The organism is Luteibacter rhizovicinus (genome assembly GCF_004342265.1).
In the GTDB taxonomy this organism is placed as follows: Bacteria; Pseudomonadota; Gammaproteobacteria; order Xanthomonadales; family Rhodanobacteraceae; genus Luteibacter; species Luteibacter rhizovicinus_B.
The window spans coordinates 115,344-173,014 of the sequence record NZ_SMCS01000003.1; the positions used below are offsets into that span (position 1 = coordinate 115,344).

The window sequence follows — 57,671 nt, forward strand, 5'->3', positions numbered from 1 at the left end:
GCCACCGCGTATTCGCGGCCGCCTACCGTCTCGCGCTCGCCGAGCACCAGCGGACGGATGCCGTTCGGATCGCGGAACGCCACCAGGCCGTAGCCGAGGATGAGCGCCAGGCAGGCATAGCCGCCACGCGCACGGGCGTGCACGGCGGATACCGCCTTGAAGACGTGTTCGGCCGTCAGGTTTCCGCGGTCTTCCAACTGCAGTTCGTGCGCGAGCACGTTCAGCAGGACCTCGGAATCGGAGTCGGTGTCGATGTGGCGACGATCGTCCTCGAACATTTCCTTGCGCAGCACTTCGGTGTTCACGAGGTTACCGTTGTGCGCGAAGGCAATGCCGTAAGGCGAGTTCACGTAGAAAGGCTGCGCTTCTTCCATGTCGGTCGAACCGGCGGTCGGGTAGCGGCAATGACCGATGCCGATGCGACCGTGCAGCTTGGAAACGCCACTCTGGTTGAATACGTCGCGGACAAGTCCGTTGCCCTTGTGCAGGCGCAGACGCGCGCCGTCCACCGTGGCAATGCCGGCGGCATCCTGCCCGCGATGTTGCAGGACGGTCAGGCCGTCATACAGGGCCGATGCCACCTCGGTGGTACCGACGATGCCGATGATTCCGCACATGGGACTTGCCTTCCTACTGATGAGCCGCCGTGGACGCGGCGGCAGGGTGAAGATGATCGATCGTGTCCTGCTGCGGCAACGACGGCACCGACAGCTTGGGAATATGGTCCAGCACGTCGGGCAGGTGGAAATTCCCGCGTACCGACGCTGGTAATTCTGAGCCGAGCCAGTCGGCTACGCCGCGAAATTGCGGCAACATCTGCGAATCGCGTACCCAGGAATCGCCGGCGATCGGCGTGAATCCCATCAGGAATACGCCCAGCGACACGATCAGCACGCCGCGGGCAAAGCCAAACACCATGCCCAGCAGGCGGTCGGTGCCGCCAAGTCCCGTACCCGCCACCAGTCGCCCGATCACGAAACGCACCAGCGCACCCAGGATCAGTACCGCCACGAAGCACATGCCGTACCCGAGAAGCATCCGCGCCGAAGGCTGCGGGATGCTGTGTTCGAAATACCCGGCCACCGAAGGCCCGAACGTCCAGCAGATCCAGAAAGCCATCGCCCAGATCACCAGCGACAACACCTCGGAAATGAGGCCGCGCCATAGCCCCATCAAGACCGACAAGCCAAGGATCGTGAGAATGGTGTAGTCGAGCCAGTTCACTCAGGCGTTCCATGGCGGGGGCGGAGAGGCATGGGAATCGAAGCGCAGTGGCCGCCCGCCTTACGGGGCGGTGACCACGACGCCGTCGATGCCGAGCTTGGCTTTCACCTGCTCCTTGAGGCGTACCGCGTCGTCCCGCTGCGTCTGCGGCCCGGCGCGTACGCGCCAGAGCTTCGCGCCGCTGCTGCTGGACACGGTGTCCACATAACCCGCGATACCCGCGGCGCGTACTTTGTCGCGCAGGCGCGTGGCTTCCACTTCGCTGCTGACGGCGGCAAGCTGAACGGCGAACCCGCCCGCATGCGGCGCGCTGGCAGCGGCCGGTGCGGGAGACGCCCCTGCCGGGGCGGCGGCGACCGGAGCCGGCGCACGCGGCGCGACATCCGCCTGCTGGCTGCTGGAACCTGCCGACAGCGAGGCCGGCACGCCCGGAACCGACGAAGTGATCTTGAGACGGGCCGCTTCGGCGGCCGTACGGCTTTCGAACGGCCCAGCCGTGACGCGGGTCAGCGCCTTGCCGGCCTGCGTCGTGGCGCTGGCGGTGACGGGATAACCGAGCCCACGGACTTTCGACACCAGGGCATCCGCCTTGGCGTGATCCGCATAGGCGCTGAGGTTGATCGTATAGCTACCGCGTGCGGCCGTGCCGGCGGGTTCGGCCGGTGCGACAGGCGTCGCTGCCACCGGCGCGGCCGGCTTCACCGGAGCGGTCGCGACGGGCGTAACCGGCTTCGGCGCCGGCGTGCTGCGGGCCGATGCGGGCTTCGGCTGCGGCTGGTTGGCGAAATCTTCCGGCAGGGCATCGGCCGGCTTGCGCGAAGCGATGTTGACCGAGGCGAGCTTGTCGCCCGCCGGAGCGGCGGCAATGGGAGCCTGGGGAACCGGGCCATTGGCCACCTGGGCACCCGCCACGGAGGCAGGGGCGCCATTCGGCGCGACATCGAGCGTCCGCGTCTGCAGTTCGCGATCCGGCGCCGGAGGAATTTCCAGGCTGACGGTCTGGTCGGCATCCGTTTTGGGCGGCGCGCTGGAGAAGATCATCGGCAAGAACAGGACCGCCAGAGCGATCAGGACGGCGGCACCCAGCAGACGTGTTTTCAATGAAGGCTCCATACGGCTGACGCTTAGCGTATCGCCGCGATTATACCCGGCATCGGGCACCCACCGCCTGCGTGGCGACGGGGACGTTCACATAGCCAGGGATAAACCGACCGAGGCTACGAAGAAAGAACCGAAGATCAGGATCGTATCGTCCGCCGCCGCGTCTTCCCGCGCCGCGCGTATCGCCGAGGCGACATCGTCGAACGACGCGTGATGGGCACCCGGCAGGGTTTCCTGAAGGAAGGTCGTCACGGCACCCGCGGTCAGGCCGCGCTTCGTGCTTCCGTCCAGCCCGGCGAGATACCAGCCATCCACCCGCTGACCGAGGGCACCGACGACACCCGCCACATCCTTGTCGGCAAGCGCGCCAAAGACCGCGAGCACGCGACCGCCCTGCCCGCGCGGCTGGGCGTCGAGCCAGTCCGCCAGCGCACGGGCCGCTTGCGGGTTGTGCGCGACATCCACCACTTCGCGCGGTGCGGAACGCGTCTGCTGCAGGCGGGCCGGAACGTGCACCGCGCGCAGGCCCACCGCCAGCGCGTCGACGCCGACTGGCAGGCGATCGCGCAGCGCATGCAGAACGGCTAGGGCCGTCGCTGCGTTGTCGTGCTGACACGGCGCGTCGAGCGCCGGGTCCGGCAGCTCGAACGACGTACCGTCGCGATGGGTCCAGCGCCAGCCATCGACGCCGCGCTCCACCGTGAAATCGATGCCTGCCCGCTCGGTCGCCGCACCAATCGCATTCAGTGCGTTGATCAGACCCGCGGGCGGATTCGCCTCGCCCACGATGGCGGGACGATCCACCCGGGCGATACCTGCCTTTTCATAGCCGATGCTGTCGCGGTCGGAACCCAGCAAGTCCTGGTGATCGAGATCGACGGTCGTGATCGCCACCGCATCCGCGGCCACGATGTTGACCGCGTCCAGACGCCCGCCGAGACCGACTTCCAGAATCGCGACATCCAGATCGGCGCGTACGAGCAGATCCAGCGCCGCCAGCGTGCCGAACTCGAAATAGGTCTGCGGAATCTCACCGCGCGCTTCTTCGATACGCTCGAACGAAGCCACGAGATCGTCATCGGCGGCGTCGATGCCGTCGATGCGTATGCGTTCGTTATAGGCGAGCAGGTGCGGCGAGGTGTAACAGCCGGTGCGATAGCCCGCCGCACGAAGCATGGCCTCCAGCAAAGCGACCGTCGATCCCTTGCCGTTCGTGCCGCCCACCGTAATGGTGACGGGCGCGGGCTGGCCGCCGCCCATGCGTTGCCACACTTTACTTACCCGTTCGAGACCGAGTTCGATGGTGCGTGGATGCACGCCTTCCTGATAGGCAAGCCACTCAGTGAGGTTACGCGAGGTCAACGAACGAGCTTCCGCATCCAGACGCCGAGACGATGCTTCACCGGCTCCACGCTGCCGATTTCCGGCCACGTCAGTTCGCACGTCATGTCCGTGCGCGGCTCGTAGCCGCGCTTCGTCCAGAACACCCCATTTCCGCGATATCCCGACGGGCGGCGCGGATCGTTCTCGTCGCGCTGCACGGAACAGAATGCCGTCCAGCGAAAATCGCCAACGGCGCGCGCATGCGCTTCGCGGGTATCGAAGAAGCGATGACCAATGCCGCGACCGCGCCATTCGGACAACACGACCGATTCGCCGAAATAGTACACATCGTCGACGGGAATGCCCTTGCGCTCGAAAGGCTGGTGGTACGAAGCCGCATCGTCGCGCAGGGGGATACCCGTGGATGCGCCGACGATCTCGTCGCCAACGCGCGCCAGAACGCAGATGCTGCGCGGAGACGCTGCGTAGTGGGACAGGTATTCGCGCTCATAGTTGTCGTCACCCACGTACAGATACGGCCATTCGCGGAACACGGCGGTGCGCAGCGCGGCCACGCGATCGAGGTGGTTGAGCATCGCGGCACCCACGTAGGTTTCGATGCGAAAGTCGGTGGACTGGGACATGGGACGCTCGGAAAGCGGTGGGGAGATGCGAAGCTTAACGCGCGAAGCGCGCTTTAGCGCGCTGTACATCAGAGTGCCTGACGGAGCGAGCTCGGTGGGAGCGCGCTCCGTCAGGAAGTGGATCAGAGCTTTTCGCCCCGCAAACGCAACGCATTACCCACCACCGACACCGAACTCAGACTCATCGCCAGCGCGGCCACCATCGGCGACAGCGTGACGCCCCACAGCGGATACAGCACGCCCGCCGCCAGCGGCACGCCAATGGCGTTGTAGACGAAGGCAAAGAACAGGTTCTGCCGGATATTGGTCACGGTCGCCTGCGACAGACGACGCGCACGCACGATGCCCGCCAGATCGCCCTTCAACAACGTGACCGATGCACTTTCGATGGCGATATCGCTGCCATTGCCCATCCCGATGCCGACATCGGCCAGCGCCAGCGCGGGTGCGTCGTTCACGCCGTCGCCCGCCATGGCCACCTTGCGCCCTTCTGCCTTCAGGGCCCGGATGATCGACGCTTTTTCCTCGGGAGACGCACCAGCGTGCACTTCGTCGACCGACAGATTCGCCGCTACCGCCCGCGCGGTGGTTTCGCTGTCTCCGGTGAGCATCACCAGACGCAGGCCTGCTTCGCGCAGCGCATCGAGTGCGGGTGCCGCCGAAGGCTTCACCTTGTCGGCGAACGCAAGCAGACCGGCGAGACGTCCGTTCAACGCGAGGAACATCACCGTGGAGCCCCGCGCACGCAGCGACTCGGCCCGATCGCGCGCCGCGCCAGTATCGACACGCTCCTGCTCCATCAGTTTCAGATTGCCCAGGGCGACATCGGTGTCGTCGACCCGGCCAACAACACCACGACCCACCGCCACTTCGAACCCCGTGACGGTAGGAATGACTATGCCCTCGGCGTCGGCCGCCGCGATGACCGCCGCCGCAAGCGGATGCTCGCTGGGCCGCTCCACCGCCGCCGCGAAGGCCAGCACCGCCGCGCGTTCGCGACCATAGGTCTGCACTTCGGTCAGCGCTGGCTTTCCTTCCGTCAACGTACCGGTCTTGTCGAACACCAGCGTATCGACATCGCGCAATGTTTCGATCGCCGCCGCATCCCGGAACAGAACGCCCATCTGCGCACCACGGCCACTCGCGACCATGATCGACATCGGTGTCGCCAGTCCCAGCGCGCAGGGACAGGCAATGATCAGAACCGATACCGCCGCGACAAGCGCGTGGGCGAAACGCGGATCGGGACCGACCAGCCACCATGCCGCGAACGCGAGGACGGCCACCGCTACCACGGCGGGCACGAACCATGCCGCGACGCGATCGGCAATGCGTTGCAACGGTGCGCGCGAACGCTGCGCATCGGCAACAAGCGCCACGATGCGCGACAACATGGTGTCGCTACCGATGCGATCGACACGCATGGTCAGCGCGCCATGCTGGTTCAGCGTACCGCCGGTAACGCGGTCGCCATATCTCTTACTCACCGGCATGGGCTCGCCTGTGAGCATGGCTTCGTCGACATGGCTTTCACCCTCGACGACAACACCGTCCACCGGCACTTTCTCGCCGGGCCTTACGCGAAGCACATCGCCCACGGCGATATCTTCCAGCGCGACATCGTGCTCGCCGCCATCGTTGCCGATACGCCGTGCCGTCTTCGGCACCAGACCGAGCAGCGCGCGCAATGCGGCTCCAGTGCGCCGCCGTGCGCGCAACTCGAGGAAATCGCCCAGCGACACCAGCGTGACGATCACCGCCGCCGATTCGAAATAGACGGCCACACCACCGTGCTCGTCGTGCATGGCGGGCGGAAAGAGTCCGGGGAAAAGAAACGCGATCGCGCTATACGTCCACGCCACGCCCGTACCCAGGGCGATCAGCGTGTACATATTCGGCGACCACGGCCGCAACGAACGCCAGCCACGCGCGAAGAACGGCGCACCGCCCCAAAGCACAACGACGCTGGCGAGCACCGCCTCGATCCAGCCGGCGATCGCGTCGAACGGATGCGCGAGATGCCAGCCGAACAGATGCGGACCCATGGCAAGCAGGAACACAGGAAGCGTCAACGCCAGCAACCCGGCCATCCGCCGCCCCAGCGCCCGCACCTCGCTGTCATCGTCATCCGAGGACGGCATGGCCGGCTCCAGCGCCATGCCGCATTTCGGGCAGGCACCGGGGCCGATCTGGCGGACTTCCGGATGCATGGGACACGTATAGATCGTGCCCGAGGGAGCCGCCGGTGCGGCCGACGCCTTCGGATGCAGGAACGCATGAGGATCGGCGACGAAACGATCGTGGCAGCGCACGGCACAGAAATAGTATGTCTGCCCGTCGTGCTCGGCCCGATGCTTCGCCGTCTCCGGATCGACCGTCATCCCGCAAACCGGATCTTTCACTTCCACCGACGCGGAGGCGCTATGGGCGCAGTGCGTGGCGCTCATGCCCGTACGTCGGACAACGCGCGAAGAATGGGACATTCCTCCGGCGCCCCATGCCCCGGACAGGCGTCGATCAGATCTGCCAGCCCGCCACGTACGCGCTGCAATTCGACGATGCGCGCGTCGATGGCATCGAGCCGGCTCTGCGCCCGCTCGCGTACGCCACTGACGCCTTCCGCCCGATCGGACGAAAGAGCCAGCAGTTCACGTATTTCATCAAGAGTAAAACCCAGGTCCTTGGCTCGCCGGATAAAACGCAGGCGCGCCACCGCACCAATGTCGTATTCCCGATAGCCCGACGCACGCCGGCGCGGCTCGGGAAGCAGTCCCTCGCGCTCGTAATAGCGGATGGTGTCGATGGCAACGCCCACGGTGCTGGCGATGCGCCCAATAGTCAGAGAGTTCGATGCGGTAGTCATGGATCAAGTCTAGACCATTGATCCAGGTCCAGAGTCAAGCGCGGCGTGACGTTATCTGTTGTCGGGCTCCCTTTACCTTGTCACCCGTATCTGAAACCGTGTCATTGCCCCCTTTACCCTGTCACTGCTCAGGATTGCGGATCGCCCGATAGAAGCGAGAAACCACGCACGCTTCCTCGCCATAGAGCTCGAAGGTCAGCGCCTTGGCGCACCCGAAAAAGTCGCCTGCCCCGAGGAAACGAAGACCAACCCCGAAGACATGCTCTCGGCTTGCATCACCGCATTGCTGGGCAGAGGTCAGAACCAGACGGTCAGCCAGCCATGCGCTTCTAGCGTGTGCTTATGTGAACCGCGCAAGGTGCACACTTGCCGGGGGCTTTGACGATATGAGCACCATGATCTTTGGCCACGACGCAGAACCTACCTTAAAAGGATGCTGGTATTCGGCGCTGTACCTTGCCTCATTTCATTAGGCACTAAATCTAGGTGCCGACGCTTAGTAAGGGTCGGCCGAGAATTACAAAAAAAGGTGCACTTTCTGTCTTAATATCTTGAAAGTAATAATCCTTATGCCTTTCTCTTAAAATCGCCCGCGACACCGCGATGGCGTTCTGAGTGCGACGCTGATCAGTGAAGAGAGCACGTGTATCTCGTGCGCCTAGGGGATGACGGAGCCCGTGAATACCTTGAACGAAGCGCCACGGCTCATACGACTATGGCGTCGACGGTAGTGCCTGCAACGTCAGCCGTGTCCGCCGCGGGCCCATCCTCCATCAAACGCGCCTCCTCGCTATCGGCCGACGCGCCGGCGCGGTGATAGCCGAGCGTGCTGACACACTGCAGCGGCCACTCTGAGCCATGGTCTCGGCCAGCGGCACATCGGCTATCCGGCCTGGGTGACGAAGCCCGAACGTAAACTGTGCCCGCCGCCATCCGCTGTCAATCCGGTCGGGTGACGACGGCGCGGTCCTGGACCTCTATCCATGCTGGGTCTTTCGTATCGCCCAATGGGGCGGCGCCGTGGACCGTAAGGGCTTTGAGGAAGCCTGGATCGTAGGCCCGGATATCCTGAGCGACGTCACGAAGGTGCAGGAAGTCGCTTGACGCCTCCGCCTATTATTGGTTGCATCGCGGCGACACGCCCGCAATGGCGGACCGGGTAATGGACAGGGGATCAACGGATGGTTATCAGTCGAGCAGCAGTCGTCGCCGGTTGCGTGATATCGCTTTGGGTCAGTGAGTTCGCTCACGCTCAGCAAAACAGCACCGTCACCTATTACTATACCGATCCCCAAGGCACTGTCTTGGCGGAAACCGATGCGCAAGGCAACATCATTACAACGTCCGACTACACGCCATACGGAACGATCGCATCAGGTACGTTACCCCATGGACCGGGATACACGGGACATGTGGTTGATCCAGACACTAATCTTATCTACATGCAACAAAGATACTACGACGCTGCGACAGGGCGCTTCTCAAGTGTGGACCCTGTTTCGCCGACAGCGGCGAATATCTTTACCTTCAATCGGTATGGCTATGCCAATGACAATCCCGTTCGATATGTCGATCCCGATGGACGTACCTGTACGCAAGCCGATAAAACCTACACGTGTCAGATTGACCAAGTCGTCACGCCGGTGAATGGAAGGAATGTAACCCGAAACGCCACGGCGGAAGACCATAAAACCTATGCAGGAGTGGAAAAGGCACTGACGACGGCGGTCAACGCGGCAGCTAGTTCGGGAAAGACCCAGGTTATATCGTTTCAGAGTGGGGGCAAGGCTTATTCATTTTCTATTTCAGGCACTTCGATTGCCCAAAATTTAGGAAGGCGCGTCATCAGCGTCGATCCCTCCGAATCTGGAGCTATGTATACACAGCGAAACACGACCCATGTTGAACAGGCTGGCTTACAGCCCGGTCGCACCATCTATGGAGATGCAGAAAGGACGCAAGAGGTTGAGTTTTTACACGAGGGAATCCACCAGAGTCGCGACGAATGGAAAGCCCTTGGAATATCCGGATCATGGCAAATGAACAAAGATCAAGACTCTCATCAAGGTGCTTATAACGATGCAGCGGATTCCTTTTTGGAACCTAGTCAATGACTGTCGAGTCGATAATCCTGACGATGGACAGCGCATCTACGAATTGACTCTCTAAAGTCGCTCGCGTAGGAACTCGGCTCAACGACAGGAAACCATCCATGCGCGCAATACGCTTCAATATGCTGTTCGCTCTGGCTTTAGTCGGATGGATACAGCCGGCGGTTTCTAGCCAATCTTACTGTGCGACGGGCGAGGTGAGCCCCATCGCGTTGCGGGTGACAGTTCGGCCGGAGCGACGCCAGGACTTCATCACGTTCTTGCAATCCGACAAGGAGCCCATTGCCCTGGGTGCTAGCTATGTTGGTAGAGCGGAGGGGGCGGACTCCCTGAGCATAAGTTTTTTGGAAGTATTCGATGCGAAAAGGGCATCAAAAATTTCCATTCGGGCGAAGAACAAAAAGCCGTCGTCGGTATTTGATTTTTCGTTTTGGAGTTGCAATACGACGCATAGCCTGGAACCGTACCAGGAGGCCGTGCGCAACAGGGTCACTCAGTTTGGTGCGGTATCCGTAGAAGAAGTAGTTTCCCAGTGATCTGAGGAGGAGCTCGTTGGATTGGCGAGTATGCGCAGCGCCCCCTCGGTATCGACACACCATCCCATTAGGCCGTAGAGCGATCGGGCAATCCGTTCAGGATGTCATCGTCCAGCAAGCGCGCAGTCGGATTAGCCGTCACGCCGCCGGCCTGAAAGTACCCGATCACGCTGCTAACCGCGCGATGCTCGGTCATGGCCATCAGTGCCGGCAACGCGATGCCCTGGCGGGCCCCCTCCGTCACAAAACCTGAGCACAGGCTCTGTCCACCGAAGTCACCTTCCAGTCCGGCAATCGCCGCACGGCGTTGGACGACGGCCGCCGCCGATGCGGGTGAGAGACCGTCACCGACGCGGTGCCGCCACAGTCGACGAAAGATCGGGCCCTCGCTACGCTGCGTGGCCGCGAGCCAGGCGGCCAACGCATCGACCGCCGGAGCCAGGAGCGGATTGTCCGGCGCGGAGGTCGCACTCGGTCCGGCCTGCTGGCTGTTGCTATATCCCAAGTGGTACACGAACGCCCGCTCACCCACCTCCCGCAGATCGCTCAGGTCCGCCGCAGCCACTTCACTGCGCCGAAGCCCGCCGCTGGCGAACGCGAACAGCAACAGGGCGCAATCGCGCACCCCGCCAGAGATTCGTCACAGGTCGCCGCAGCGATGTCAGCTCAGGCTGGGCAATCGCCATCTTCTTAATGGGGCGATCACCGCGCTTGACCGCGGCACGTCGGACGCGTGCCATCAGGTGACGAACCGCGGGTTGCTCGCATGGATTGGCGACACGCTGCGCCTGATGGGCTTTGGACAACACGGCGATGCGATGGCAAATCGTGGTGAGTTTGAATTGTCCCCGTCGTTGTTTGAGGCCTGCCTCGACGAGAGCGGCGTCCCACAAATCAGGGAGCTCCCAGGTTATGGCCACTTTGCCGCTTCGAGCTAGGTGGTCGACGATGAACTGGATCACCACGGCCTCGGGCAGCGCCAGGGCAAAGGGCTGGCCGTAGCGGCCCTGATACCACGCCGCGCAGTAGCGCAACGCACTCGCGTAGCTACGGCCAGTGTAGGCTGAAGCGGCCTCGGCGAGGATCTCGCGCACTGCAGCCGCGGCATCTGTAGCCAATTGAGGGTCGGCCGAGAATTAAAACAAAACGCGCCACTTGCTGCACAAGCAGCTGTAGGCACTAGGTTTCTTCTCTAGACGCCAACTACTGGCATTCCTCAGGACGAAGCGGAGGGTTCGGCTGCACGACGGCGGTGCGAGCCATTGTCCTGTGTGCGGTAGTCCCTTGAGCGTATGTAGTGCCGAGCAAGTCACTCAAAGTCGAGATCGGCGGGATCGACGGATCGCCCTGGACATCACTTGCCACTATGCCCGTCGAGACGTCTTGTACGTGCGGCGCATCAGCCCGAACACTGCCTCTTGGGTGGTGCGCGCTGGGAGTAGGCGGCGACGATGTGCCGCTTGCATGCTCGGCGAGTAAGGCCTACGCGCTTGGTGCAGCGACCTCAAAGCTGCGCGCTCTTGCACGGCGTTGTGCTGCACGTCGAGCCGCGCGGGGGAGGAGCTCTTAAATTCACAATGCAGGCGCGAGTGCGCCTCGCCCATTATCATTAGAGCATTGAGAGACCGCAGGATGGCCTTGACGGTTTGCGGCACACCGATCTGGGTGCCGTCGAGCATCGATGCCACGCACACGACGTCAATCACAGCACAGCGCTTGGCGAGCGCAACGACGGCTCGCCGTTTCCAAGTATCCGGCGCTGAACCTTAACTTATTTCATTAGGCACTAAATCCAGGTGCCGACGCTTAGCGACGTGGGATCCACGTATCCAACAAGGTAGCTGGCTTAGGAATGCGCACATGGGAAGCAAGCCATAGAGAGTCCAGCTATGGCCAGTTGCGGCGTTCAATAGGAGCCGCCGATCCCGCACGCAATGGGACTACCCCTCTTCTACTGCTGCTGCCCGGCCGCTCGATACGATGTCACTGCGTTGTCTTATGGCACATAACTATGTCGCTAAGGCACCACGCCTAAGGCATGTGTGCAAATAGCTTGGAAAAATCAATCATCTATCTCAGTGCCAAAGTTAGCGCTACCCGACATCTGTTGTCGCGCTCCCCTTGCCTTGTCACTCGGGCCTAGCAACAGGAACGGCAAGCGCAATGCCTCCACGACCTGGAAGGCGTCAAGCAGACCCATAAGTGAGCGCATGCCAGATGATCGGAGCGCGGCTTACCGCCGGCGTCGCCCTCGCTTCAATCAAACTGTGGCTGCCCTTTGTCCACGAGGCAGGATCGCATCAAAATTTGCGATCACGATTCATCAGTCGAACTTGACCAAGTCCTTAAAGATCAGTTGACCCCAGCTATTTCCGCGCGCCTGCACAAGCAGCCCACCTTCCGAAAGCCCGCCAAGTTTGATCGGCGAGAAACCGAGATTTTCCGCAAGCGCACCAATCTCCGCTGCTGCGCCGTCATCGTCGCTCGCCAGGAACACGACTCGCCTGCCAGCATGTACGGCTGGGTCTTGGGCAAGGACGGCAGCGCCCAAATGGTTGAAGCCTTTAACCAGGCTTGCACCCGTGAAGGCCTGTGCGACGACCCTGGAAGAAGGCTCTCCTCCCAGTTCCTCAGGGGGCACGCCGTAGGCATTGGTCACATCGATGATGGTCTTTCCCTGCCAGCTGGGCAGCGCCTTCGCGACATCCGGGTGCGCCTCGAAACGGACGGCCAAAAAGACGATATCCGCCTTGACCGCTTCCGCCAGTTTTTTGGGAATGATCGTGGATCCAATCGCGGCCGCATCGGATGCAAAGCTTTCCGGGTCGCGCGTGGTTGCCACCGATACTTCGATGCCGTTGCGGGCAAACGCCTTGGCCAGGGCCTGGCCGATCTTGCCGAAGCCGATAATTGCGTAGCTCATATATTAGCCTTGGGTTTAGCACGCCCTACGGCGCTCCGAATCATCGGATGGAGCACCGTAGGGCGTAGCACGTCAGAGTTGCGCCAGGCCGCCGTCGACGGCGATCTCGCTGGCGGTCATGAAGCTGCTGTCCGACGACGCGAGAAAGGCAGCCACGGCCCCGATCTCCGATGGATCGGCCATGCGCTGGAGCGGAGTCATCGCGGCGTAGACCTTTTGGCCCTCCTCGCCTAGCGCCGCCTTCGCGAGTTCGGTCGCCGTCGCTCCGGGCGACAGCACGTTTACCCGGATGCCGGTGCCCTTCAGGTCCTCCGCCCAGGTCCGCGCGAGGTTGCGCACGGCCGCCTTGCTCGCGCTGTAGGCGCTCATTGTGGGGGCGCCCGTGGTGCCTGCGCTCGATCCGGTCAGGATGATCGAACCGCCTTCGCCCATCAGCGGCAGCGCCTTCTGGACCGTGAAGATCGTGCCCTTCACGTTCGTGTCGAAGTGTTCGTCAATGTGCTCTGCAGTGATCTCGCCGAGCCGAGCCTGGTTACCCGCCCCGGCATTGGCAAACACGATGTCAAGGGTTCCGCGCTCGGCCTTCACCGCCGCGTAGAGTCGGTCGAGGTCAGCCTCATCCGAGACCGAGCCCTTCACCGCGCGGGCATTGGGCCCGAGGTCGGCCACCGCGGCGTCGAGCGCTTCCTGCCGGCGGCCGAAGATGAAGACGAAGGCGCCCTCTTCGATGAAGCGCTTTGCTGCGGCGCGGCCGATGCCGGTAGCGCCGCCGGTGATCACGGCGGTCTTTCCATTCAGTCTGGTCATGACGTGCATCCTTCTTGGAGTTGTACGGAAGCAGGAAACTGCTTACTCAAGGAAGGATGGAGTTCTGATAACCTAAGGACAAGTATGCACTTTTTGGTAAGTATCAAAAAATGACGACGCCTTCTCAAACCTGCGATCCCGGCTGCGGACTCAACGCCACGCTCCGCATCATCTCGGGCAAGTGGAAACCGCTGGTCCTGTTTTTCCTGCGCGACGGCCCGAAGCGCTACGGCGAGCTCAAGCGCCTGATCCAGGGCGTCAGCGACAAGGTGCTGATCCAGCAATTGAAGGATCTGGAGGCCGATCACGTGCTGGCGCGGACCAACTACAAGGAGGTGCCGCCGCGCGTGGACTACGCGCTGACCCCGCTCGGTCGCAGCTTGGCTGACGCGATCATCCCGCTGTGCACCTGGGGAACCGAGAACATGGCGGAAATGGCAAGCATCTTCGCCAAGCGCGACACTGTGCCTTAGCAAGATGCTGAAGAACCGCTGAGTCGGGCGACCCTCCGCATTCGTGGGAGGGCGGCAAAGTTGCCTCTGTTGGCGAACCATCGAGCGAACGAGAACAGCAACAAAGCGGGCGACAGAATCAATTGCGCAAAGGTCTTGCCCGGCAGATTCAGCGCAAGCCGCAACAAACCGAACCGCCAGGTTTCACGCCGCTCGGAAATGGGTAGATACGCAAGCGTATAAGACACGATCGCCGCCGCGCCCTCTTCCTGTAGTTGTATTCGCCTTCATAGTGCCGGCCGTCCTTCTCGAATGAAAAGTCGAGCACCGTGCCGTTGCCGATGCCTTTCGCCGGCGTAAAAGTACGGCTGCTCAAGGCCGCTTTCAACAAGTCGATTTGTTGCGCGCTAGCCTTGTCGACGCTCGGTACGTATTTTCCGATTCCCGTATACGTTGTCTCGGGCAGGACACTCACGTTGCGTCCGCACGCGTAGTACGAAATCTCGCCATCCCTTGCCCGTCGCGGACCACGAAAGAGTCAGATGCACTCTTGCCGCTTGCCATCTCCGTCACGCCGAAAAGACATACTGAAAACCGGGACGGAGGCAATAAGTGGATTTAACCACCTCCGTCCCGGTTTACCGCTGACGATTAGCGAACGCTCAGGTCTTTTTCAGAAAGCACACCTTGAGCACAAGACCCTTGATCTTGTCCGAGTTCCCTTCGATGTGCTCGACATCGCCTTCCACCAGACGGATATTGCGAATGACCGAACCCTGCTTGAGCGGAATGGACGAGCCTTTCACTTTCAGGTCCTTGATCACCACGACGGAGTCGCCGTTATCGAGCACATTGCCATGGACGTCGCGCACCAGGGCGGCGCTTTCCTCGACGCTCATCGACCGCTGAGGCCATTCGTGCGCGCAATCGGGACAGATGTACATGTCGCCGTCGGGGTAGGTGTTTTCCATGCCGCAAAGCGGGCAAGCCGAAATATCAGACGTGTTCACGGGAAAGTTCTCTTATCTAGAAGGACAAATATGTCGTTTTGTCGTCACAGTCAGTGATGCGGCGAAGCGCCAACGGGGCAGGACAAAAGCGCCCTGGCAAAGCATCATTTCCACTCGTAGGAGGCCGCCCGAACGAAGTGCGAACGAGCGATATCGCTGAGCCACGTGAACGAGCTATGGAGTGCCCGATCCGCGGCGTCACTCCCAATGGATAAGTCGCAGCCTTCCCAATGAGTCGCACGGCATACGTCTGCCCAAACGCTTCGTATCAAAACCTGGTCCGCCTCGGATAGGCCGTCCGTCCCTGCATACTCACCTACGCTACCTTTGACGACCTACCACATGAAAACGAGACGGAGGCGCCAGGTGCGCGCGAACCGCCTCGAAGAGCGGACTCGGCTGGGCCGGCTGCTGGACGTGCCGACCTACGGCAGCGGCCGCTAACTGAGCCATCTCCAGCGGCACTGGCACCGTCGCCTCCGGCCAGAACGTCAGCTCGAGTGCGCCGAGTCGGGACGCGCTATCCAGATGCGGCAACACGTCGCGATAGATCTGCTGCCGCGCATCGTTCTGTAATGGTTCCCCGTTCGGCGCAATCACGACACGACATGCCGCCTGGTTCGTGCTCTTGAGATAGGCGCCATAGGCGGTCAGGCATCCGGAGAACAGGGAACGATGGCGCAGTGCGTCGGCCACCTGGGCCTGACGCGCTTCCTGTTCGACCACGGCGACCGCAAATCGAACCGGAAGGCGGCGAATCAAGGCAGCCAGTGTGCTTTCCGCTGCACCGGGATCGCGCTCAAGCGGCAAACCCAACTGTGGTGCCACGTCGTGAATCCAGGACGTGCCGCCCTTGGGGGGCATGCAGAGCGCCATCGTATCGCCGCGCAGTTGCCGCAAGCTCGCGGCTGTCTGAGTCAGCATGGCCCACGCCACCGGAACGGCGGGCCAGCACAGGATCTGCACGAACACATGCCTGTCCTTGGTACTGACCGCGTATTCGCCCAGAAACGCGACCTGCTCCGGGCGCAATCCGACCATCGCCTGCGAGGTGCTTTTCCCTGCCGTCGCGGCGGCGCCGCCAGGCTTACCGGCCACTGACACGGCGACTCCCTTGTTCCGCGGAAGCCTCATCGGACGACACCTCGTCCTCCGCATGCCATGGCCGTCCCGAGGCACTCTCGATGTATTCGCGGATGAGGCGACGTACCACCTGAGATGGCGTCGTGTCCTCGTCCGCGCACAGGCGCTCGAAGACCGCCTTCTTGCGTGGGTCGATCAGGATGGTCAGGCGAGCGGTACGGTTCTCGATGGGCATACTGGGCTATCCAGAGTCACATGGAATATGTAGAAGATGATAATACTATTATCATCCACGTTGCCTTGCCCCAGGGGGAACGATGGACACGGTCAATGCCCGCAAGTACCTGCGGCTGTATGTGCCAAAGCTGTACACCGTGCTGTCCGAGGGCTACGGCTGGCGCGACCTGCGCAGCGATGCGATCGCGGGTCTGACAGTCGCCATCGTGGCGTTGCCGCTGGCGATGGCGTTGGCGATTGCCAGCGGCACCACGCCGGAAAAAGGGCTTTATACGGCCATCGTCGCGGGCTTCCTGATATCGGCACTGGGCGGTTCGCGCGTGCAGATTGGCGGGCCGACAGCGGCGTTCGTTCCGGTGGTGTTCGTGGTCATCCAGAAATTCGGCTTCGGTGGCCTGATCCTGTGCACGCTTCTGGCCGGCCTGATGCTGATCGGCGCCGGGCTTTTGCGCCTGGGTACCCTGATGAAGTACATGCCCCAGCCGGTAATCACAGGATTCACCGCGGGCATCGCTGTCAGCATCTTTTCCAGCCAGGTAAAGGACGCACTCGGACTGACTATGGCTACCATGCCAGCCGATTTTCTCGGGCGCTGGGTCGCATATGTACATCAGCTGCCGACCATGCAACCGGCTGCCGTGACGCTCACGCTGGTCAGTCTTGCCGTGATCGTGGCGACACGCCACTGGCGGCCGGGATGGCCCGGCTTCCTGATCGCCTTGCTGGTCTGCACCGCACTGAGTGTGGGCTTCGTCTTGCCCGCGGAGACGATTGGCAGCCGGTTCGGTGGATTGCCTTCGAGTCTGCCGATCTTCGATGTTCCGCATATTCCGTTCGAGCGCACACGCGAGCTGCTTCCCAGTGCGTTCACCATCGCCTTTCTCGCGGGTGTGGAATCGCTGTTGTCTGCTGTGGTGGCGGATGGCATGACTGGCAAGCGACATCGGTCCAATGGCGAATTGGTGGCACAGGGCCTCGCCAATGTCGGCTCCGCTTTGTTTGGCGGCCTTCCCGCCACCGGGGCCATTGCGCGCACAGCGACGAACATACGTGCCGGTGGCCGGACTCCGCTAGCCGGCATGATCCACGCCGCTTTGCTGCTGGTCTTCATGCTGGCTTTGGCGCCACTGATGAAGTTCGTGCCGCTCGCCGCCCTTGCCGCCGTATTGCTGGTGGTGGCCTGGAACATGAGCGAGATCGAGCACTTCCGCCATACCTTATCGGCCCCGAAAGGCGACGGATTGGTGCTGCTGCTGACCTTCGGCCTGACCGTGTTTTTCGATCTCACCGTCGCGATCGAGGTCGGTCTCGTGGTGTCGGCCTTCGTCTTCATGTTCCGCATGGCGAACGCGGTCGAAGTCAGTGCGGGCATCAAACTGCTCGACGAAAACGGCGACGACCGCGTCGCGGGTGACGACGCCTCACAACGTGCCCGGCTACCGCCGGGTGTCGAGGTATTCCAGATCAGCGGCCCGTTGTTTTTCGGCGCGGCCAATCGGCTGGATGATTTGCTCGATCAATTTCAGAAGGCCACCAGGGTCTTCATTCTGCGCATGCGGCTGGTGCCCATCATCGATGCCAGCGGCGTCCATGCACTCAAAACCTTGCTGGAGCGCTGCCGCCGACGCGGTATCGTACTTATCGTCTCCGGTTTGCAACCGCAGCCACAGCGGGTGATCCGGGCGATGGCACTGCATCCGCACGAGGGCGAGTTGTATTTCGTCGACAACTACGAGGCCGCGTTGGCGCTATCGCAACAACTATGCGTTCGGGACTCATCTTCCGAGCGGCAAACCAATCCGGAACACGATGACCCCGAATGACCGAACCATCGAAGCACTGCGTCAGCGCATCCCGTCGTTTACCTGCATCGTGGGCTGCCACGACTGTTGCGGACCGGTGACGGCGTCCTCCGAAGAAGTGGCGAGACTGCCTGCCAAGACCGAGGCCGAACATACAACCGCATTGTCCGAACTGAATTGTCCATATCTTGGCAAGCATGGCTGCGAGGTCTATAGCGAACGTCCGTTGATCTGCCGCTTATTTGGCACGACGCCACGATTGCTTTGCCCGAACGGAAAGCGGCCGGTGTATATGATCGACACCAGAACCGAGGACGAGATCCACCAGTTCCTTGCGCGAACACGGCAAGTACTCTTGTAGGGCGAACAGTCATTGTGGTCGACACAAAAGTCTCGTCCTCAATACCCCTGCCCAGGCGGTTTATCCGTCCGGGATCGTATCCAGCATGCGCAGGTCTCAGGGTTGCCCGCCTGCGCGTATCGTCGCCTCATTGATCGCGCGCACCTTGGTCTCGTCCACTTTTTCGATCTTGCGATCGTAGGTGAACAACCCGTTGTGCTCGCCCTCGACATCGGTGATCTGCGTGTAGACGCTGCCGGACATGCCCTTGGCCACGCCCTTGTCGCGCAGCACGGCGGTATTGGCGACGTAGCCGTCGGTCAGCGCGGCGCTGTCTTTCACCGCGCCGTAGGGGTTAATTGGCGTGTTGGGCCAGACATGGCCGGGAACGCCCAGGGTCAGGCCGCCGTGTTCACCGTCCATGGAGGCTCGCTCTGCATCCGGACTGGGTAGGCCGGGCCCCTGGTAGTCATGCACGTCGTAGACGTCGCCGGCGTGTGGATCGCCCTTGGTGTCGCAGCAATTGAGGCCGCTGCGCGCGTCGACCAGGCGCGAGGGGTCGAGTTGCTTGATCTGCGTTGCCAGCTCGGCGGCGGCCGAAATGTTCCACTGGCCCCAGCCCTCGTTGAACGGGATCCAGCCGACGATCGAGGTTTCGCCCTGGAGTTGTTCGACGATGGCCGAGACGTCGGCGCGGAACCCGGCTTTGTCGGCGTCGCTGAGTTTGTCGTTGCGTCCGTTCGGCAGCGCCGGCATGTCCTGCCACACCATCAGGCCGAGACGATCGGCCCAGTAGTACCAGCGCGCCGGCTCCACCTTGATGTGCTTGCGGATGGTGTTGAAGCCCAGGTCCCTGGTCTTCTGTATGTCGAACTTGAGCGCCTCGTCGGTGGGCGCGGTGTAGATGCCGTCCGGCCAATAGCCCTGGTCCAGCGTGGCCAGCAGGAAGGTCGGCTTGCCATTCAGCACGATGCGGTTTCGTCCGCCCACCTTCTCGATGGCGATGGTCCGCAGGCCGGCATAGCTGGTCGCTTCGTCGCGATGGCCGCCCTGCGCAAGAGTGGCCTTGAAGGTATACAGGAAAGGATCCTGCGGGCTCCACAGACGCGGATGCTCGATGGCAAGATGCAGCGGTTTACCGGCCGGTCCGCTCGCCTCGCCCACCGACTTGCCATCCGCGTAGGCGGTGACATGCAGCGTCGCGTCGTCGCTATCGCCTTGCAGCTTTGAAGTAACCGTGAAGGCGTCCAGGCTGCGTGCCGGCGTGAAGTTCAGTTGCGCCAGGCTGGCGGCCGGCACCGGCTCCATCCACACCGACTGCCAGATTCCCGAGGCCGCGGTGTAAAAGATACCTTCGGGTTTCAGCCGCTGCTTGCCGACCATCGCGTTGGTGCCGTCCACTGGCGCATGCACGGCGACGACGATCTCCTGCGGGCCGTGCGGGCGAAGCGCTTGCGTGATGTCCGCGCCGAAGGACGTATAGCCGCCCGTATGGCGTGTCACCTGCGTACCGTTGACGTACACCGTGGTGTCCTGCGCCACTGCTCCGAAATTCAGCCGCACGTGCTGGCCATGCGCGGTGAAGGCAGCCGGCACGTCCACCAGCCGGCGGTAGAACATGAAGTCCGAATGCTTTTGCACGCCCGACAGCACCGATTCGATCGGATACGGCACCAGCACCCGGTCCTTCAGCGTCCGGCCGAACGGCGGCGGGCTTTGCCCGTCGCCCGCCGCGTACTGCCATAGCCCGTTCAGGCTCATCCATTGAGGATCGTCCAGCGACGGACGCGCCAGCTGTGGCCGCGGATACTCGGATAACGCGTTGCCGGGCGACACCTCGGCCGTCCATGGCGTGGCCAAGGGCGCTAACTTGCCGTTCCAGACAGCCGCCCGGTCCGGCGCCGCTATCGCCGTCGGGGCAAAGCCCATGGCCACGGCCATGCCAATCCAGGCGCTCGCGCCCCGTATCATGATGTTGCTCGTCATTCGTGATTCCCCATCAGTCTCGCGGGTCCGCCGACATGGAAAGCGGCACATCGTGCGGATCGGTGCCCCAGGTCTTGTTTGGCTCGGGCCCCATCGTGAGCACCAACGTGGCGCCGTTCGCGATGTCGGCATGGCTGAACCAGGGTTTGGTCCACGGCTTGCCGTTGAGCGTGGCGGACTGGATGTACATGTTCCGGGCCGAGTTGTTGCGTGCGACGATCTCGAAAACCTTGCCGTTGCCCAGACGCAGGCGGACACGATCGAAGATCGGACTGCCGATGACGTAGTCGGGGCTGGCGGGATCGACCGGGTAGAAGCCCATCGCGCTGAGTACATACCAGGACGAAGTCGAACCCTGGTCGTCCATGCCGGGATAGCCGTAGCCCGTGGCGTCGCTGCCGTACAACTCGGCGAGGATGCGGCGTGTCAGCGCCTGCGTCTTCCAGGGCTGGCCGCTCCATGCATAGAGATAGGCCGCCTGCTGGTCCGGCTGGTTACCTTGCACGTACTGGCCGATCAGGCCAGTACAGTCGCGACAGATGCCCTTGGCCTGATAAGGCGTGGAGAAGAAGGCATCGAGCTTGGCGTTGAACGCGTCGCGCCCGCCGAGCAGATTCATCAAACCCTGCACATCGTGCGGCACCAGCCACAGCGTGGACCAGCCCGAGCCTTCCTTCATCATGAAGTTGTAGTACGGCTCGCCCGGATCGAACGGCGAAATCCATTTGCCATCCTCGGTGCGTCCACGGAAGAAGCCCACCGACGGATCGAACGCGTTGCGGTAGTTCGCGGCGCGGCGCAGGAACCTCTCGGCGTCGTCCTTCTTGCCGAGCCGGCGGGCGACATCGGCCAGTGCGTGATCGTCCCAGGCGTATTCGAGCGTGGTGGCGACGCCTGCCTTGCCGCCCGCGTAGGGTGGGCTGGGATTGCCCGGCGGGACGATGTCGGCGATCCAGCCGTTCTTCATGTATTCCGCGAGGTAACCGCGCGGTCCTTTGGGATCGGTCGCGTTCTTGCGCAGATACTCGTACGCGGCGGCGTAATCGAACGGAATGCCGCGTTGCCATGCGCCATCGTAGAGGAACACCGCATGGTCGCCGTGGAACGAGGTGTTCATGTAGCCGCGTTCGCGTGCCATATCCAGCTCGGAGCGCATGATGTCCTGTACGACCCGTGGCTCGAGCAACATCAGCAATGCGATCTGGTTGCGGCCCGTATCCCAGAACGGCACCGGTCCATAGCGGTCGTAGCCGGCGATCTGGACGTGGCCGTCCGCGCCGGTGTAGTGCTCGCCCTTGCGCGCGATCAGGCGCGGGCTGGCAAAGGAGTGATAAAGCGTCGAGTAAAACAGCGCGCGCTGCTTCGGCGTGCCACCGGTGACGTCGACACGGTCGAACACTTGCGCCCAGGCCGCGCGCGCCCGGGCGTGCACGCGCTCGAAATCCCCGTCCGCGGCGTGCAGCCGCTGCTCGGCTTCCTCTGCACTGTGACCGTGGGCGATCCTCATCAACACCTGCTCGCCGGCCTGCGTGTCGAAGGTGGCGTAGGCGCCCGCGTAGCTGCCGGATACCGTGCGCCGATCGGCCTCCACGTCTTCGTTACCGAGTCCTTCGCCCTTGTCGTTGACGTTTGCGTGGAACGTGCCGAACCCAGCGAACGGACGCGAAAACTCCGCAACGAACCAGGGGCCGTCCGAATAGTGCTCCGCGCGCCCGCCCGCATCGACACCGCGAATGGTGCGGTCGCCCACCACCTCGACATCGCCGCCCGGCCGGCGCAGGTTGACGACAACATTCGAGCGATGGCTCGCCGGAAAGGTGAAACGCATCAGGCTGGTCCACTGCGTCACCGTCAGTTCGACGCGGGTGTGGAACGTGTCGAGATCGACTGCGTAGTAGCCGGGCGACGCTTTCTCGCTCGCCTTGTCGTAATACGACTGCGCGTAGTCCGGCGGCACGGTCCAGTCACCCACCACCGGCATGACCATCGGCGCGGCGCGTGCACCGTACGTCGCGCCACCGCCGGAAAAGCCGATCATGGCCGGACGGCCATAGGCATAGGACACGGGGACGCCCGTCGCAAAGCTGAGATCGGCATTGATGTTGACCGGTGCCGCTTCGGTCGCACTCTGCGGCAGGCTCGCGCCCGGCGATGTCATGCCCGAATACAGCGGTTCGCCCGGCGGCGGCGCATTGCCGATCAGTGCTTGCCGGTCCAGTGGCGCTGTGCCGACCAGAGGGTTGGCTTCATCGACCGTCGCCCCCGCGGAGGGAGGCGGGTTGCCGTTCCTGGCATGGCCCGCGCCCACGCTTCCGAGTGCGAAGATCGACAGCGCCACGATAAAAGGTGCACGACGGCGAACGCGTGCGAGAGAGGAGTTCATGATGTCTTCCTGCGACTGAAATGAAGGCACGTTTGCCGTTGCGCGGGGTCAGGCGAGAAGCCCGACCCCGCTCGTCTTCCTTCAACCGCCATCACCGAACTTGTACGTGATGCCCATGTAGTACTGACGTCCGGCGTATTCGAGCTGATAGAGCCGCGCTCTCGTATCGCTGCCCAGGTACTCGTGCGGCGTCGACTTCGTCAGGTTGATGATCGACGCGGTCAACATCAGGTGCTTGTTGAACTCGTAATCGCCGTTCAGGTCGATCTGGCGGTAAGGCTGCGAATAGATGGGAAGACCCGCCGACAACCCTTGCATGGTGCGGCCGGTCAAGTTGTCGCTGGCACGCAATAGCAGCCCATTCTTTTCATAGAACACCGAAACGTTGGCCGCGTACTTGGCGCTGCCGATCAGCTCCGATTTGCCGACCTGCGTGTCGCCAAGTGAAACGGGGGTCTCGTTGGTTTTGTTGAGCGTGTAGTTGGCGATGTAACCAAAGCCCGAGTCCCAGGTGTGCTGCGTGTAGAGCTCAATGCCCTTGGACGTGCCCGAGCGGCCGTTGGCATTGGTGCTGTACTGCATGAAGTTCTGCTGCGTGCCGCCGACGTTCACGGTGATGTTGTTGACGGTGACCGGTACGACGAAGTTCTTCACCTTCTTCTCGAACAGATCGATGCCCACGACCGAGTGCGGCGCGTAGTACCACTCGCCCGCCAGGTCGAACTGCGTCGCAGTGAACGGCTTCAATTCCGCGTTCGCGCCGCTGCCGTACCAACCCGGCAGGGGTGCGCCAAACTGCTTGCGGTCGTTGTAGTAGTCCTGGGTGTCGTTGGTGAGACTGCCCAGTTGGGCCAGGTCGATGTAGTTGGCGCGGGCCATCGCCTGCGAACCGGCGGCGCGCAGCACGAAGTCGTCCGCGAAAGTCCACGCGATGTTGAAGCTGGGCAGGAGCTTGTTGTAGCGCTTGGACGTGGAGGCGTTGGTGAACGTCTGGACAACTGCCTGTTCGCGCGGTTGATACTGGAAATCACCCGGTGCGCAGGCGCCGCCGGCGATGTTCTTGCCGGTGGTCGGACAGATCAGGATGTTGCCGCCCCCGTCGTGGTAATACACCGCGTTGTTGGTGGTGATCTCGTCGGCGACGGTGAGGTCCTGCTGGGTGCTGACAAAGCGCAGGCCCACGTTGCCACGCAGCGTGCCCGTGTCGAAGTTCGCCTGGACATAGGCCGCGCCGATCTTTTCCTGGATCGAGGACTTGTTTTCGGGGCGGTTGTAGAGCACCCGATCGTAGGTCGAGTTGAGGTAGTTGTAGTAAGCCGGAAAATTGATCGCCGGGAAGACGTTGTCGTTGTATGCCCCGGTGCTGCCGTCGAGCGAGTTCGCCTGGAGGAAGCCCGCGGGAAGCTGACCGGCGTTTGGATCGCAGGTCTGGAACTGCGAGGTGGTGCCTTTGCAGTACCACCGAACCTCGTTGCTCTGCTGCTCGGCGTGGTTGTCGCGGTATTTGACACCGAACTGCAGCGATTGCATCCAGCTGGAATCGAAGGCCCACGTGAAGTCCGCCTGGGCGAAATTCTGCGAGTTGGTGGTATTGACCATGTTGGAGCCGGTCGAGCCAAGGTCGACCTGTCCCTGACCGGCCAGCATGTTCTGCAGCACGGCAGGCGAGGCCGTGAGGGTCGGCTTGCCGTTCAGCGTCCACGCGGCCCCGTTGCTGCCATCCACCCACTGGCCGTCGACGAAGTTGCGCGGCTTGGCAGCCATGTTGAGCTCCACCGACGGGCCACCCTTCGCCCACGTGCGGCCGACGTTGAACGTTCCGCTGAGGTTGCCGCCGTTATCCCATTCACCTTCGAGGTTGAGCGTCTGCGAGGTGGCCTTTTCGATGGAGTAGTTACCGGTCAGCCACGGGATCTCCGTGGAGCAGACGTCCACCGCCTGGCGCTGCGCGCCGGAGACCGGGTTCGTCAACGAGTTACAGCCCTGGCCCGCGGGTGGAAGGACGTAGTTCGCACCGGTGACAATCGTGTGCGAGGGATCGAACGTCAGGCCATTGGGTGCGAGCAGCCGGCCCTGCTGGTCCGCATAGTTGCTGTTGCCGGGCAGGCCCCATTCCGGAACCTCCAGGGTATTGGTGATCTGAGTTTGCTGGCGCTCGAAGCGGAAGTAGTTGCCCGTCAGCAGCAAATGGTCGCTGGGCTTGAACTGCATGGTCGCCTGGGCGCCCTTGGTCTTCAGGTCCAGCTGGTTCCGGCCTGTGGCGAACTGCTGCGGCATCCAGTAGCCCGAATAGCTCTTGCCGGCCTGGTCGACCACGCCGCCGCCGGACCACAGGTCGATGTTGGGTGCCACGTCACTGCCGTACGGCTTGCCATGCACGTCCGTCGGCGGCGCGGTGCACGTGGCCCGGTCGGTGCAGTCGTTGCCCCACCAGTGCCAGCTCGAGGCACTGGACACGTAATCGACATCCCGGCGCTTCTGGTACGAGCCCGCGACCAGGACGCCGAAGGTCTCGTCCTTGTTCTTCCAGGACCACAGGGCCGACACCTGCGGAGTGATCTTGTTGCTGTTGTCGGAGCCCGCCCCATTGACGGACACGAAGCCGTCATTCGCCTTCATCTCCAACGGGCGGCGCGTGCGCAGATCCACATTGCCGCCGATGCCACCTTCGTCCAGGCGTGCTTCCAGGCTCTTGTAGAGCTTGATCTCGGAAAACATGTTGGCCGGCATCAACGTGTAGTTGAACGAGCGCGTCAGGCCGGCCGAGGTATCGGCCGAGGCCACGTAGTTGCCGTTCAATTCGGTCAGCGTCAGCTCGGGCGAAAGGCCACGGATGCTGACTGTCTTTCCCTCGCCAGATTCGCGGCTGATGACCACACCAGGAACGTGCGCAAGCGCGTCGGCGATGTTCTTGGCGGGGAACTGCGCGATGTTCTGTGCATTGATGACCTCGACGATGGAATTGGCATCGCGCTTATCCATCACGTTCTGATCGATCGACTGGCGATAGCTCGTGACGACGACCGTGTCCAGGTTCGTGGGATTGGTTGTGCCCCCGTTTTTCTCCTTACCTGCCTTCTTGTCCTTGACGTTCTTCTTCGCCGTCGGGCTATCGGTCGTTTGTGCCGGCGCGAGTGTTGTCGTTGCGGCAGGCGCCGATGTCTGTGCAAAGGCTACCGCGGGTACCCCCAGGTAACCGGCGAACGACAAGGTCGCCGAGGCGAGCGCGGCGTACAGCGGCTTGCGCTTAAGCATGTGTGGCAGATAAGTCATTTCTTTTTATTCCCCTCAGTGGTGTGCGCCCTTGTGGAGTCGGCGCGGTAATCCCCCCGTTACATCACTGCTTCAGATGCGCGATTTATGGCTGCATGCGGCCTCCTCTTTCATCGAATTGGATCGATCCAAATTTTCGACAGTCGACGGGCCTCTGGCTCGTCGGCTATGGATGCTTCAAATTCCCGGATGCGCTACCGCAAAGACCCATTGCAAGCTTGCGCAAGGCAGCGGTTACCGTTGTTGCGATCGTCGGTCGACGAGAGGCAACGCGGCGACGGAACGTGTTGTTTCCCGCCTACTGACTGGTACGGGACACACGGCGGCAACTATCCAGGCCGCTGGCAACAGTTCTCGCAAACGCGGGCACGTATGCTCCGCGCGGTTCCGTGATCATGGAAATACGGGTGGTTCTTGGCTTCATGTGACGGCTTCCCATTCCCCTCGGCAGGTATGGCGGGAAGCAGCAACACACCGGGCGGCGCTCGACGCGCACGTCCCTCAGCTCTCCCCTCCCCGGTCCAAGCCATTAGATTCTTCGTGGCCGCGACATGACCCGAATCACTTTCGACTTAGATCGATCTAAATCCCCTGGGGACAGATTAAGACGCTAAAGCCGAAAGGAGTCACGCTGCGCTGCAAAAACTCAGCCTTCGGTCGATGGGATATCGCGCCGGCTGGCCGCGTGTTTATGGCAGCACTAGCGTCACGATTGTCCGTACGTGGACCTTCAAAGGTGCCCTGGTACCTGTTACACGCGGCATGTGGTCCGTGACGTCGCGTGGCGGCAATGGCGATCTGTCGAATTCCGACGATGGAATTCTTCGCCGCAACCCAGGCTCAGGTCTTGCCGGAAAAAGACCGCTCACTTGACGAATCAGGACACCGAAACACATGCGCATCGTCGCGCGCTGCCTGTGGCCGATTGGACTCAGGTGCAGGCGAATTTGCCTCGCCTGCCTTGGCTGACGCTCGGGCGAATACGCCACACCCGCATCGATCGGGGCGATCCCGCCTCCACGATTTCAATGACTTGCCCCTGCCACCACGCTGGCATGCGCCTTGCTCCGTGACCTGCAATGGTTCGGTGGCAGATGCCATGACCGATGCAAGGCAAGCTCTGTTCGATATCGAGCGTCAGATCGTGGATTACCTGCAAGGGCATCCATGTGCGGCGGACAGCGTGCGCGGCATCCGGGAATGGTGGCTGGGAAACGACACCGAAGTGGACATCGCGCTGGTAGAGCAGGCACTGGGGCAACTGCTGGTCCAGGGCCGCGTCACGCGTGTGTCGCTACCCGATGGCAGCTCGCTGTACACGGGTCCGTCGTCAGACACGCCAGCCGATCCGACACGTCAATAGACAGGCCAGGTCCGTCGAACTCAATCGCATCGAGAGCAACCCGATCATGTCCGAGACACTGAACTGGAACGTTACCGCCACCGTCATCGGCGGACCGACGTTAAGCGACGCCAATACGGTCGTCGTCGACGGTTACGACAAGCTGGCCGTGCTCGTACCGAAGGCCGCCGCGCCACCTCCGCCACCCGGTGGCGGCGGAGGTGGTGGGGGCGCACCGGCCGTGCCGGCGCCAGGTACGGCCAACGTCACAGTGGGCCCGGGCAACTGGACCGGCGTGACATTGCTGTTCATCAAGCCATCGAAGGCGGATGCGGCGGTCACGTTTACCGCCGGAACCGTCACCGCGAAGCTCGACGGGCCGATCGCGCTGACCGGATCCGGAGCCGTCTCTCTGCTCGGTAGTGGCGCCGCGAAGTTGTCGTTCTCCAACACCTCGGAGAACGACATCACCGTCGACATCCTGGTCGGCCGCAGCGCGAGCTGACCGGACGCCGTGTTTCACCTTCCATCGAGGGACGTGCCATGCCTGTTGCCCTGACCTACCCAGGTGTCTATGTCGAAGAGCTGGAAAGCCCGGTCCATACGATCACCGGTGTAGCCACATCGATCACGGCCTTCGTCGGGCGAACGATCCGGGGCCCAACGGATCGCCCGGTGCTGCTGCAAAGCTTTTCCGATTTCGTACGCGTATACGGCGGGTTGTCGGTAGACAGCACACTCAGCTACGCCGTTCAGCAGTTCTATCTCAATGGCGGCAGCCAGGCGGTCATCGCACGGGTGCATAACGCAGCCAAGCTGGCGTCGCTGACTATCGGGGGCGGGACGACGTTGTCGGCTGCCAACGAGGGCAAATGGGGCGACGGACTGCTTGTCCACATCGACGACGACACGCGCGAGAAGCACGACTCGCCGCCCACCAGCGATCCCAAACGTTTCAACCTGTACGTAAAGGACCCAGGCAGCAACACGACGGAGTTCTTCCGCAACGTATCGGTCGACCCCGCCGATCCGCGATTCGTCATGACCGTGCTTCAGCAACAGTCGCAACTGGTGCGCGTGAGCACGATGGGCGCATCTCGGCCCTCCCTCAACGCGGCCGTGCCGCCCAGCGCCGACCCCTTCTCTGACCCCTCGTTCTATACGGCATTCAATGTGGCCGGCAGCGACGGCACGGCTGTCGACGCGACGCAGATATCCGACCCCTCGCTGACCGGAAAGGGCGGGCTCTGGTTGCTTGACCAGACCGACCTGATCAACATTCTCTGCATCCCGCCGTTCACGCGCGATGTCGACGTCACCACGCCGACGTGGGAAGCGGCTGCCGGGTACGCGAAATCGCGCAAGGCCATTCTCATTGTCGACGCGCCATCGGCATGGGCCAACACGCAAGCCGTCGTGTCCGGACTGGGCGCGGTCGTGACACCGACCGACAGTGCGGCCATCTATTTTCCGCGTGTCCTCATGGCCGATTCGCTGGCCGAGAACCGCTTGCAGTCTTTTGCGCCGTGCGGCGTCGTCGCCGGCATCTATGCACGCACCGATACCAACCGCGGCGTATGGAAGGCGCCCGCAGGCACCGATGCATCGCTGATCGGCGTCAGCGCCCTGACCGTCAACGGATTCGATCCGGCATTGCTGAGCGACGCGGAGAATGGCGTCGTCAATCCACTGGGCGTGAATTGCCTGCGCCACTTCCCCGTGATCGGACGCGTGGTATGGGGCGCGCGCACGATGCGCGGCGCGGATGTATTCGCCGACCAGTGGAAGTACGTGCCTGTTCGCCGGCTCGCCTATTTCATCGAGCAAAGCCTCTATCGCGGCACGCAATGGGTTGTGTTCGAACCGAACGACGAGCCGCTATGGGCGCAGATCCGTCTGAACGTCGGCGACTTCATGCAATCGCTGTTCCGGCAGGGCGCATTCCAGGGGACGTCGCCAAAGGACGCCTACCTGGTCAAATGCGACCGCGAAACGACGACGCAGACCGACATCGACAACGGCATCGTCAACATCCTGGTCGGATTCGCGCCGCTCAAACCGGCCGAGTTCGTCGTGTTGCAGATCCAGCAGATCAGGGCGCAATCCTAGGAGATATCGCATGCCACAGTTCGCGGTCAACGCCACCCGTTTCGATCCCTACAAGAACTTCAAGTTCCGGCTGAAATGGGACGGACGCTACGTCGCCGGCATTTCCAAATGCAGCGCGCTCAAACGCACCACGGAAGTGGTCGAGCATCGCGAAGGCGGCGATCCGTCCACGCCACGCAAGTCGCCCGGCCGCACGAAATACGAGCCCATCACGCTGGAACGCGGCGTGACGCACGACATCGCCTTCGAGCAATGGGCCAACAAGGTCTGGGCGGTGGGCGCCGGGCTGGGTTCGGAAATCTCGCTGAAGGACTTCCGCAAGAACCTGATCCTGGAGGTCTACAACGAAGCGGGGCAACTGGCGATCTCGTATCTGATCTATCGCGCATGGGTGTCCGAATACCAGGCGCTGCCGGATCTGGATGCCAACGCCAACGCCACGGCCATCCAGCATATCAAGCTGGAAAACGAGGGCTGGGAGCGCGATGTCGGCACGCTCGAGCCATCCGAACCCAGCTTCGCGTTGCCTGGATAAGGACCGGACCTCATGGACGTCGCCGCGCTCGTATCCGCCTGGGAAGCGACCCTGGCCCAACCGGTATGTCGCCGCGCCGCCACCTTGCTGGAGGGTGCGGGAACCCGCCATGCCGGTACCCTCGACGTCGGCACGCGCGATGCGACCATGCTTGCGCTTCATCGCGAGCTGACCGGCGAGATCCTCGACGGCGAAGCGACCTGCGCACATTGCGGCGAACGCATGGATGTCGCCATTCCCGTTGCGCAGCTCGTTAACGACACGATGAAGGATGGCACCGTCGATCGCGACGGCTGGCATATCGAACTGCGCGTGCCCACCATCGATGATGTCGTGTGGGCGCTCGGCCAGCCGATAAGCGACGACGCGCTGTTCGGTCGCTGCGTCGTGCTTGCGCATCTCGACGACGCTCCCGTACCGGCGACTGACATTCCGGCCGCCGTACGCACGCTATGCGAAGCACGACTGGACGCCATGGCGCCGCTGGCCAATCTGTCTGTCGGCCTCACCTGCCCTGTCTGCGCGCATGACGACGATCTGCCGCTGGATATCTGTGCGTTCGTACTCGGGCGCGCGGGCGACTGGGCACACCGCCAGTTGCTGGACGTCGCGGCGCTATGCCGCGCGTATGGATGGAACGAGGCCAGCGTGCTGGCGATGTCCTCGTGGCGCAGGGCGTTCTATCTCGCGCGCATGGGTGAGCCATGAATTTCCTGACCGCGGTCCTGATGCGTGCACGCGGCGAGCTGGACGGCATTCGTCCGCGACGCGATGTCAGTGCTCTGTGGTTGCCCGAGGCTGTACCCGAAGCAGACTTGCCCCACATCGCAGCGCCGGAGTCCGCCGCTATCGCGCCGCTCAACACAGACATCGAAGCTATCGATGGAGTCCCGACTCGTCCCCGTTCCGACGATGAGCCGGATCGCGGCGATGCAAGCGTGCGTGCTCGCGAACACAGCATCGCGCCACATGCGGTAACGACGGTAACAGTCTCACCCGCGCTGCCCGTGCGTAGCGTGTCCGAGGCAGTCCTACCCACGACGCTGGCCACGCGGCGCGAAGGCAGCAACGACGGTACGCCACTACCGGCACGTCGCAGTGCCCAGCCGCAACCCGCTGCCGCCGCGCGCGAACGCGAGCCGGCGCCACGCATCGATGCGCATGTAGAGATCCACATCGGCAAGCTCGAAATCGTCGCGCCGCCCGCCGTCCGGCCATCGGCCCCGGGTCGCACGACCGGCACACCCAAACCGCTGTCCCTGTCCGATTACCTGGACGCACGGAGCCGGCAGCGATGAGCACCGCGCTGGCCGTGGCCGCCGTGACCCAGGCGCTGAAAAACCTGCTGGCCGACGGCGTGCTCGACGAGCATGTCACCGGCAGCGTCGGCGACGTGCTGATATCCGCGCTACCGCCCGATCGCATCGCGACCGAGGGCGTCGGTGCAAAAAGCCAGCTCAACCTGTTCCTTTACCAGGTCACCGAGAACGCCGCGTGGCGCAACATGGACCTGCCGACGCGCGATGTCGATGGCAATTGCGTCGCCAACTCCCCGCTCGCCCTCAACCTGCATTACCTGCTGATGGCCTACGGCATTAAGGAACTGCATTCGGAAATCCTGCTCGGCTACGGCATGCAGGTGCTGCATGAAACACCGTTGCTTCCGCGCAATGGCCTGCGCAAGGCACTGGCCGGCGTGACGACCACGGACGTACCGCCGCAACTGAAGACCATCGCCGCATCGAACCTGGCCGACCAGTTCGAAGTGGTGAAGGTATCGCCCGAAGTGCTCAGCACGGAAGAGATATCGCGGTTATGGACGGCCTTCGGCGCCAAGTACCGGCCCAGTGCCGCCTATGTCGCCTCGTGCGTGATCATCCAGCGCACCGATCCGCTGCGCGCTACCAAGCCGGTCGCCACGCCCAACATCCTCGTTCAGCCGTTGCAGCGTCCGCAGATTCTCGAAGTGCAGCCGTCGACGATTGCTGTCGGCGGCACACTGGCACTCATTGGATCGCAACTGGTCGCGCCTGGCGTGCAAGTCGTGTTTCCCCGCGACACGGTCGCCCTCGATCCCGGCGGCACGATGCAGCGCCTGACCGTCACTGTGCCGGCCACGTTGTATGCAGGCGTGAATACCGTCGTGGTCAGTCAACCGGTCGACTTCCACACGCCCGATGGCACGACACGCGAGGGCGCACAGTCCAACTCGCTGGCCTTCATGGTGGTGCCCACGCTGGGTGCCGTACCCGCAACCGTCGCCCGTGGCGGGACGCTGGTGCTCAACGTCGCCCCGCCCGTCCGCTTCGATCAGGATGCGGACATCATCATCGGCGACAGCGTGCTCCGCGTGCCCACACGCCCCGCTCCCCCTGATCCACCGCCGCCGCCCGCACCGTTGCCGCCAGGATGGGGCACGTCGCCGACGCTGTCGATCGTCGTCCCGGCCACCGTACCGCTCGGCACGGCGCTGGTACGTGTTCGCGTCGACGGCGCGGAATCGGCGTTGCTTCCCGCCAGCGGCCCATTCACCACCCCGTCGATCCAGGTGACGCCATGAACGCGCTCGTCGACACCCGCATCGATCCGGCCGATTCGCTCGGCATCGAACTGGCATGGCTGAAATCCCGCCTGCGCGGCGAAGATGCCTATCCGTGGATGGCCGACGGTCGATCGCCGCTGGACGATCTTGCGCTGCGGCTGGGTCTGTCGATGTTCGCACGGCACGTACTGTTGCTGGCGGCGGCACCCGATCTGGACGACGAGGCAGCGGCGCTTATCGCGGAACGTTCGCCGGACCAGCCATGGCCGTCGCTGGTCCTGGCGTCGGCGCTGTTCGGGCGCAACGACTTCGCCGCACTCGCACCCGACGCACCGCTGCGCGCGCTCGATCTGGTTCGGCTTTCGGGCGATGGAGTACTCAGCCAGAAGGCGATCTATGCCGACGAACGCGTGGTATTCGCATTGCGCGGTATCGACACACTGGACGCGTGGCTGAGTGCATGGCTGACGCCACTGACCAGCCACGCCGGTACCGGTTCACTGGATGCGAAGCTCACCCATACGCTCGCCCGTCTGCTGGCGGACGATGCCGATCCGCTCGCAATCCTCACGGGTGGCAGCATGGCCGAGCGCCACGCCCACGTGCTGGCCGCCGCCGCGCTCACCGGTGCCGCAGCCTTGCGCATGACGGTTCCCGACGCGACGCAGGCCGATCCCGAGCCGAATGAATTCATCCGCCGGTGGCGTCGCGAAGCTGCCTTGTCGCCGCGCATACTGATGCTCGAAGCGACGGAATGGCCCGCGCGATGGCTGCGCGCGATCGAACAGATCACGACATGTGTCGTGGCCGCCGACGCATCGCCGGACATCCCGGGAACGCGCCAACAGACCATTCTGCACCTGCCGGCCAGCGACCTGAACTCGCGCCGCGCCCGTTGGCGCGCGCATCTTCCCACGCTGCCCGAGGCCGCGATCATGCGCCTGGCCGCCGAATATCGACACGCTCCGGAGCGGTTGCACCTGACCGTTGCGAGCGAACGCGATGCGGCCGACGCCTGTCGTGCGCTGACCCGGGGCAACCTCGCGGGACTGGCCGAGCACATCGATGCGAACGTGGACTGGAACGAACTGGTGCTGCCCGACGAGCAGGCCAACCAGCTGCGCGAACTGGCTGCCCATGCCGGTTCGCGCGTCCTGGTCGGCGAAAGCTGGGGATTCGCAAGACGCAACGGCCGCGGCAACGGTGTGGCCGCGCTGTTCTCCGGACCACCTGGCACGGGTAAGACCCTCGCAGCGCGAGTGATCGCACACGCTATCGGACACGATCTGTATCGCGTCGACCTGTCGCGTGTGGTCAGCAAGTACGTCGGCGAAACGGAGAAAAACCTCGCCCGCGTCTTCGACGCCGCCGACTGCGGCGGCGCGGTGCTGCTGTTCGACGAAGCCGATGCGCTGTTCGGCAGGCGCACGGAAGGGAAGGACAGCCGCGACCGCCACGCCAACCTCGAAACGGCTTACCTGCTCCAGCGCATGGAGAGTTTCAACGGGCTGGCGATACTTACGACCAACCTCGACCAATTGCTGGATGCGGCCTTCCTGCGTCGCCTCGCCTTCGTCGTCCGCTTCCCCTTCCCTGGCGAGACCGCGCGACGCGACATATGGCGTCACGCCTTCCCGGCGCAAACACCACTGGCCGACATCGATCCAGACCAACTGGCGCGTATGCCGCTGGCCGGTGGTCACATCGCGAACATCGCGTGGTCCGCTGCATGTCGCGCGGCGAACGCCGGATGCGAGGTTCAGACCGTGCACATCGTCGCAGCAGCGCGAGCGGAGTGCATGAAGCTGGAACGTCCGTGGCAGGAATCGTGGCTGCACGGAGGCGACCGGTGAGCACACGCATCCACATCGACCGCCTGCGGCTTTCGGGCATCGACGAGCGCACCGCTCGCGCGGCCATGGCGCAGTTGCCGGATATGCTGTCGCGCGCCTTGATTGACCGTCGGCTGATCGATTCGAGCTGCACCGGTATGCGCGTGGACCTGCGTAGCGGCAGCGCACGCGACGTCGCTCGCGCGGTCGTCGAAGCCCTGCTGAGGGACCAGCCATGACCCAGCACAGTTTCGTACCGACGCGCGCCATTCCTCCGCTCATCTCGCGCAAGAAGAAGAGCGACGACAAATCCGAATGTCCCCACTGCCAGAAAAAAGCGCGCGTGTCGGAACCGGGCGACCTGCTGGAGCACGAGGCCGACCGCGCCGCCGATGCGGTGATGAACCGTAAACCCGTGCCTTCGCTCGGGTCCGCCGGGCCGCAATACCAGCGCCGCGCACGCGACGATTCGAAGGCTCAGAAAGAAAAGCACGAAGCCCACGACGAGCACGATCCTCACCACAAGGATCACGCGCACCCGCAGCACGCCCACCAGGCCATGACGGCCAAGCCTGCGCATGAAACAGCCACGCCTTCGCCTGTACATCAGCCCGCGGCCGCACCTGCTCCCGCGAAGAAACTCGACGGTACGGCGCCGTTGCAGCGCAAGGCACGGCAGACGGACGCGCAGCCAAACGACTCGGTATTCGACGCGCTGGAAGACCATGGAACGTCGCTCGATCCCGCCACGCTGCACTTCATGCAGGAACGCTTCGGCCGCGACTTCTCCCATGTGCGCATCCACACCGGGATACACGGCGAACGCGCCGCGAATGCAATCCAGGCACGCGCCTTCACGCACGGCCAGCACGTAGTGTTCGGCAGTGGCGAATATCGTCCGGGTACGCAGTCCGGTAGGCAGCTGCTGGCCCATGAGCTGGCGCACGTGGCTCAGCAAGGCGCGGCGCCTGTCCGGGCTCAGACGCCAGGTCCCCCGGTAACGCAAACGCCCGCTGGCATCGCGCCACCCATAAGCGTCGCACCGGCAGCAACCCTCGCAAGGCTCCAGACACCCGCGAAAAGCACGTCCATTGTCATCAACGGGATTGACGAACTATCCGCATTGACTGTTCGCGTCGACCCGGACAAGGACAAGCGAGATGACGGCCCGTTCAGACTAGCCTTCGACGTGTCGATGCTGATGGTACCAAGGAGCAAGGGCATCGATGTCGAGAAAACGTACAACAACCTCGCCAAAAAAAGAGCTTTGGCGGCAACGATTGGCGATTTCGACAAAGACCCGAAAATTGTGCTGAAGCAGGCGCGGGATAGCTCCGAGCAATTGCGAGATCGATGGCTGGACAAAGTCGGCTGGCCACGTGATGAAGCGTCTGCACTTCCAAACTGGGCGGACGCCGGGGGAAATAAGACGAAGTTCTACGTTCCCCTTGGCCAGGAGGCGAAGTGTCAGACCGATCACATCGTCGAGCTCCAGGTCGGCGGCAACAATACGAAGGAAAATCTGCGGCCGTTGAATGGACCCATGAATGAATTGGCTGGACGCACGCTGTGGGCAGAGCTTTCGACACTTGCGAAGGCAATCCGGAGCGAAGACCAACTGGGGGCAAAAAGCGCCTCTGAGATTCAACTCACTTTCAAGAATGCGGTCATGGGTGGAAAGACAGTGGCCGGCGTCGGAACGGAGACGAATCCCACCTGTCTTGGAATCCACGAAAAGGCGTTCAAGCCGACGAAAGGCAAAACCGTTCTGACGGAAGGCATGGAGGCATATGTCATCAAGACGCAGGGCGGACGCACTGCAACGCTACGCGTCGACAAGGGTTTCTCCAAGGCGAAGCCCGACAAATCCATCCAACTGGGCAGCCCTGGGTATGACAATGCGGGAGCGATAACGTTTCTTCCCGGTTTTACGCTCAAGACGCTGACGCGCGGGGAGGGCAAGGACACGCTCCGCGCGGCGCTGGACGAAAGAAAGTCGACACGACTCCCGCTTACCTTTGGCGATGCACAGAGCAAGACGGGTGACGCACCGTTCGAGTTCGGGGTGAATCTAAAATCAGGGTTACTGACGCCGTTCACTCCGAAGACGGGCAAAGACCAAGGCATCCCGATCGACTACAAGTTCATGTCGCCAGGTGCTATCACCAGCCTCACGCTCACGGACGACGGCGTCGACTTCAAGGGTTATATCAAGCCGTCGCTTCCATTCCTGAAAAAGCTGGATATCAAGTACGAAAAGGAAGTTCTCTCGATATCGAAAGACCTCGTACCCGCCGACTACAAACTCCCCATCCCCGGCGCAAAGGTCACCAAAGCGAACATCGCGCTGATTCTTTCGCCCGAGCTGAAGGCCGAAGGCACACTGGGCATCGAATATTCCGCGGGCAAGCGGAAGATCATGGAGGGCGAACTGAAGGCCACCGTCGATACCGCCGGGCTCCGGCTCGGCGGCGACCTGAATGTCTTCATTCCCGGCGTGGACAGCGCCACGGCGCACTTCGAGTACACGAAAGAAGCAGGCTGGTCGGGCCATGGCAAAGTCGGACTGGCCGACTTGCAGAAGAAGCTGAAATACGTGAAGAGCGGCGAAGTCGGCATCGGCTTCACACAGGGAAAAGGCGGCGAGGTCGATATCGAGGCCAGCGGCAAGGTGATGCTGGACATTCCCTCGACACAGGGTGTCGAAGTCTCGCTTATCAAGAACAAGGATGGCTGGAAGTTCAAGGGCAAGGGTACATTCGACATCCCCAAGATGAAGCCCGTGGACATCGCCATCGAGTACGACGGCGAACATCTTAGCGGTGAAGCGAAGGGTATCGGCTTCAAGTACAAGAACTTCGACGCGACAATCGACCTGCGCTACAAGGACGAGAAATTCTCGGGCGACGGCACGGTCCATTTCGAGAAGGGTCGCGCGAAGGGCGTACTCAAGGTGCACCTGTTGCCGACCGGACGCTTCACTGGCGAAGGTAGCCTGACTCTTGCCATACGCGAGGGCATCGAGGCGACGGCTGGCGTCTCACTCGACAAGGACGAGAAACTGCACGTCGACGGCAAGCTCGCATTCGCCAAGCCGATCAAGCTATTCGAGGGTTTCAAGGGCGACGCCACGATTCTCGATGTGGGCGTCAGTATTCCCATCCCTGGCCTCAGTGTCGGCGTGGTGGGCGTGAACGCGCGTATCGAAGGGAAGCTCGAAGCTGGTTATCAGATCGGCCCCGGTGAGATTCGCAACGCCTCGGCGGAAGCCAAATTCGACCCGCTCGAAGATGATCCGAATCTGTCCATCGAGATCAAAGGCCAGATCTGGATCGGCGCATCCGCGTATATCAAAGGATCGATCAGCGGCCTGATCGAAGTAAGCGTCGGCATCGCGTCCGTTTCGGGTGGCCTGAAAGTCAGCGCGACGGCGACTCTTTCGGGCGAGGTTCTGTCCAACATCACGCTCTTCTATGCCAAAGGCCGCTACGAAGCGAAGGCCGACTTTGCCGCGTCGCTCGCGCTCGCCATCCGGCTCGCGCTCGAAGCCGTGGTCAAGGCCGAGGCCGGCGTCGGTCCTTTCAAGGTAGCGACGGAACGGGACTGGACGCTTGCCGCGAAGGAGTTCAACACGGGTCTGACACTCGGCATCAAGGTCACCAAGCCGTTGTCGTACAGCTCGGACAAAGGGCTGGACACGCCTGGCCCGTCGGATATCGAGGTAACAAAACCGAATCTCGATCCCGCCAAACTGATCGACAACGTCATGGGCGCGAGCAGTCCGAAGGACAAGCCGCTATGACCCAGCCGCTTCCGCGCATCCTCAAAGCCGGCATCGTGCTGATCGATCCGGTGAACGGCACGGTGCTGCGCGTGATCACGATGCAGTACAACCCGGACAGCGTCTCGCGCACGTTGCAGGTTCAGGGCATCGGCGAAGGCGGAGATCGTTCCGAAGCCATGCGCCTGAAAGGGCCGGCGATCGAGACCTTCAAGATCGAAGCCGAACTGGATGCCACGGACCAGCTCGCCGCACCCGACAGCAATCCGGACGTCGTGAAATTCGGGCTGTATCCGCAGATCGCCGCACTGGAATCGCTGGTGAATCCACAGTCGGCGGACCTGATCAACCAGAACGTACTCGCGCAGGCCGGCACACTGGAGATCGCGCCCACCGAAGCGCCGCTCGCACTGCTGGTGTGGAGCGCACAGCGCGTCGTACCCGTGCGCGTCACCGAATTCAGCGTGACCGAAGAAGCGTTCGATGCACTGCTCAATCCCATCCGCGCCAAGCTCAATCTGGGCCTGCGCACCTTGACCGTCGACGACCTGCCCTTCACGCATCGCGGCACGTCGATCTTCCTGAGTTACCTGCAGGCGAAGGAGCGGCTGAGTGCGAAGGCGCCCTCTCCCGGCCTGTCCGTCCTTGGCATCGGAGGCATTCCATGAGCAGCTCGACGATGGCGCTGGCCACGCTCGAATCCATCCTGCAAGGTTCCGCCGCGGGCATGCAGGCATTCGCGCCGAACAGCCGCTACTACGGCATCCCGACGACCGCGATGACGCTGCCCGATGGCAGCCAGGTCAGCTATCTCACCCGGCGTTTCGTGCCGGCACCGGAGCGCTTTCGTCCTTTGCAACGCCACGTCGTCGCCGAGGGCGACCGGCTGGATGGCATCGCGACGAAGTACTTCAACGATCCGCTGCTGTACTGGCGCATCTGCGATGCCAATCGCGCGCTGCGCCCGGGCGAACTCGTCGAGACGGTCGGCGAGCGGCTTCTGATCACATTGCCCGAAGACGTGCCCTCGCCGACGGGAGGCACCTGATGCTCGACGGCGGCATTCATCTGAGCCTGCTGATCGGTCCGGCGGTTCCCTCGCCGGCGCCGGCCGAGGTCGTGGATGCACTGGACGCCGTGCAGGTGACCAGTTCGACCGAACTCGGAGGTTTCCAGCTGACGTTCAAGGCCGGCCGCGAATCGGGCCTGGTGAATCGACTGCTGCCATCGGGATATTTCGATCCGATCATCACCCGCGTGATCCTGCTGGTGACGGTCAACGGGCAGACGACCGTCATCATGGACGGTGTCATTACGCGACAGGAGCTGACCCCGAGCAACGAGGTCGGCAAATCCACGCTTACCATTACGGGCGAAGATCTCAGCCGCATGATGGATCTGGTGGAGATGCCTTTCATGCGTTTCCCCGCGATGCCGATCATCGCGCGTGTGTATCTGATCCTGGCCAAGTACGCCGCGATCGGCATCGTCCCGCTGGCCATACCGCCGATCCTTCCGGACGTATCCAATCCGCTGGAAGCACTGCCGAGCCAGACGGGCACCGACCTGGCGTACATCAAGCAGCTCGCCAAGCAGGTCGGTTATGTCTTCTACATCGAACCGGGCCCCGTGGCAGGGATGAACATCGCCTATTTCGGTCCGGACATCCGCATTCCCGACCCGCAACCGGCACTGACCGTCGACTCGGACGCGGCGACCAATGTCGAGTCGCTCAGCTTCAGCCTGGACGGCACGATGAAAAAGATCACGGTGGTGACCGTGATGGATCCGTTCACAGGCAAGATCCCCATCCCCATCCCTATTCCGAACATCAGCATCCTGCGCCCGCCGATGGGGCTGCGCATGCCGATCCCCGCGAAGGTCGAGTTCGTCGAGGGCATGGCCGGACTGTCGCTGACCGATGCGGCCAATCGCGCACTGGGCATCCTGTGGAATTCGACCGATTCGGTCACCGGCACCGGCACGCTCGACGTGCTGCGCTACGGCCGCGTGCTGCGATCGCGAATGATGGTCGGCGTGCGCGGTGCCGGACGTACCTACGACGGGCTGTACTACGTCAACAGCGTCAGCCACTCGCTCAAGCGCGGCGAATACAAGCAGAACTTCAATCTTTCGCGCGACGGACTGATTTCCAACGTATCGGCGGTGATGCCATGACGACTTCGATTACCGATGCACAGGTCCGCAGCTTCTACGGCAAATACCGCGGCACGGTCGTGCAGAACGTCGACCCATTGCTGTGCGGCCGGCTGATGCTGATCGTTCCCGATGTCACCGGCGACGCGCCCACCAGCTGGGCCGAGGCATGTGTGCCGCTGGCCGGCCCGACGGGCCTGCCCATGGGCGTTTTCATGGTGCCGCCCATTGGCGCCGGCGTATGGGTCGAGTTCGAACAGGGCGACGCATCGCGGCCGATCTGGGTGGGATGCCGTTGGGGAGCGGCATCGGACGTGCCGCCTTTGGCACTGCTTGGCAATCCGGCGTCGCCGAATATCTGCATGCAGACCATGGGACAGCAGACGCTGCTGCTCAGCGACGCACCGCCGACACCGGCGACAGGCGGCATCGTACTGAAGAGCCTGACCGGCGCGATGCTCGTCGTGAACGATGCAGGCGTATTCATCCAGAACGGCAAAGGGGCATCCATCACCCTCACCGCCAACATCGTCGATATCAATCTCGGCGCCCTCACCGTGATGTAGCCGACAAGGACCGACCATCATGCCCGGACCCATTCTGCACGTCGGCGCGACTGTCCTGTGTACGCACGGAGGACAGGCGACGCCTGGCGCACCGGTACCCCGCGTAATGGTCAGCGGCCAACCGGTGGCCACGATGGCGGTGCCGTATGTGATCGCCGGATGCCCGTTCGTGGCGCCCGCTCCCGGTCCCTGCGTGACCGGTCAGTGGGTGGTCGGTGCGGTGCGCGTCATGGCGATGGGCCAACCTGTCGCTATTCAGAGCGGTGTCTCCGTCTGCGCGCCGAGCGGCACGCCAATGCTACCCATCGTCGCGCAAATACGCGCCGTGGCGACATGAGGGAAGACCTGTGAATCTCGCCTATCCCTACCGGTTCGATCATCGCGGGTACACCGCCGAGGCGACCGACGACACACACCTGCGCGACCTGATCGAGCAGGTGCTGTTCACCTCGCCCGGCGAGCGGGTGATGCTGCCGGACTTCGGCTGCGGCGTAATGCAGATGGTCTTCGCACCGAACAGCTTCGAACTGGCCAGCGCGACCCAGGTGCTTATCCAGAGTGGATTGCAGCGCTGGCTCGGCCATCTCCTGACGGTAAGCAACGTCAGCGTCGAAGCGGATGACGCGACATTGACGATCAGCGTGACTTACCAGGGACTGACCTCCGGGCAATGGCGGATGGAAACGTTCCAGCGCAGCGTGGAGGGCGCACCATGATCTACCGCTGCTGCACCGCCGACCGTCGCGAGCGCGTACTGAACCATTCCGCGCTCAACGGGCTCGACTACCTCGAGGTCATCGACCATGATCTGGCCGATACCGATCCGTTACGCCAACGTACGTTGCTGGTGCATTTCCTAAAGCCGTTGCCGGCCGGTTTTTCGGCTAAGAACGTCAGGCTCACCGGCGGCGAGCGTATCGTCGGCATTGCCATCGAATGGGCCGGCGTGGCATCGCCCACGCCGCTGCCGCTCGCTTCGCCACTTCCACCGGACACCGCGGCGGCCGAGGCTGGCACGCTGGCCGTCATCGGCAAACTCGCCGATGCCACCTCGACACTGATCGTGCGCACCGCCGTCGCAGGCGACTTCTCGACCTATACGTTGAACGTGGTGGCATCGCCCACCGTCGATACACCGCCAGCGGGTTTCGACCCACAACTGTCGCGGATCGACTTTGCATTCAAGGTGCAATGCCCCACCGACTTCGATTGCAAACCACCGGATGTGTGCATCGGCGTCGACGGCGACATACCAGACATCGACTATCTGGCGAAGGACTACCCAAGCTTCCGTCGCCTGATGCTCGACCGCCTGGCACAACTGGTACCGGCCTGGGAGCAGTCCAGCGAAGCCGACTTCGGTATGGCGGTGACCGAACTGATGGCCTATGCATACGACCAACTCAGCTATCAGCAGGACGCCGCCTCGACGGAAGGGTACTTCAGCACCGCGCGGCGACGCATCTCGTTGCGTCGGCATGCGACCCTGGTCGACTACCCCATGCACGACGGCTGCAATGCACGTGCATGGGTTCACGTGCGCGTGGCCGGTACCGTGGCGTTGCCGCTCGCAGGCACGCGTTTCCTGACGCGTTGCACCGGATTTCCCGCAGAGATCCCTGTCGGTCCGGTGCTGGACGATGCGATGCGCACGGGGCCGCTGGTCTTCGAGGCCATGCTAGATCCGATGCTTCAGGCCACCGGCTACATCCAGACATTGCGCTCGGAACATAACCAGGTGTCGTTCTACACCTGGAGCGAGAGTCGCTGCTGTCTGCCGAGCGGCGCTACATCGGCCACGCTGGCCGGCAGTCTGATGGGTCTGGCCGTTGGCGATGTGATGGTTTTCGAGGAACGCATCGGTCCGCACACGGGTCAACCCGGCGATGCGGATATTTCCCACCGCCACGTCGTGCGCCTGACCGCCGTCGATGCGACAGGCAAGGATCCGGTGGAAGGCACACTCATCACGCAGATAGCCTGGGCCGGTGCCGACGCGCTGCCGTTCGCGCTGTGCATCAGCGAGATCATCGACGGCAAGCCCTGCCCCGACGTGAGTGTCGCGCGTGGGAACATGGTCCTGGTGGATCACGGCCAGTCCTTTCCCGAAGGACTCGACACAGCACATGGCGAAGACCTGGGCGTCGTGCCTTCACCGACGCTGTTTACGGTCGACAGTTGCTGCGACGACCCATGCAACCCGCGCGCACCCAAAGCGATACCCCCGCGCTACCGTCCGTCGCTGCAGCGCACGCCGCTCACGCAGGCGGCGGGCAAACTGGTGGACACAGGCGGCAAGATCTTCGGCACACAACCGGATCCATACGACCCGAAAGGTCCGGCATCGGCGGCGGTGAAAGTCGCCATGGAACAAGTCCTGCCGCAAGTACATCTGATCGGCACGCTGGACGCGCACGAGCACGCGTGGGAGCCCCGCCGCAGTCTGCTTGGAAGCAACCCGGTCGACCGGCACGTGGTGGTGGAAGTGGACGAGCGCGCCCGGGCCAGTTTTCGCTACGGCGACGACAACCGTGCCATGCGCGCTGCCCCAATGACGGCTTTCGCCGCGTGGTATCGCACCGGCAACGGCACGGCGGGCAACGTGGGCGCCGACAGCATCGCGCATGTCGTGGCTGGAACGAACGCGATCGATGCCGTACGCAATCCCTGCCCCGCCACTGGTGGCGTCGACGCGGAAGATGCCGAGTCCGTGCGCCAGCGTGCGCCTTTCGCCTTCCGCACCCAGCAACGCGCGGTGACGATGGACGACTATGCGCACGTCGCCGAACGCGACCCGCGCATCCAGCGGGCGGCTGCATCGCTGCGCTGGACCGGGAGCTGGTACACGGTGCAGATCACACCCGATGCCATCGCCGGTGCCGATGTGAAAGACGTAAAGGACAAGCTCCCCGCTCTGATCGACCTGTTCCGTATGGCCGGTCAGGATGTATCGGTCAACGATCCGCACTACATTCCGCTCGAAGTCGCACTGCATATCTGCGTGAAGCCGGACTATTTCCGCAGTGACGTTCGCCAGCAGTTGCTGCTTACCCTGGGCAACCGCCGCCTCCCCGACGGCGGCATGGGTCTGTTCCATGCCGACAACTACAGCTTCGGGCAGAGTGTTTATCTGAGCGGTATCTACAAGGCTGCACACGACGTACCCGGCGTCGCGTCGGTACAGGTCACCACGTTCCAGCGCCAGGGCACCAACGACGCTACGTACCTGCTCGACGGACGGCTGCCCATCGGCCCGTTCGAGATCGCTCGCCTGGATAACGATCCGAATTATCCCGAGCGCGGCGTGCTTCGCCTGGACGTCCACGGAGGCAAATGATGGCCGATCCGATGACATGCGGTTGCTGCGCCGGCACCGACAAAGAAACCCCGGAAGCGATCTACAACGCACCCGGCCTGCAGACAATTGCCTATCGCATCGGCACGCAACCTCAGTTTCGAGCGAGCATGCTCGCGCGTCTGTCCAGTACCGACTATCCGGCCTTATCCAGGCTCACCGCGCGCGCCGAAGGCGACAAGGGCATGGACTGGACGGTCGCTGTGTGCGATGCGGTCGCCTGCGCGGCCCACGTGGTGACCTTCTATCAGGAACGCCTCATCAACGAGTCTTTCCTGCGCACGGCGACCGAACGCCGTTCGGTTATCGAACTGGCGCGCCTGACCGGCTACAGGGCCGCACCCGGTGTCGCCGCCAGCACGTCGCTTGCGTTCACGCTGGAGCCCTCACCGGGGCAACTGTCTCTCGCCGCGCAGCCGGTCACCATTCCGGCAGGCACACGCGTGCAGAGCATCCCCGATCCCGGGCAGATGGCGCAGACCTTCGAAACGGTCGTCGACCTCCCCGCGCGCGTCGAATGGAATGCCATGCCCGTGGTGGGCTCCACGCTGCCGCTGATTGCGGCCGGGTCGACCGATCTGTATGTCGCAGGCACCGGCTTGCAGATTTCGCAAGGCGATTCGATCGCGCTGGTGACCGCCGCGCGCTACAGCTCGATTCCGGCGAACGATCCATCGCTGGTCGTCTGGATCGATCGTGTGGAAGAAGACAAGTCGCTGGATATCACGCGTCTGAGCTGGACCCGGCCGTTGACCGCGTCATGGGATGCCACCGCCGCCAACGGTTTTCGCGCGCATGTGTTCCGTCAGCGCGCCGCGCTGTTCGGAGCCGCTGCACCCGATGCCAACCTGCTTGCCAACAGTGGCAATGCAGCACTTTTCGATGGGACGAAAGTACCTGACTTCAAATGGCCAAAGTTCGAAGTACCCAAGACCGGCCCGTTCGATCTGGACGCGCTGTATTCAAAGGTGGTCGGCGGAAGCTGGGTCGCATCGGTCACGAAAGCAAGCGGCATTTCCGACGCCTTCGAAGCGACGCTTGCCAAGGGGTTGGGCCCGGTGTCCGGAGGACTGATCGGAGGCATGACGGGAGTCTACATCGGCGTCAGCTGGGTGATTGCCATGGTCGGGGAGCACCTGAGCACCACGCTCTACCGTATCAGCGCAGTCGACCAGCTATCCCGCAGCGACTTTGCGCTGTCGGCGAAGATCACGCGCCTTCACGTGGACGGCAATGCGACCGCCGACACGCTCGATCCGCGCACGACACTGCTCATGGTGCAGAGCGAAGAACTGATTCCCGTACCGCGTCCGGTGCGCTACCCGGTCTATGGCAGCACGCTGGTACTGGGCGTCAGCCGTCCGGGCCTCGCTCCCGGACAGAAGATCGCCGTCAACGGCAAGCGGCAGCGCGTCACCCTGCCCCGCGATACCGGCATCGTGAAGTTCATTGGCCAGCCCACACGCGTGGCTCAGGCCGGCGAAACTTTTCCGGTCCTCGGCGCGCCGGCAAGCGAAATCAGTCCGGGTTTCTGGCAGCCGATACCCTTCGATGCACTGGGCAATCCGGGCCTGACCGGCACGCTTCGCTGGACCGTGCTCGACCATGATGGGCATAGCATGCAGCTGGATGCGGCAGCGGGTACGCTGGCATTCACGCCGGCGACGCGCGACGATTCAACGTTGAGCGAAGTGGTCACGCTGCTAGGCGGCATCGACGCCGTCAAGCTCACGCCGACCACGACAACGCTTGCCCTGGCCAGCGTCCTGGTCAACTGTTACGACCGCTCCACCGTCGCCGTCAACGCCAACATCGCGGACGCGACGCACGGCGAGACCGTTACCGAGATCGCGGGCAGCGGAAACGCGAGCCTGCCTGCGCAGAGCTTCACGCTCAAACAGGCACCCCTGACGTACGTGTCCAGTCCCAGTTCGCCGCAGGGCGCGACTTCGACGCTGGAAGTGCGGGTCAATTCGCTGCTCTGGGCCGAGGTACCGTTCCGCTATTCGCATAGCCCGAAGGAACACGTCTACGACACATGGCAGGACGATATGGGCGTGACCCGTATCAACTTCGGTGGGGATGGTGCGCGCCTGCCGACCGGTCAGAGCAACGTCCGGCTGCGCTATCGCAAGGGAATCGGATCGGCCGGCAATCTGCGCAGCGGACAGCTGACTTCGCTGCTCACCCGCCCGCTCGGCGTCAAGTCCGTCGTCAATGCCAACGACGCCACCGGCGGCGCGGATGCCGAGGACCTGACCAGCGCACGCATGAACGCGCCGCTGCGCATACTCACGCTCGACCGTGCGGTGTCGCTGAGCGATTACGCGGACTACGCACGCGCGTTCGCCGGCGTCGCCAAGGCGCACGCCATGTGGATCGGCAACGGACCCGGGCGAGGCATCCACGTCACGATCGCAGGTGCCGACGGCAAGCCGATACCCGACGGAAGCGACACACAGAGCTATCTGGTGGCGAGTCTGCGCGCGTACGGCGACCCGTTGATGCCTTTGACGGTACACACGTATACAAAGGCCACGTTCACTCTGAAACTAGCCATCGCCTACACCGCGGACGCCGATCCCGTGGCCACGACCGCGGCCGTGGTGGCGACGCTGCGTGCGGCGTATGCATTCGACGCACGCGCGTTCGGTCAGCCGGTAAACATCGACGAGGTCTATGCCATCGTCCAGTCCGTGCCCGGCGTATTGGCTGTCGACATACAACGGCTGTATCGAACCGAAGTCGGCCCGGTCGGTCCGCAGCCGGTTGCCCAACTGGTCGCCGCCCTTCCCGCGCTGCGCGCCGACGGTACGGTCAGTCCGGCAGAATTGCTGACGCTGGATCCGGCACCGTTCGAACTGGGAGCGATGGCATGAGCCTGAACCCGCAGGACATGCTGCGCCTGTTGCCGGCGGTATTGCGGATACGCGATCTGGCGCAGGCCGAATTTTCGCCGGGCTGGCTGGACGCGGCCGATCGGAAGAACTATCTCGAACTGCAAGGTGTGCTCGATAGCGGCGGTGTGCTCACGCCCGCGCAACAGCAGATCTACGGCGCGGTGCGGGAACGCGGCCTCGCCGGTCCGCTCGCGAGCCTGATCGGTCTGCTTGCGGAGCAGATCGCCGCGTTGCAGGAAAACGTCGAGCAACTCTACGACGACCAGTTCATCGAAACCTGCGCGGACTGGGTCGTACCGTATATCGGCGACCTGATCGGCTATCGCATGCTGCATGGCGTGACCCCGGCTATCGCCAGTCCGCGCGCCGAAGTAGCGCATACGATCGGCTACCGCCGGCGCAAGGGCACGGTGGTATGCCTGGAACAACTGGCGCGGGACGTCACGGGCTGGAGCGCCACCGCCGTGGAGTTTTTCCAGCGCATTGTCGTCAGCCAGTCGATGAACCATATCCGCCCGCAATGCCTCGCGTCGCCGGATATGCGCAACGGCAACGCGCTGGAACGCCTGAACACGGCATTCGATCCGGTGATGCACACGATCGATGTTCGTCGCATAGCGAGCGAAAGCGGACGCTACAACATTCCCAATATCGGCATGTTCCTGTGGAGCATCTCATCGTGGCCGCTGACCGGTTCTCCAGCCATCTCCGTCGACAGCCGACGCTGGCGTTTCCATCCGCTGGGCATCGACCAACCGTTGTATTCGCATGCGCTGCCGATCGTCGCGTTCTCGGGGATGTCCAAACCCATCAACGTGCCGGAACCGATCAGCCGGCGCGTCCTGGATGCAGGCAAGAACGACTACTACGGCGCGGGCCTGAGCCTGCTTCTGTACGAACTCACGGGCGGCACCGTAACGCCGGTGCCCGCGACCGATGTGTGCATCTGCAACCTGAGCGATCACGCGGGAACCTGGGCCCACCTGCCCACCGTCAATGGCAAGTACGCGGTCGATCCGGTGCTTGGCCGTATCGGGGCCCGCGTCGATCTTCCCGCTGGCACGTCCCTCGCGGTGGACTTTCAATATGGATTCAGCGCACCGATGGGAGGCGGCGAGTACGACCGCGAAGCCGAGACCGCGGATGCGAGCGCGCCAGCGAACCTGATCCTCGTACCCGACCATCACGCGCACATCCAGGACGCGATCGCCGCACTGGGAGCCAAGGGTGGCGTAGTGGAGATCAGGGACAGCGGACGATACGAGGAAGCGCTCGCCATCGCCGCGCCGGCCAACAGTCAGATCGTGCTGCGTGCCGCCGACGGGTACCGGCCCACCATCGTCCTCACCGCGCCGCTGGTCATCGGCGGCGGCGAGCAATCCGCCGTGCGCCTCAATGGCCTGCTCATCGCAGGCGACACGCTGACCGTGGGCTCGGGGGGATCCAATGCGCTTGGCGTCCTGGAAATCGCGCACTGCACGCTGGTCCCCGGCATCGCGTTGCATCCGGACGGGTCGCCGGTGCACCGCCAGACACCCGGCATCGACATCGATACACCGGGCGTGGCGCTGACGATCCGCCAGTCGATCGTCGGCGGCATCCGCGTGCATGCGCTTAGCAGCGCGAACGCGGCGGACTCCATCATCGACGCCACGGATCAAACCGAAGTGGCGTATGCCGACCACGACAACGAATCGGCGGGCGGCGCGCTCAGCCTCGTGAACTGCACCGTGGTCGGCAAGATCCACGCACGCACGCTGCCTCTGGTCAGCAACTCGATCCTTATGGCTCGCCTTGCGAGCCCCGACGACTGGACAGCGCCCATCGTCGCCGACCGGCTGCAGGAGGGCTGCATCCGTTTCACCTACCTGTCGCCGGGTGCGCGCGTGCCGCGCCGCTATCACTGCCTGCCCGAATCGGCGGATACCGTCGACCTTGGCACGCCGCACTTCGTGACGCTGCGCTATGGCTCGCCCGCCTACGCGAAGCTGGACCGATCCAGCGGCGACGCGGTACGCGGCGGTGCAGACAACGATTGCGAACCGGGCGTTTTCAATGCCGTCGCCGGCGTACAGCGCGAGGGCAACCTGCGCTTACGCCTGTCCGAATACCTTCGCGTCGGCCTCGAAGCCGGCATCTTTTACGAAAGCTGAGTGAACGCAGACGGGGAACGCCATGAGTGGTGATTACAGTCGTTACACGTTCGATCCCACCAGGAATTTCTTCGGCGTTTTCCTGGAACAGGGCCGTCCGCTGCTGGACCAGGACTGGAACGAATGGGTCGCGCAGGTAAAGCGCCAGGCGCAGGCCACCGCGCTGGACACGTTCGGCGGCGACGCCGTGGTACCCGCGACAACACCCGATGCGTTTGCCATCGCCATCGCCGGCACGGGCCTGACCATCGGTCCGGGCCGTATCTACGTCGACGGACTGCTGGCCGAAAATCATGGCGTGGCCCCGGACACGTGGGATGCGCAACTGGCCGAATCCCGCGGTAGTAGCGCTACGCCATTCGACAAACAGCCCTGGTTGCCCGCGCCGGTCGTACCGGACCTCAGCAAGCCGGGCATCTTCCTTGCCTATGTCGATGTGTGGGAGCGCGAAGTCACGTCCATGCGCCTGACCGCACTGGTCGAGAAGGCCGTGGGCTTCGGCACGTCGACGCGCGCGCAGACGGTCTGGCAAGTCAAAACACTGGAGATCAAAGGCGCCGCATCGGGCAGCGTCGCATGCGACACCAACCTGGCCGACTGGAATGCACTCATCGCCCCCTCGGCCGGACGCCTGAGTACCCACGTGGCGGCGTTCGGCAGCGACGATCCCTGCATCATTCCGCCCGAAGGTGGATACAAGAGCCCCGATAATCATCTGTATCGGGCAGAGATCCACAAATCCGGTCCACCTGGCGTCGCCACATTCAAGTTTTCGCGCGAGAACGCATCGATCGAAGCGCATGTACTGAGCTTCACCAACAACGCGAGCTTCGTCGTCGACACTGTCGGTAAGGACGACAAGCTCGGCTTCCAGCCCGGCGACTGGATCGAACTGACCGACGACCGGCACGAACTGAATCAACTTCCGGGGATGTTGCTGCGCATCGCCACCGGCGGCGTCGACAGCGTCGCGCGCAGCATCACGGTGGAACAGGCCATCACCGGACCGGACTTTACGGTTCCCGGCACACCCGATCCACTGAACGGCACACGCATCCGGCGCTGGGACCAGAAAGGCCAGGTCTTCCAGACCGACGTCGCGCCGATCAAGGTGTACACCGATCTTTCCGCGGCAGGCGCCGATGGCAGTATCGTCGTGCCCGCGTCGGCCACGTCGGTCATCGCGCTGGAGAATGGCATCGCCGTCAGCTTCGACGTCGTGGCGGCAGGCGGCACCTTCCATACCGGCGACTACTGGCTGTTCGCCGCCCGTTCGGTCGATGCCTCCGTCGAACTCCTGACCGACGCACCGCCGCTCGGCATCCATCATCACTATGCGCGCCTTGGCGTGGTGACCACACCGAACACGGTGTCCGACTGCCGCAAACCCTGGCCGCCCGCGCAAAGCACGGGCGGCGATGGATGCGCCTGCACGATCTGCATCTCGCCGGACGATTTCAAGAAGGACAACGGCGTACTGCAGAAGGCCGTCGATGTCGTGGCGCGCACCGGCGGGACCGTCTGCCTCGAAGCTGGCGAGTATCGTCTCGCGGAACCAGTGAAGGTCGCGAATCAGGCCAGCCTGACTCTTCGTGGACAAGGCACCGCCACGCGCGTCGTCGCGCTCGGCGGCAGCGCGTTCCTGGTCGACGCGCAAGCGGATGTCGCCATCGAGGCGATGGCGATCGTCATCGAAAGGCAAGAGAACGCTGCCGGTATCGTGCTGCTGAGCACCGCGGACGTGATCCTGACCGTCGAACAGGTCGATATATCCACGCAGGCACTCGAAGGGAACGCTGCGACCAACCCGTCCGTGGTGGCGATCGGCGTGCTAAAGCAGATCGGACGACTGCGACTGGAGAGCAATACGTTCCGCACACCCAATGGCCTGGTGAGCCTGTCGGCGGAAGTACCCAGGGACGGCACCGCCAACCCAGTCGATATGCGCGAGCTGTATGCGACCGGCAATACGTTCACCTGCGTTCTTACGGCCGTGAACGTCCAGATTAAGTCCGACAACAGCTCGGTGGTCCGCATCGAAGGCAATGCGGCTGGCCAGTGCTCCGACACGGCATACGCCATCGCAAATGTCGGCGCCGGCGACACCGCACTGCATTTCAGCGGCAACCGGCTGCTCGTTTTCGGCAACGGCGTGGTGAGCAATGCGGCTACGGCCGCGATTGTGGACAACGATTTCGAACAGATCCGGGTCATACGCGACCAGGGCCACGGCTGCGCGATCATGCTCGGCGACGATTCCGGCAAGACGGGTACGCCCCGCCACGCGCAGGTTGTCGACAACCGCATCGAGAACTTCCGCGACGGTGCGATCCAGGCCGGCTACCTGTTCGCTTCGCTGATGGTGCGCGGCAATCGCATCGACGGCTGCGGTGCGGGCGTCGTCGTGATAATGGACACGATGGCCGACGACGGGCAATGCACGGTCGACGTCACCGGCAATGTCATTCTTGCGGACAAGGATGTCGATCTTGGCGATCGCTTCTTCCTTGGTATTGCGATTGCTCGCATCGCGAAAAGCCGTGCCAAGCTGACCGACGTCGATCTGCTGATGATGAAATCCGCCGCTGCCATTGCAGCCACGAAAGCAAAGAAGCTGACCCCGGAAACGATCGATGCGGGGTCCCGGATAGAAGTAACGGGCAACCAGATCGCCGCACGGGTGCGTGCGGTCGCGGTGATCGTATCGGCGCCTGGCTTCTGCAACGTAAGCAACAACCACTGCACCGTCGTGCGCACCGACAGCACGCCCGCCGTGATCGCGAATGCGACCTCGGTCGTGGTGGGCGGCAACCAGGTTCAGGGCCAGGACCCGGCGATCTCGATCATCGCCGGTACGTTGGGCGACCGGGGCCCTGCCGCGACCATCCTCGGCAACATCACCCAGGGAGACATCCTGCTCAATGCCGCCCCGCCCGGCGCCCCCTGGAAGGACCTCAACATCAGGCAATAGGTCACAAATTTCTTTACATATTGGTTACTTAAGTAATTACGATCCCGTTCCGCGTGCTAATCTCCTGCGCTGGGGATTGCTCTGACCAAATCCGCGGCATGCGGAATCGGGGGCGGCATGGAACAGTCGAACCGGGTCGATCGCGTACTGGCCGAACCTGGCCGGGAGCACGACGTCGACCGGCCCAATCTCATCGGGACATCGCCCGCATTCCTCGCCGCGCTGGAGCTTATCCGCAAGGTCGCCGCCTGCACCGCTCCGGTGCTTATCGAAGGCGAAACCGGTACGGGCAAGGAACTGGCCGCTCGGGCCATCCATTACATGAGTGCGCGGCGCAATGCGCCCTTCGTCGCGGTCAACTGCGGCGCGATACCCGAAAGCCTTCTGGAAAGCGAGCTGTACGGCCACGAACGCGGTGCGTATACGGATGCACGCGATGCCGCGCCCGGACTGATCGCGCAGGCCCATGGCGGCTCGCTGCTGCTCGACGAAATCGAAACCATGTCACAGCGCACGCAAGTGGTCCTGCTGCGCTTCCTGCAGGACCAGGAATACCGTGCCGTGGGCGGGCGTCGGACCCTGCACGCCGACACGCGCATCATCGCGTCGAGCAATGCAGACCTCGAAGCGATGACCACGCAGGGCCAGTTCCGTCAGGACTTGTTCTTCCGCCTCAACGTACTGGCGTTCCGGCTGCCGAGCCTGCGCGAACGCCCCGGCGACGCGGCGCTGCTGGCCGATGCCTTCCTGCGCCGGCTCGGCCAGCGCTATCAACGCCCCGACAAACTGCTTCACGTGGAGACCGAAGCGTTTCTGCGCGATTACGCATGGCCCGGAAACGTGCGTGAGCTGGAGAACCTGATCCACCGCGAATACCTGTTCAGCGAAGACGACGTGCTGCACTTCACCTCGCCGCGCAGGGAGGGCATTGCCGCGCGTGCTCCCAGCGCGCATGCAAAGACTTTCAAGTGCGCGAAGGCCGAAGTTGTCGCTCGCTTCGAGCGATCCTACGTCACCGAGGTGCTGTCGATGGCCGGTGGCAATGTCAGTCTCGCCGCGCGCCTGGCGCATAAGGAGCGCAGCGCGTTCTGCCGGCTTATTCGCAAGCACTGGCCGGATGGGAAGCTGGGCTCGACGAACGTTCCGTAGCGCCAGCGCTATCGTCAAACCCGCGGCACTATCGGCAGCCGTTGTTGCAGCTCATCGACCAGGACCCGCGTATTTTCCGAATAGTCGACCGGCACGATGACAAGGTGCACGCCTCCGCCCGTGAATGCGTTCTCCAGAGCCGGTCGCAGCTCGCCGACCTCGCCGACCCGGGTTGCCTTAGCGCCATAAGCGGCGGCGTAAGTCACGAAGTCCGGGTTACCGAACGTCATGCCAAAGTCCGGGAAGCGATCGACCGCCTGCTTCCACCGGATCATGCCGAAGGCATGGTCTTCGATGATCAACACTACGAGGTTGAGTCCGAGCCTGACGGCTGTCTCCAGTTCCTGGCTATTCATCATGAAACCGCCGTCACCGCAGACCGCCATGACGCGGCGTTCCGGATAAAGTATCGCGGCCATGATCGCGGATGGCAGACCCGCTCCCATGGTGGCCAGGGCGTTATCCAGCAAGAGCGTGTTAGCAACCTGCGTTCGGTAGTTTCTCGCGAACCAGATTTTATACATGCCGTTGTCCAGGGCGAGGATGCCGTCCGACGGCATGACTTCGCGGACGTCGTGCACCAGACGTTGCGGCGTGAGGCGATCCTCGGTAGCGCGCGCGGCAATCCGGTTCAGAATACCCTCGCGCAACGGCAGGAGTGCTTGCGCGTGGGGGATCTTGCCTTCGATGCGGTCCGCAAGAAGTTTCAGCGAAGGGCCGAGATCGCCAATGACTTCCGCCTGAGGAAAGTAGACCTGCTCGACATTGGCCGGCAGGTATCCCACGTGGACGACCTTGGGACCATTGATCCCCATGATGAACGGCGGTTTCTCGACCGTGTCGTGACCGATGGTGACGATGAGGTCAGCCTGCTCTATAGCCTCATGCACATAGTCCCGCTCGGAGAGCGCCGCCGTCCCCATGTAGAGTTCGGTTCCGCCTGGGACCGTACCTTTCCCCATCTGTGTCGTGAAATACGGAATCCGTGTCCGCAGAACGAACTGGGCGAGGTCCGCCGTCGATCGCGGACGCGATGCCGCCGCGCCGAGCATCAAAAGCGGCGATTTCGCCTGCATGATCATCTGCGCAGCCCGATCGAGGGCCGTTGCATTTGCCAGCGGAAGTTCCACCGGATGAGGCGGAACCAAAGGGACGTCCTGACACGCTTCGGCGGCGATGTCTTCGGGAAGCTCCAGATGCACTGGCCCCGGACGCTCTTCCTCCGCCACACGAAACGCTTCGCGTACGACCGCGGGAATCGTCGCTGCGGAAACGATCTGACGCGAAAGCTTCGTCAGCGGTTTCATCACGGTCACGATATCCACGATCTGGAATCGCGCCTGCCGGGATGACAGGATGGCCTTCTGGCCGGTGATCATGATCATCGGCATGGCCCCGAGCAACGCATAAGCGGCACCTGTCGTCAGGTTCAGTGCCCCGGGCCCGAGCGTCGTGATGCATACCCCCGGCTTACCGGTAAGCCGGCCGTAGGTGGCAGCCATGAATGCCGCCGCTTGTTCATGCCGTGTGAGGACGAGTTGAATCGACGACTTCCGGATGGACTCGACGACGTCGAGGTTTTCCTCTCCGGGGATACCGAAAATTCGGTCGACACCCTCGTTCTCGAGAGCGGCGACTAACAGGTCGGAGCCTTTGGCCACGGTAACTCTCCCATTCAAAAGCGGAACTTCGCGACTGCTACGTCGGAAAAATCGACATGCGTGGCGCCAGAGTACAACGAACTCCCCGAAGGCTTTGACACCACAACCACTCCATGCCTGAGAGGTATGCCCCTCTGCTTACAAAGTCTTTTCCATGCGCACCACGGAAGCCCACAGTGGCCTGCATGGAAGCATGGATAGTCGATAGACAAGACATGTCCCTGCTCCTGAGTCAGTTACATGCATCCATCTGTCATCGGGAATAACGCAATGAGCAAGCAAGTCGTTTTGATTACGGGAGCCCTCACGGGCATAGGCCGTGCCGCTGCCGTCGCCTTTGCCAAAAAGGGCGCGAAGGTAGTCGTTGCCGGCCGGCACGCCGAGGTCGGCAACGCACTGGCCGTGGAGCTTCGCTCTTTCGGCGCGGAGGCGGAATTCATCAACGTCGACGTCCGCAAAGAGGACGAGGTCCGCGCCATGGTCGACAAGACGGTCGCACGGTTTGGCCGTCTCGATGTCGCAGTGAACAACGCTGCCACCGAAGGCCAGGTTGGTCCGATTACGGACCAGACCGCTGAAAGCTATGCCGCGACGTTCGACACGAATGTCCTCGGCGTGGTCCTGAGCATGAAACACGAAGTGCGCGCCATGCAAGGACAGGGCAGCGGCAACATTATCAACATTTCATCGACCTATGGACACGAGGGTGCAGCAGGAGCCTCGATCTATGTTGGTAGCAAGCACGCGGTCGAAGGCATCACCAAGTCGGTGGCGCTCGAGATCGCCCAGTCGGGAATCCGTGTAAACGGCGTGGCGCCCGGCCCCACGGATACCGGCATGTTGACCCGCTTTACAGGCACGCCAGAGAACAAGGCTGCTCTGGTGTCGGGAGTTCCGCTAGGTCGCCTCGGCCTTTCGGAAGAAGTAGCCGACGCTATCGTATTCATCGCATCGGATGCCGCGTCATTCATAACGGGCCATATCCTCAACGTCGACGGCGGCCATACCGCCAACTGATCCTGTCCGGATGCGGAGTTCTTCTCCGCATCCGGCCTGATGCATCGAGTGAGATGGTGTGCGTGGCGCCTGACGAGAACGCTACGGGATCGCCATCGTTACAGCTTCGATCCGCCGTCCACCTGCAAGATGTCGCCCGTGATCCAGCGCGCCTCGTCCGAGGCAAGGAAAGCAACCGCACCAGCGATATCGTCAGGCTGCGCCACGCGCTTGAGCGCCTGCATGCCGAGCGCCGCGTTGCGGCCCTCTTCGGTCTTGGTGAAGTTCGACATCTCCGTCTCCACCACACCCGGTGCGACGGCGTTGACGCGGATACCGCGCGGCCCGAGCGACGCGGCGAAATGCTTGACCAGCGTGTCCACCGCGCCCTTGGTCGCCGCATAGGCGGACAGATTGCCCACGACGGCACGCGCGGCGAGCGACGAGGTGAAGACGATATTGCTTCCCGTGCACATGGCCGGCAATAACTGCTGGATCAGGAAGTACGGAGCACGCACGTTGACGGCAAAGAGCTGGTCGAAGTCATCGATGGTGGTCTCTTCGATCGATGCCGCCTTCGAGATACCGGCATTGGCGACAAGAATGTCCAACCGGGCGCCGATGATGCCGCGAACCTGTCTGGCTAGTTCATGCGGGCCATCCGGCGCGCTCAGATCCGCTCCCACTTTCTCGGCACGGCCGCCCGCCGTGCGAATCTGCGCCACGACGGCATCGGCTTCCTTTTGCGCGCTACTGTAGTGGACAAGAACCTGCGCGCCGGCTTTGGCCAGCGCAAGCGCAACGGCCTTGCCGATGCCGCGCGAAGCGCCAGTCACCAGGGCGGTTTTACCAGTGAGGTTGCTCACGAGGTTTCTCCGTTTTCATGGGGTATTGGGTAGAGGGGATATCAGTGCTCGAGTACTTCGATCGTATCGACGCGATCCGGGTAAAACGCGACGTGGTCCCTGATCAGGGCGACAGCATCGTAGGGTTGCTCGTACGTCCACACCGCATTCGTGGCGCGCTCGCCACCGGCAGGAATGCTGTAGTAAACGCAATCGCCCTTGTAGGGACAGTAAGTCGCGTGTTCGGTACGTTGCAGAAGCGTCATGTCGACGTCCTGCCGGGGGATATATTGGACCGCCGGATAATTGGCCTCTTTCAGCGTCAATGCATTACGCGTATCCGCGATGATGCGGCCAGCGATCTTCACAACGACGCGCTGTTCGTTGCGAACGATCGTGATGGGATGATCCGCTCCGGGTACCTTGATCGTCCTGGCATTGGGGGATGTGGGCTGGGTCACGGTCTGTCTCCACGAAGGATAACGACGAGGGGTCGTCTCGCCCCGTAAAAGAGGCGAGACAAGAGGCGTTTGTCCTGGCGGGTTATTCGGCCAGGAAAGTCGAGACGTGCTGCACGAATCGCTCGGGATACTGGTATTGCGACCCGTGGTTGGCGTCGGGGTACAGGATCAACTGCGCATTGGAAATATTCTGTTGAAGGATGCAAGAGTTGGCCGTG

At 63.0% G+C, this 57,671-nt stretch carries 49 protein-coding genes (2 of these 49 cut by a window edge); 27 read left to right on the forward strand and 22 right to left on the reverse strand.

Annotated features, from left to right (window positions below; genetic code table 11):
* The 7 genes from purF to EC912_RS09020 form a co-directional block, all read right to left on the reverse strand.
* Positions 1–617, reverse strand: the start of a protein-coding gene (gene purF / locus EC912_RS08990; RefSeq protein ID WP_132143116.1) for an amidophosphoribosyltransferase. The gene continues 862 nt to the left of window position 1, outside the view; only the first 617 of its 1,479 coding nucleotides appear in the window; it begins with the start codon at positions 615–617; the stop codon falls past the left edge of the window.
* A gap of 13 nt (positions 618–630) precedes the next feature.
* Positions 631–1,224 (reverse strand): CvpA family protein, encoded by a 594-nt coding sequence (locus EC912_RS08995; RefSeq protein WP_132143118.1) that lies wholly within the window; start codon positions 1,222–1,224, stop codon positions 631–633.
* Positions 1,225–1,284: 60 nt separating this feature from the next.
* Positions 1,285–2,325 carry an SPOR domain-containing protein gene (locus EC912_RS09000; RefSeq protein ID WP_132143120.1) on the reverse strand — a complete coding sequence of 347 codons (1,041 nt, stop codon included), beginning with the start codon at positions 2,323–2,325 and terminating at the stop codon, positions 1,285–1,287.
* An 87-nt stretch (positions 2,326–2,412) separates the two neighbouring features.
* Positions 2,413–3,687 carry a bifunctional tetrahydrofolate synthase/dihydrofolate synthase gene (folC, locus tag EC912_RS09005; protein WP_132143122.1) on the reverse strand — a complete coding sequence of 425 codons (1,275 nt, stop codon included), beginning with the start codon at positions 3,685–3,687 and terminating at the stop codon, positions 2,413–2,415.
* Positions 3,684–4,292, reverse strand: coding sequence for a GNAT family N-acetyltransferase (locus tag EC912_RS09010; protein WP_132143124.1), 609 nt, complete (start codon positions 4,290–4,292; stop codon positions 3,684–3,686). Before EC912_RS09010 ends, folC begins: the two co-directional genes overlap by 4 nt.
* A gap of 122 nt (positions 4,293–4,414) precedes the next feature.
* Positions 4,415–6,739, reverse strand: a complete 2,325-nt coding sequence (locus tag EC912_RS09015; protein ID WP_243649206.1) for a heavy metal translocating P-type ATPase — start codon at positions 6,737–6,739, stop codon at positions 4,415–4,417.
* Complete coding sequence (locus tag EC912_RS09020) at positions 6,736–7,155, reverse strand: heavy metal-responsive transcriptional regulator (protein WP_132143128.1); 420 nt, start codon at positions 7,153–7,155, stop codon at positions 6,736–6,738. The genes EC912_RS09015 and EC912_RS09020 overlap by 4 nt, the downstream gene beginning before the upstream one ends.
* A 1,181-nt stretch (positions 7,156–8,336) precedes the next feature.
* Here EC912_RS09020 and EC912_RS09025 point away from each other — a divergent pair.
* Together EC912_RS09025 and EC912_RS09030 are read left to right on the forward strand one after the other, a co-directional pair.
* Complete coding sequence (locus tag EC912_RS09025; RefSeq protein WP_132143130.1) at positions 8,337–9,269, forward strand: RHS repeat-associated core domain-containing protein; 933 nt, start codon at positions 8,337–8,339, stop codon at positions 9,267–9,269.
* Positions 9,270–9,367: 98 nt separating this feature from the next.
* Positions 9,368–9,802 carry a hypothetical protein gene (locus EC912_RS09030; RefSeq protein WP_132143133.1) on the forward strand — a complete coding sequence of 145 codons (435 nt, stop codon included), beginning with the start codon at positions 9,368–9,370 and terminating at the stop codon, positions 9,800–9,802.
* Positions 9,803–9,869: 67 nt separating this feature from the next.
* Here EC912_RS09030 and EC912_RS19790 read toward each other — a convergent pair whose 3' ends face one another.
* The 4 genes from EC912_RS19790 to EC912_RS09045 all read right to left on the reverse strand — a co-directional run bounded on the left by EC912_RS19790 (position 9,870) and on the right by EC912_RS09045 (position 13,532).
* Entirely contained in the window at positions 9,870–10,427 is a 558-nt protein-coding gene (locus EC912_RS19790) for an integrase (RefSeq protein ID WP_343136941.1), read from the reverse strand.
* Entirely contained in the window at positions 10,369–10,896 is a 528-nt protein-coding gene (locus tag EC912_RS19795) for a hypothetical protein (RefSeq protein WP_343136942.1), read from the reverse strand. The genes EC912_RS19790 and EC912_RS19795 overlap by 59 nt, the downstream gene beginning before the upstream one ends.
* Before the next feature lie 1,229 nt (positions 10,897–12,125).
* On the reverse strand, positions 12,126–12,725 hold the full coding sequence (locus EC912_RS09040; protein ID WP_132143135.1) for an NADPH-dependent F420 reductase: 600 nt from the start codon (positions 12,723–12,725) through the stop codon (positions 12,126–12,128).
* A 72-nt stretch (positions 12,726–12,797) separates the two neighbouring features.
* Positions 12,798–13,532 carry an SDR family NAD(P)-dependent oxidoreductase gene (locus EC912_RS09045; RefSeq protein ID WP_132143137.1) on the reverse strand — a complete coding sequence of 245 codons (735 nt, stop codon included), beginning with the start codon at positions 13,530–13,532 and terminating at the stop codon, positions 12,798–12,800.
* A gap of 110 nt (positions 13,533–13,642) precedes the next feature.
* Between EC912_RS09045 and EC912_RS09050 the strand changes: the two genes are divergently transcribed.
* A complete protein-coding gene (locus tag EC912_RS09050; RefSeq protein WP_132143139.1) occupies positions 13,643–14,005 on the forward strand; it encodes a winged helix-turn-helix transcriptional regulator in 363 nt (120 codons plus the stop codon).
* Positions 14,006–14,153: 148 nt separating this feature from the next.
* Here EC912_RS09050 and EC912_RS09055 read toward each other — a convergent pair whose 3' ends face one another.
* The 4 genes from EC912_RS09055 to EC912_RS09070 all read right to left on the reverse strand — a co-directional run bounded on the left by EC912_RS09055 (position 14,154) and on the right by EC912_RS09070 (position 16,312).
* Positions 14,154–14,459: a hypothetical protein gene (locus EC912_RS09055; RefSeq protein ID WP_132143141.1), complete on the reverse strand. Its 306-nt coding sequence runs from the start codon at positions 14,457–14,459 to the stop codon at positions 14,154–14,156.
* 187 nt (positions 14,460–14,646) lie between these two features.
* Positions 14,647–14,994 carry a zinc ribbon domain-containing protein YjdM gene (locus EC912_RS09060; protein ID WP_132143143.1) on the reverse strand — a complete coding sequence of 116 codons (348 nt, stop codon included), beginning with the start codon at positions 14,992–14,994 and terminating at the stop codon, positions 14,647–14,649.
* Between the two features lie 321 nt (positions 14,995–15,315).
* Positions 15,316–16,098: a hypothetical protein gene (locus EC912_RS09065; protein ID WP_132143145.1), complete on the reverse strand. Its 783-nt coding sequence runs from the start codon at positions 16,096–16,098 to the stop codon at positions 15,316–15,318.
* On the reverse strand, positions 16,082–16,312 hold the full coding sequence (locus EC912_RS09070; protein WP_207906806.1) for a CopG family transcriptional regulator: 231 nt from the start codon (positions 16,310–16,312) through the stop codon (positions 16,082–16,084). Before EC912_RS09070 ends, EC912_RS09065 begins: the two co-directional genes overlap by 17 nt.
* A gap of 82 nt (positions 16,313–16,394) precedes the next feature.
* Between EC912_RS09070 and EC912_RS09075 the strand changes: the two genes are divergently transcribed.
* Complete coding sequence (locus EC912_RS09075) at positions 16,395–18,137, forward strand: SulP family inorganic anion transporter (RefSeq protein ID WP_132143147.1); 1,743 nt, start codon at positions 16,395–16,397, stop codon at positions 18,135–18,137.
* Positions 18,124–18,477 carry a YkgJ family cysteine cluster protein gene (locus EC912_RS09080; RefSeq protein ID WP_132143149.1) on the forward strand — a complete coding sequence of 118 codons (354 nt, stop codon included), beginning with the start codon at positions 18,124–18,126 and terminating at the stop codon, positions 18,475–18,477. Before EC912_RS09075 ends, EC912_RS09080 begins: the two co-directional genes overlap by 14 nt.
* 96 nt (positions 18,478–18,573) lie before the next feature.
* Here the strand turns inward: EC912_RS09080 and EC912_RS09085 are convergent, their stop codons facing one another.
* The 3 genes from EC912_RS09085 to EC912_RS09095 form a co-directional block, all read right to left on the reverse strand.
* Complete coding sequence (locus tag EC912_RS09085; protein ID WP_165973549.1) at positions 18,574–20,442, reverse strand: glycoside hydrolase family 2 protein; 1,869 nt, start codon at positions 20,440–20,442, stop codon at positions 18,574–18,576.
* Between the two features lie 13 nt (positions 20,443–20,455).
* The gene (locus tag EC912_RS09090; protein WP_132143153.1) at positions 20,456–22,825 is read right to left on the reverse strand and encodes a GH92 family glycosyl hydrolase; all 2,370 of its coding nucleotides are present in this window, start codon (positions 22,823–22,825) and stop codon (positions 20,456–20,458) included.
* A gap of 81 nt (positions 22,826–22,906) precedes the next feature.
* A complete protein-coding gene (locus EC912_RS09095; RefSeq protein WP_132143155.1) occupies positions 22,907–26,098 on the reverse strand; it encodes a TonB-dependent receptor in 3,192 nt (1,063 codons plus the stop codon).
* 1,099 nt (positions 26,099–27,197) lie between these two features.
* Here EC912_RS09095 and EC912_RS09100 point away from each other — a divergent pair.
* The 21 genes from EC912_RS09100 (at position 27,198) to EC912_RS09200 (ending at position 53,490) form a co-directional block, all read left to right on the forward strand.
* A complete protein-coding gene (locus EC912_RS09100; protein WP_132143157.1) occupies positions 27,198–27,461 on the forward strand; it encodes a hypothetical protein in 264 nt (87 codons plus the stop codon).
* A 46-nt stretch (positions 27,462–27,507) separates the two neighbouring features.
* Positions 27,508–27,945, forward strand: coding sequence for a hypothetical protein (locus tag EC912_RS09105; protein ID WP_132143159.1), 438 nt, complete (start codon positions 27,508–27,510; stop codon positions 27,943–27,945).
* 38 nt (positions 27,946–27,983) lie between these two features.
* Positions 27,984–29,549, forward strand: a complete 1,566-nt coding sequence (locus tag EC912_RS09110; RefSeq protein ID WP_132143161.1) for a phage tail sheath family protein — start codon at positions 27,984–27,986, stop codon at positions 29,547–29,549.
* A gap of 10 nt (positions 29,550–29,559) precedes the next feature.
* Complete coding sequence (locus EC912_RS09115; RefSeq protein WP_132143163.1) at positions 29,560–30,084, forward strand: phage tail protein; 525 nt, start codon at positions 29,560–29,562, stop codon at positions 30,082–30,084.
* A gap of 12 nt (positions 30,085–30,096) precedes the next feature.
* Positions 30,097–30,792, forward strand: coding sequence for a hypothetical protein (locus tag EC912_RS09120; protein WP_132143166.1), 696 nt, complete (start codon positions 30,097–30,099; stop codon positions 30,790–30,792).
* On the forward strand, positions 30,789–31,382 hold the full coding sequence (locus tag EC912_RS09125; protein ID WP_132143168.1) for a hypothetical protein: 594 nt from the start codon (positions 30,789–30,791) through the stop codon (positions 31,380–31,382). The genes EC912_RS09120 and EC912_RS09125 overlap by 4 nt, the downstream gene beginning before the upstream one ends.
* Positions 31,379–32,644, forward strand: coding sequence for a DUF4255 domain-containing protein (locus EC912_RS09130; RefSeq protein ID WP_132143170.1), 1,266 nt, complete (start codon positions 31,379–31,381; stop codon positions 32,642–32,644). The genes EC912_RS09125 and EC912_RS09130 overlap by 4 nt, the downstream gene beginning before the upstream one ends.
* On the forward strand, positions 32,641–34,479 hold the full coding sequence (locus EC912_RS09135) for an ATP-binding protein (protein ID WP_165973550.1): 1,839 nt from the start codon (positions 32,641–32,643) through the stop codon (positions 34,477–34,479). The genes EC912_RS09130 and EC912_RS09135 overlap by 4 nt, the downstream gene beginning before the upstream one ends.
* Positions 34,476–34,697: a hypothetical protein gene (locus tag EC912_RS09140; RefSeq protein WP_132143174.1), complete on the forward strand. Its 222-nt coding sequence runs from the start codon at positions 34,476–34,478 to the stop codon at positions 34,695–34,697. The genes EC912_RS09135 and EC912_RS09140 overlap by 4 nt, the downstream gene beginning before the upstream one ends.
* Positions 34,694–38,260 carry a DUF4157 domain-containing protein gene (locus EC912_RS09145; RefSeq protein WP_132143176.1) on the forward strand — a complete coding sequence of 1,189 codons (3,567 nt, stop codon included), beginning with the start codon at positions 34,694–34,696 and terminating at the stop codon, positions 38,258–38,260. Before EC912_RS09140 ends, EC912_RS09145 begins: the two co-directional genes overlap by 4 nt.
* Positions 38,257–38,907: a hypothetical protein gene (locus tag EC912_RS09150; protein WP_132143179.1), complete on the forward strand. Its 651-nt coding sequence runs from the start codon at positions 38,257–38,259 to the stop codon at positions 38,905–38,907. The genes EC912_RS09145 and EC912_RS09150 overlap by 4 nt, the downstream gene beginning before the upstream one ends.
* Positions 38,904–39,287, forward strand: coding sequence for a LysM peptidoglycan-binding domain-containing protein (locus EC912_RS09155; RefSeq protein WP_243649207.1), 384 nt, complete (start codon positions 38,904–38,906; stop codon positions 39,285–39,287). Before EC912_RS09150 ends, EC912_RS09155 begins: the two co-directional genes overlap by 4 nt.
* Positions 39,287–40,417 carry a hypothetical protein gene (locus EC912_RS09160; protein WP_132143181.1) on the forward strand — a complete coding sequence of 377 codons (1,131 nt, stop codon included), beginning with the start codon at positions 39,287–39,289 and terminating at the stop codon, positions 40,415–40,417. Before EC912_RS09155 ends, EC912_RS09160 begins: the two co-directional genes overlap by 1 nt.
* Positions 40,414–40,962 carry a phage baseplate assembly protein V gene (locus EC912_RS09165; RefSeq protein WP_132143183.1) on the forward strand — a complete coding sequence of 183 codons (549 nt, stop codon included), beginning with the start codon at positions 40,414–40,416 and terminating at the stop codon, positions 40,960–40,962. Before EC912_RS09160 ends, EC912_RS09165 begins: the two co-directional genes overlap by 4 nt.
* Before the next feature lie 19 nt (positions 40,963–40,981).
* Positions 40,982–41,299 (forward strand): hypothetical protein, encoded by a 318-nt coding sequence (locus EC912_RS09170; RefSeq protein WP_132143185.1) that lies wholly within the window; start codon positions 40,982–40,984, stop codon positions 41,297–41,299.
* A 10-nt stretch (positions 41,300–41,309) separates the two neighbouring features.
* Entirely contained in the window at positions 41,310–41,678 is a 369-nt protein-coding gene (locus EC912_RS09175) for a GPW/gp25 family protein (protein WP_132143187.1), read from the forward strand.
* The gene (locus EC912_RS09180) at positions 41,675–44,299 is read left to right on the forward strand and encodes a putative baseplate assembly protein (protein ID WP_207906807.1); all 2,625 of its coding nucleotides are present in this window, start codon (positions 41,675–41,677) and stop codon (positions 44,297–44,299) included. Before EC912_RS09175 ends, EC912_RS09180 begins: the two co-directional genes overlap by 4 nt.
* Positions 44,299–47,196 (forward strand): putative baseplate assembly protein, encoded by a 2,898-nt coding sequence (locus tag EC912_RS09185; RefSeq protein WP_165973551.1) that lies wholly within the window; start codon positions 44,299–44,301, stop codon positions 47,194–47,196. Before EC912_RS09180 ends, EC912_RS09185 begins: the two co-directional genes overlap by 1 nt.
* Positions 47,193–49,370 carry a hypothetical protein gene (locus tag EC912_RS09190; protein ID WP_132143193.1) on the forward strand — a complete coding sequence of 726 codons (2,178 nt, stop codon included), beginning with the start codon at positions 47,193–47,195 and terminating at the stop codon, positions 49,368–49,370. The genes EC912_RS09185 and EC912_RS09190 overlap by 4 nt, the downstream gene beginning before the upstream one ends.
* A gap of 22 nt (positions 49,371–49,392) precedes the next feature.
* Positions 49,393–52,341 (forward strand): DUF6519 domain-containing protein, encoded by a 2,949-nt coding sequence (locus tag EC912_RS09195; protein ID WP_132143195.1) that lies wholly within the window; start codon positions 49,393–49,395, stop codon positions 52,339–52,341.
* Positions 52,342–52,458: 117 nt separating this feature from the next.
* Positions 52,459–53,490, forward strand: coding sequence for a sigma-54 interaction domain-containing protein (locus EC912_RS09200; RefSeq protein WP_132143197.1), 1,032 nt, complete (start codon positions 52,459–52,461; stop codon positions 53,488–53,490).
* A 14-nt stretch (positions 53,491–53,504) separates the two neighbouring features.
* Here EC912_RS09200 and EC912_RS09205 read toward each other — a convergent pair whose 3' ends face one another.
* Positions 53,505–55,151, reverse strand: coding sequence for an acetolactate synthase large subunit (locus EC912_RS09205; protein WP_132143199.1), 1,647 nt, complete (start codon positions 55,149–55,151; stop codon positions 53,505–53,507).
* 270 nt (positions 55,152–55,421) lie between these two features.
* Between EC912_RS09205 and EC912_RS09210 the strand changes: the two genes are divergently transcribed.
* A complete protein-coding gene (locus tag EC912_RS09210) occupies positions 55,422–56,168 on the forward strand; it encodes an SDR family NAD(P)-dependent oxidoreductase (RefSeq protein ID WP_132143201.1) in 747 nt (248 codons plus the stop codon).
* Between the two features lie 98 nt (positions 56,169–56,266).
* Here EC912_RS09210 and EC912_RS09215 read toward each other — a convergent pair whose 3' ends face one another.
* The 3 genes from EC912_RS09215 to EC912_RS09225 form a co-directional block, all read right to left on the reverse strand.
* A complete protein-coding gene (locus EC912_RS09215) occupies positions 56,267–57,013 on the reverse strand; it encodes an SDR family NAD(P)-dependent oxidoreductase (protein WP_132143203.1) in 747 nt (248 codons plus the stop codon).
* A gap of 41 nt (positions 57,014–57,054) precedes the next feature.
* Positions 57,055–57,453, reverse strand: a complete 399-nt coding sequence (locus EC912_RS09220; protein WP_132143205.1) for a DUF427 domain-containing protein — start codon at positions 57,451–57,453, stop codon at positions 57,055–57,057.
* A gap of 82 nt (positions 57,454–57,535) precedes the next feature.
* Positions 57,536–57,671: the end of an alpha/beta fold hydrolase gene (locus tag EC912_RS09225; RefSeq protein ID WP_132143207.1), read on the reverse strand. It continues 713 nt past the right edge of the window; 136 of the gene's 849 nt are visible here — the last part of the coding sequence; the start codon falls outside the window, past its right edge — the gene reads right to left on this strand; the stop codon is at positions 57,536–57,538.

Excerpts from the sequence above, each read along its gene's own strand:
- EC912_RS09010 (WP_132143124.1), bottom strand. The coding sequence starts at position 4,292 with ATGTCCCAGTCCACCGACTTTCGCATCGAAACCTACGTGGGTGCCGCG.
- EC912_RS09015 (WP_243649206.1), bottom strand. The coding sequence starts at position 6,739 with ATGAGCGCCACGCACTGCGCCCATAGCGCCTCCGCGTCGGTGGAAGTG.
- EC912_RS09020 (WP_132143128.1), bottom strand. The coding sequence starts at position 7,155 with ATGACTACCGCATCGAACTCTCTGACTATTGGGCGCATCGCCAGCACC.
- EC912_RS09025 (WP_132143130.1), top strand. The coding sequence starts at position 8,337 with ATGGTTATCAGTCGAGCAGCAGTCGTCGCCGGTTGCGTGATATCGCTT.
- EC912_RS09030 (WP_132143133.1), top strand. The coding sequence starts at position 9,368 with ATGCGCGCAATACGCTTCAATATGCTGTTCGCTCTGGCTTTAGTCGGA.
- EC912_RS09040 (WP_132143135.1), bottom strand. The coding sequence starts at position 12,725 with ATGAGCTACGCAATTATCGGCTTCGGCAAGATCGGCCAGGCCCTGGCC.
- EC912_RS09045 (WP_132143137.1), bottom strand. The coding sequence starts at position 13,532 with ATGACCAGACTGAATGGAAAGACCGCCGTGATCACCGGCGGCGCTACC.
- EC912_RS09050 (WP_132143139.1), top strand. The coding sequence starts at position 13,643 with ATGACGACGCCTTCTCAAACCTGCGATCCCGGCTGCGGACTCAACGCC.
- EC912_RS09070 (WP_207906806.1), bottom strand. The coding sequence starts at position 16,312 with ATGCCCATCGAGAACCGTACCGCTCGCCTGACCATCCTGATCGACCCA.
- EC912_RS09075 (WP_132143147.1), top strand. The coding sequence starts at position 16,395 with ATGGACACGGTCAATGCCCGCAAGTACCTGCGGCTGTATGTGCCAAAG.
- EC912_RS09080 (WP_132143149.1), top strand. The coding sequence starts at position 18,124 with ATGACCCCGAATGACCGAACCATCGAAGCACTGCGTCAGCGCATCCCG.
- EC912_RS09085 (WP_165973549.1), bottom strand. The coding sequence starts at position 20,442 with ATGACGAGCAACATCATGATACGGGGCGCGAGCGCCTGGATTGGCATG.
- EC912_RS09090 (WP_132143153.1), bottom strand. The coding sequence starts at position 22,825 with ATGAACTCCTCTCTCGCACGCGTTCGCCGTCGTGCACCTTTTATCGTG.
- EC912_RS09095 (WP_132143155.1), bottom strand. The coding sequence starts at position 26,098 with ATGACTTATCTGCCACACATGCTTAAGCGCAAGCCGCTGTACGCCGCG.
- EC912_RS09100 (WP_132143157.1), top strand. The coding sequence starts at position 27,198 with ATGACCGATGCAAGGCAAGCTCTGTTCGATATCGAGCGTCAGATCGTG.
- EC912_RS09105 (WP_132143159.1), top strand. The coding sequence starts at position 27,508 with ATGTCCGAGACACTGAACTGGAACGTTACCGCCACCGTCATCGGCGGA.
- EC912_RS09110 (WP_132143161.1), top strand. The coding sequence starts at position 27,984 with ATGCCTGTTGCCCTGACCTACCCAGGTGTCTATGTCGAAGAGCTGGAA.
- EC912_RS09115 (WP_132143163.1), top strand. The coding sequence starts at position 29,560 with ATGCCACAGTTCGCGGTCAACGCCACCCGTTTCGATCCCTACAAGAAC.
- EC912_RS09120 (WP_132143166.1), top strand. The coding sequence starts at position 30,097 with ATGGACGTCGCCGCGCTCGTATCCGCCTGGGAAGCGACCCTGGCCCAA.
- EC912_RS09125 (WP_132143168.1), top strand. The coding sequence starts at position 30,789 with ATGAATTTCCTGACCGCGGTCCTGATGCGTGCACGCGGCGAGCTGGAC.
- EC912_RS09130 (WP_132143170.1), top strand. The coding sequence starts at position 31,379 with ATGAGCACCGCGCTGGCCGTGGCCGCCGTGACCCAGGCGCTGAAAAAC.
- EC912_RS09135 (WP_165973550.1), top strand. The coding sequence starts at position 32,641 with ATGAACGCGCTCGTCGACACCCGCATCGATCCGGCCGATTCGCTCGGC.
- EC912_RS09145 (WP_132143176.1), top strand. The coding sequence starts at position 34,694 with ATGACCCAGCACAGTTTCGTACCGACGCGCGCCATTCCTCCGCTCATC.
- EC912_RS09150 (WP_132143179.1), top strand. The coding sequence starts at position 38,257 with ATGACCCAGCCGCTTCCGCGCATCCTCAAAGCCGGCATCGTGCTGATC.
- EC912_RS09155 (WP_243649207.1), top strand. The coding sequence starts at position 38,904 with ATGAGCAGCTCGACGATGGCGCTGGCCACGCTCGAATCCATCCTGCAA.
- EC912_RS09160 (WP_132143181.1), top strand. The coding sequence starts at position 39,287 with ATGCTCGACGGCGGCATTCATCTGAGCCTGCTGATCGGTCCGGCGGTT.
- EC912_RS09165 (WP_132143183.1), top strand. The coding sequence starts at position 40,414 with ATGACGACTTCGATTACCGATGCACAGGTCCGCAGCTTCTACGGCAAA.
- EC912_RS09170 (WP_132143185.1), top strand. The coding sequence starts at position 40,982 with ATGCCCGGACCCATTCTGCACGTCGGCGCGACTGTCCTGTGTACGCAC.
- EC912_RS09180 (WP_207906807.1), top strand. The coding sequence starts at position 41,675 with ATGATCTACCGCTGCTGCACCGCCGACCGTCGCGAGCGCGTACTGAAC.
- EC912_RS09185 (WP_165973551.1), top strand. The coding sequence starts at position 44,299 with ATGGCCGATCCGATGACATGCGGTTGCTGCGCCGGCACCGACAAAGAA.
- EC912_RS09190 (WP_132143193.1), top strand. The coding sequence starts at position 47,193 with ATGAGCCTGAACCCGCAGGACATGCTGCGCCTGTTGCCGGCGGTATTG.
- EC912_RS09195 (WP_132143195.1), top strand. The coding sequence starts at position 49,393 with ATGAGTGGTGATTACAGTCGTTACACGTTCGATCCCACCAGGAATTTC.
- EC912_RS09200 (WP_132143197.1), top strand. The coding sequence starts at position 52,459 with ATGGAACAGTCGAACCGGGTCGATCGCGTACTGGCCGAACCTGGCCGG.
- EC912_RS09210 (WP_132143201.1), top strand. The coding sequence starts at position 55,422 with ATGAGCAAGCAAGTCGTTTTGATTACGGGAGCCCTCACGGGCATAGGC.